Here is a 56,401-nt window from a genome sequence, read left to right on the forward strand (position 1 = left end):
TCATGTGGTGAAATCGACTGAAGGGCATCCTTGCATCGCGGGCCGTTCCACATATGACCAGAGGTGGAATATACCGCAGCCCAATGGAAACTCCGGCGAAGGAGATACCCGCTTGAGGATCCCGACCGCCCGTACGAGCTGACCGGCGAGGGCCGGCAGAAGCGAGGTGCATAAGCAGACGATGAATCCACGGGACGAAATCCCGAAACAGGACAGGCCGAAACCCGTGACGCGCACAAAGCGCGCCCCCTTGATCCAGCCACCTGCTTCGCGAATTTCATCGAGGCCAGCGGTCATGTGCCGCGCAGAAAGGCCGGACATATGACCGCACCGTCCTCATGTGGTGAAATCGACTGAAGGGCATCCTTGCATCGCGGGCCGTTCCACATATCATGGGTTGATGGCGTCAGGCCATCGGCTGGACCCAAGGATCAGCGTCGTGAAACGGGGATGGTCGTCCGGTCAGGAGACCGTGATGGCGGGTTACTGCGCAGGTTGCTTCCGCCGGGCTGCGAGGTGCAACACGTGCTGCCTGTGGGAAGCCGTCAGCGTGGCATGCTCCAGGGATTGATGACCGCCACACCGGCGGCATGGAAGGCGCTGGTATCGCGGGTGGCCACAGTGAAGCCCCGGGCGGCTGCGATTGCGGCGATATAGCCGTCGGGCGTCGGAAAGCCCTTCCCAGCCCCGCGCGCCTTCACGGCGAGGTCGGCATAGCGTTGTGCGGCAGCGACATCGAAAGGCAAGACGCGGTCGGCGAACAGCTCCATCACCCCGTCCATGGCATCCGTGAGCCGGTCCTTCCGCTTGCCCGCGGGCAGCGCACCGATGCCGTACAACAGTTCGGCGATGGTGACGCTGGAGAGATAGAGCGTCTCGGCCGCCTGCTCGTCGAGCCACGCCCGCACGGTGTCGTCGGGCGTGGGCTTCATCGCCTCCGAGATGACATTGGTGTCGAGAAGGATCATTCGAAACTCATCGGCTCGGCAGGCATCCTGTCGCGCGCCGGGCTGAGGGCGTCGATGTCCTCATTGGTCAGCCCCAGTCGGCGGCTGCGTTCCGCGAGCGCCGTTCCGAGCCGGAGGCGCGTGTCAGGGCGAACGGCGGTCTCCAGGATGTCGCGCATCTCGGCTTCGGTGCTGCGGCCGTGCTGTGCCGCGCGCACCTTGAGGGCACGGTGCGTCGCCTCGGAGAGGTTGCGGATCGTCACTGCGGGCATGATGGCGCCTCCAGTAAGGCCGATAGCGTTGATAGCAAAATAGAGGAAACGCCATCACATTCAAGATGGCGGGCTTGGCGGCGCTTATGCGCCGCCGGAGCCGAACCGATAGACCGGGATGCCCATCTTACGGGCCTTGTCGGCCAGATTGTCCTGAATGCCGGTGCCGGGGAAGATCACGACCCCGATCGGCACCACGTTCAGCATCTGGTCGTTGCGCTTGAAGGGCGCAGCCTTGGCGTGCTTCGTCCAGTCGGGCTTGAAGGCCACCTGCGGCACCTTGCGGCTATCGGCCCAGAGAGACGCGATCTTCTCGGCGCCCTTTGGGGAGCCGCCATGCAGGAGCACCATGTCCGGGTGCTTGGCGTGGATCTGATCGAGCTTGGCCCAGATCTGCCTATGATCGGCGGTGTCGCCACCCGAGAAGGCGATCTTCGGCCCGGCGGGCACGAGCACCTCGCTATCCGCGCGCCTCCTGGCGGCGAGGAAATCCCGGCTGTCGATCAGCGATGCGGTGAGGTGGCGATGGTTAACCCGTGATCCGGCCCGTGGCGTCCAGGGAGAGCCGGTGGCGATACGGTAGCGGTCGGCGGCGGCATCGCGGAAGGTTTCCATGCCGTCGCGGCGGCCGATCAGGTTCATGCCGATGTCGATCAGACGCTCGAGCTCCAGGGACTTCACCTCGGAGCCGTCCTGTTCATGCTGAAGCTGCTTCTGGGCCTGCTCGTTGACGTCAAGCTTCTGCTCGATCCGGTCCACGGCGCGGTGGAACATGTTGACGGTCGACCAGAGGAGATCGGGAAGCTCGGCATCGAGGCTGGTGTCGGTGATCGTGGCGACCAGGGCATCGAAGATATCGGCGATGGCGCCTTCGATGAGGCGGTCCTCCGGTGGCAGGCGCTGGTCGCGCTCGTCCTCGGAAGGACGGTAACCGTGGAGCTGCAATTCCTGGATCAGGTGGTCGGTCGGGGATGAGACGTGGTGCGGCTCGTGGTCGTCATGCGCGCTCATGGGATGCTCCATCGGTTTGGACCGCTTGCCGTGGCGGCCTTCATGGCGACGAAGCCGTCGGGCGGGACGGACCTGCACCCGGAGCGAAGCGAGAGGGCCGCAGCGCCAGCGGAGGATGGCGAGAAGCCGGCGATTTTGCTTCGCGATGGAAAGCGGCCCGAAGGCCGCGCCGGAAAATCGTCGGCGGCAGCCATTGCCGATCCGGCCCGGCTGATGGCCGATCGCCCTCTCGAAGGCCCAAGGCGCGGTCCTCTTGCCGTGACTGACGCATCCTTGCGTGTATGGCGGACACGTCTCGCGGTTCATCTGGTTTCGGCTATGGGGCCAGGCTCATGAAGCGCACGACATCTTCCGGTGCGAGTTGCACCCGAACGCCCGTCCGCAGGGTATCGATACCGAGCTGCTGGAGATCCTCGTTGAAGTCCCCAAGTGCTGGCGACAATGGAATGGCCTCGATGCCCTCGGCGTTCGCCCGCTCGAGCAGCGTGTCCCGCGCGGAGTCGCCTGCCGGATCCTTGTCGTGGACGATATAGAGCCGCCTCAAGGCAGGCGGGAACAGGACGGCGGCCAAATGCGATGCCGAGAGCGCCGGTGCCATCGCCATGTTGGGCAGGACCTGCCGGAGCGACAGCATGGTCTCGATGCCTTCGCCCGCTGCGATCACGCTGTTGGGCACACCGATGCGAACGGTAGACCCAAGCAGATCGCCCATCGCCTTGCGCGGCGTGTCGACCGGAGCCTTGTCCGAACCGTCGGGTGCGAGCCAGGTGCGGTGCACGCCGGTGATCCTGCCGGAGAGATCGGTGACGGCGGCGATCATCGCGGGCCAGGTCTCTGTCGGGCCGTTGTCAGGCTTGTAGTAGCAGCGCGGATGGAAGCGCAGGTTTCCGGCTCCGTGCAGAAGCGTAATGCCGCGTCGGCGCAAATACGTCTCTGCGAGGGTCCCGGCGATTGGCTGCGACATGGCGAACAGACGCCTTGCCGCTTCGGTCGATCCTGACGGGGCCGGCGCGATACCGCGTTGTGCTACGGGCTCCGGTTCGGGATGCGGCAGGTTGAGAAAGGCGGACGCTTCCTTAGCAACGTCAGCGAAGTCGGGGAGACCGTGCGATCCGCGGATGACGTCGAGAAGATCGCCATGCTCGCCGGTGGCGGCATCGGTCCATTTGCCCGCCGGCCCCTTCGCAGATGCCTGGAGCCGGACAAAGAGCGAGCGGCCGGGCGTGTTTCTGATATCGCCGACAAGCCAGTAGCGGCCCTCCCGGCGTCCATTGGAGAGATAGTGGCGGCAGACCGCCTCGGCTCGATCGGCGAGCCGGCGCGACAGATGTTGAGCAATCCCGGACATGGCGAGCTTTTCAAAAACAAAGGCCCGCCGACAGAGCCGGCGGGCCGAGGTTCAGGATCGTGTTGAGGGTTACTCCGCCGCCACGGCAGGGGGGATGTCCGTGGCGTCCTCAGTATCCTCATGGCTCCCGTCTTCGCCCATGGCCGTTGTGCCGTCCTGCGCCGCCGTTCCTTCGCCGGCCTCCGGTTCGGCTCCGCGCAGCGGTTCCGGCAGCCAGCCGGTGCCGGCCAGCAGCGCTTCGGCCTCGCGGGCCATGTCGCCCTTCTTCAGGTGCGCGATACGCTCCGCAGCACGCGGCCCCTTTGCCTCGCCCACCGCCTGCAGAATGCGGGCCTTGGTCACGCGCCCGAGGAAATTGTCCACGGTCGGCTTCCACCCGGCAGCCGCCATGTCGAGGTCGACGGCGCGGGCGACCTGATCGGCATGGTTGAGCGCGCGCGGCCGCCGGTTCCAGGCCTCATGGACGGCGTTCACCGAGAGGCTCACGACATGGGCGAACAGGCCGGAGCGGCTGTCGCTGTCCCAATCCCGCAGCGCCTCCCAGAGATCGGCCGAGTCCTTCGGCAGGACCTTGGCCCAGCCCTCATGCCGGGCGTGGATCGCCGCGGCCGAGGCACTGTCATTCAGCCCCGGCGCCTGCGCGCTGAAAGCCACGCTCTTCAGGTCGAGTTCGAGGCAGCTATCCGAGCCGTAGCGGTAGAAGCTCTTCAGCGTCAGGGCATGCAGGGCGGCGAGGAAGGCGACGTCCAGCCGTTCGCCCAGCGCCTGGCGCAGGCCGAGCGTGCGATGCGAGGTCAGCTCGGTCATCAGCCGGTCCGAGAGCGCAGACAGCCCTTCGTCCTCCTCGGGCTCAGGCGCGTCTGCCATGACGGCCTCGCCGGTACGCATGGCCGCAACCGCGCCAACGTGCGGTACGGCGTCTTCCGCGGCGACTTCGGGCTCCACCGGCAGTTCGTCCTCCGGCCGCACATAACCGCGCTCAATGCGGACCGTGCCGTCATGGGCGATGCTGACGAAGGCACCAGCGCGCGCCACCTCCAGCAGATCGAAGGTGATCGGACGCGCGTCGAAGGCTTCGATCGCCGTCTCGATCTCGCCGAGCCGCGCATCGACATCGTCGGGCAGTTCATCCGCCTCGGCGTATTCCGCGGACAGGCGATCATATTCCGCCTGGAGGGCATCGCGGCCGGCTTCCTCTTCGGCGCTGAGCGGGATGGTCTCACCGCGCAGCTGCCGCAAGCCGTAGGTGTGGCCATAGGCGAAGTCGGGGGCCATCTCGACCCACTTCCACCCCTCGATAGCGACAGCGTTGGCCTCAGCCTTCAGCTTCTCGGCCACCAGCCGGTCGACAAGCGCGACATCCTGCAGCCAGCCGCCGTCGTCGCCCTGAAACAGGTCGCGCAGGATAGTGCCGCCGGCCTCGACATAGGCCTCAAGACCGATGAACTGGGCGCGCTTGTCACAGGCGCGGACAGCACCCTCGGTCAGCATGCGGCGGATGGCATAGGGCTGCTTGTCATAGGAGGTCTTCAGCCGCTCGAAGACCTGTTCCTGGCGCGAATGGTCGCCGGACACGGTGAAGGCCATGAGTTGGTCGAGCGTCATGTCGTCCTCGGCATAGACCTCCAACAGCACCGGCGAGACCGAGGCGAGCCTGAGACGCTGCTTCACCACGCCGACGGAGACGAAGAAGGCGGCAGCGATCTCCTCCTCGGACTGACCCTTCTCCCGCAGGGCGAGGAAGGCGCGGAACTGGTCGAGCGGATGCAGCGGCGCGCGCTGGACATTCTCGGCGAGCGAATCCTCCTCGGCGATGCCGCCTTCCCGGATCACGCAGGGCACAAGCGCAGTCCTGGCGAGGCGCTTCTGCTTCACCAGCAATTCCAGCGCCCGATAGCGCCGTCCGCCGGCCGGGATCTCGAACATGCCGGTCTCGACGCCGGCGTCGTCAACCACAGGCCGGACGCTCAGGCCCTGCAGCAGGCCACGGCGGGCGATGTCCTCAGCCAGTTCCTCGATCGAGACCCCGGCCTTGATGCGCCGGACGTTCGATTGGCTGAGCAGGAGCTTGTTGAAGGGTATGTCACGCGAGGGCGAGAGCGTGATCTTCTGAACATTGGTCGCCATGGAAGGCACCTCCGCGACGGGCGGCCAAGAGCCTCTCTCTCGACCTCCAACCCGTCACGAAGCGCAGCGCCGCCCTCTCACTCTGGAGGGCGACGCCGCAGAACCGCAGATCCGCACAAGCGCAAAGCCGGAAAGCCGGAGACACGGGTGTCCGCATCTCCGGCTTTCCGGAAATCAGGCGGCCCGATCGAGCAGCTTCTTGGCCCGGCCCTCCAGGTCGAGCCGCGCATCCTGGTGCGGCTTGTCGCGTGCGAGCGCGGTGATGCCCTGCACGAAGTCGAAGATGCTCTCGGGCTTGCGCCCTTCCTCGGCCAGAACCGTATCGATGATTTTGGCGGTCTCGGCCCTGGAGAAGCCCCGGTTGCGCAGGAAGTCGCTGCGGTCCTCGTCGGTGCGCGCGACGATCTTCTCGCGTGCGGCCTTGATGCCGTTGACGAAGGTCATGGGCGAGGAATTGGCGAAGCGGGTCAGGGCTGGGGCCGCCTCGTGCGCGAAGCGCGAGGCGGCGTATTTTGAGTGGCGGATGGTGATCTCCTGGAAATCCTCGACACCCCAGAGATTGCGGTTCTGGCAGACGGCACGCAGATAGAAACTCGCGATGCCGAGCGTCTTGGCGCCCACCTCCGAGTTCCAGCAATAGAAGCCCCGGAAATAAAGGTCCGGCGCGCCGTCGGGCAAACGCCCGGCTTCGATGGGGTTGAGATCGTCGACCAGGAACAGGAATACGTCGCGGTCGGACGCATAAAGCGTTGTCGTGTCCTTGGTGATGTCGACACGCGGATTATAGACGCCCGTCGACCAGTCGAGCACGCCCGGCACCTTCCAGCGCGTGTCGCCGGTGCCGTTGCCGGCGATGCGCTGCACTGCCTCGACCAGCTCATGATCATAGATGCGGCCATAGTCCGGGCCGGTGACCGCGCGCAACTCGACGCGGCCATTGGCGGTTTCGAACGTCTTGATCTGCTCGGCGCGGTGCGAGGTCAGGCCATATTGCAGATTAATGCCGGCCAGCGCGGCTGGAAGCTGGCGCAGATAGGCGGCCGGGGCCCCGATCTGGGCCGCGAGCTGGCCGAAGGACCAATGGTTCGGCTCGACGGGGGCATCCGCCCCGGGAATGACCAGCGCCAACCGCTCGGCATTGGAGCGGCTCGCCTCCACATGGATGCGCGACGTCTCCACCAGGCGCGACCGACTGTGATCGGCACGCCCCCGCACCATCGCGGCCAGTTCGCCGAGCGACAGGAACCGCTCATCATCCGGCCGGGAGAACCATTCCGACGACACGCGGCCGACCCGTTCGCCGCGCGTGACATCCACCTTGTGGCCGCCACTGGCGTCGCGACCGGCATCCAGAACCTGCATGTTCATGGGGAACACCTCCATGACGGGCGCCGGAAGCCTCTCTCCCGACCCTCAACCCGTCACGGAAATCCAGACCTGCCTCTCACACTTTTGCGCCCTGAGGGCTTTGGGGTGGCTCTGCCCGACAGCCTGGGAGGTGTGATCTGAAATGAACCGCCCCGGCTTCACCGGAGGCGATTTGGCTTAAGTCATGCCGCCATTGCTGTCTCATCGAGCATGACGCTGTAGCGTGCCTCGGCTTCGGCTGGCGGGATGTTACCGATAGGCTCCAGCAGCCAGAGATGGTTGAACCAGTCGACCCAGGTCAGCGTGGCAACCTCGACGGCCTCGAAGGATCGCCAAGGACCTCGGCGATGCATGACCTCAGCCTTGACAGGGCGGTCGCCTCCGCTGGAGCGCGCCACGGCTTTCCCTGCCGCGCTTACCGCCTGCTTACCGAAATGGCAGAGGTGTTGCCGGTAAGCAGAAAACGCCCCGAAGGGCGTTTGCTAACTATCAGATTTTATTGGGAAAATTTGGAGCGGGCGATGGGATTCGAACCCACGACCCCAACCTTGGCAAGGTTGTGCTCTACCCCTGAGCTACACCCGCACCGCTCCTCGGCCCGGCGGCTGAGTGGCCGCCCCCGAACGCGGCGTTCTATGCCCCATGCCGCGGGCGATTGCAACGGGGTGGTGACGTTTCTTTCCACAGGCCTGTGGACACCTGCCCCTTCCGCGGGCCCGCATCCCCTCCCACGCGGTGTCTTGTGCCGGACATCGGAATATGGGAGGCGGAGGCGCGGGCCGCGCAGGGTCCGTGAAGGAGTCTCCCATGCGCCACCTCACCGTCGCCGCCACCCAGATGGCCTGTTCCTGGGACATTCCCGGCAACATCGCACGGGCCGAGGCGCTGGTGCGCGCCGCGGCTGCGCGCGGCGCCCGGCTCATCCTGATTCAGGAGCTGTTCGAGACCCCCTATTTCTGCCAGGACCAGCTCCACGAATATCTCGCGCTGGCAAAGCCGCTGGAAGGCAACCCGCTGATCGCGCATTTCGCCGCGCTGGCCCGTGAGCTCGGGGTGGTGCTGCCGCTGAGCTTTTTCGAGCGGGCGGGACAGGCCGCTTTCAACAGCCTCGCGGTCATCGACGCCGACGGCAGCATTGCCGGCGTCTACCGCAAGAGCCACATTCCCGACGGCCCCGGCTATACGGAGAAGTTCTATTTCTCGCCCGGCGACACCGGCTTCCGCGTCTGGAACACCAAGGTCGGCCGCATCGGCGTCGGCATCTGCTGGGACCAGTGGTTTCCCGAATGCGCGCGCGCCATGGCGCTGATGGGGGCGGAGATTCTGCTGTATCCCACCGCCATCGGTTCCGAGCCGCACGATCCCACGCTTGAATCGGCCGCGCACTGGCAGCGGGTGATGCAGGGCCATGCCGGGGCCAATCTTATGCCGCTGGTCGCCTCGAACCGGATCGGCACCGAGGCCGGGCGCAACGGCACCTCCATCACCTTCTACGGCTCCTCCTTCATCGCCGATCCCACCGGCGCCAAGGTCGCGGAGGCGGGGCGGGACGAGGAGACGGTGCTCACGGCCACGTTCGATCTCGACGCCATCGCGCAGCAGCGCCATTCCTGAGGAGTTTTCCGCGACCGGCGGCCGGAGCTCTACGGCGCGCTGCTGAGCCTCGACGGCCGCAAGCCCCACGCCGCCGCACGCTGAAGGAGCCGCCATGACCGCCGACGCCCCCGCGACGCTGCCCGGCCCACCCACCGCCGACGGCTTCCGCATGCCGGCGGAATGGGAGCCGCATGCCGGCACGCTGATGATCTGGCCGGTGCGCCCCGACAACTGGCGGGAGGGCGCGCGGCCGGCACAGGCGGCCTTCGCCGCCGTTGCCGGCGCGATCGCCCGCTTCGAGCCGGTGACCATGCTGGTGCCGCCGGAGGCGCTCGCTTCCGCCCGGGAAACCCTGCCGCCGGGCGTGCAGGTCCTTGAAATTCCGAGCAATGACTCCTGGTGCCGCGACAGCGGGCCGACCTTCGTGACCGATGCCGGTGGGCGTCTGCGCGGGGTGCACTGGGACTTCAACGCCTGGGGCGGGCTCTACACCGATTTCGAGCAGGACCGCGCCCTTGCCGCCGCCGTGCTGAGGCAGGCCGGCGTTCCGCGCTACCGCGCGCCCTTCGTGCTGGAGGGCGGCTCGATCCATGTCGATGGCGAGGGCACGCTGCTCACCACCGAGGAGTGCCTGCTCAACCCGAACCGCAACCCGCAGCTCTCCCGCGCGGAGATCGAGCGCAACATGCGGGACTATCTCGGGGTCGAGACGATCCTCTGGCTCGAGTACGGTCTGGTGGATGATGAGACCGATGGACACATCGACAACATCGCCTGCTTCGTCCGCCCCGGGGTGGTGGCGCTGACCTGGTGCGACGACCCCGCCGACCCCCAGCACGCCATCTCCAGGGCCGCGCTCGAGCGGCTCAGCCGCGCCCGCGACGCCCGTGGCCGTCCGATCGAGGTGGTGAAGCTGCCGCTGCCGGGCCCGCTGTTCCGCACCGCGGCCGAGGCGGTGGAGGAGCCGCTGGCCGGGGGCGGCACGATGAGCCGCGGCGTCGGCGAGCGGCTCGGCGGATCGTATGTGAACTTCTATGTCGGCAACGGCTTCGTGCTGATGCCGCTGCTCGACCCGCGCCACGACGAGGAGGCCCGGGCCATTCTCGCCGGCCTGTTCCCCGGCCGCGAGGTCATCGGGCTGCCGACGCGGGAAATCCTGCTGGGCGGCGGCAACATCCACTGCATCACCCAGCAGATTCCGGTCGGCACGCCCGGCTGAGGCGCGACCGGCCGAGGCCGGCGCCTGGCCTTCAGGCCGAGAGCCGGCGGATCAGCGCCTCCACCGCCACGGCGTAGCCCGCCGGGCCGAGCCCGATGATGCAGCCGGTCGCCACCGCCGAGATCGGCGAATGGTGGCGGAAGGTCTCGCGCTGGAACACGTTGCTGACATGGACCTGCAGCACCGGGCCGCCGAAGGCGACCAGCGCGTCGGGAAGCGCGATCGAGGTGTAGGAGAGGCTGCCGGCATTGATGACGATGCCGTCGGCGGTGCCGCGCGCCTGCTGGATCCAGTCCACCAGCTCGCCCTCATGGTTGGACTGGCGAAAGCCGAGCTCGGCGCCCATCGCCGCGGCGCGGGCGCGGCAGGCCGCCTCGATGTCGGCAAGGGTCAGCCGGCCATAGGGGCCGGTGGGGTCGAGGCCGTAGAGATTGGTGTTGGGGCCGCTGACGACCTCGATCCGCACGGTTTTCTCTCCCTTCACGGAATCTGGTCGTCGGCGCCGATGGCGGCGAGGCCGGCGCGGGCCACGGCGACATCCTGCTCCCCGGTGCCCGATCCCACGCCGATGCCGCCGAGGCAGACCCCGTCGACGATGATGGGCAGCCCGCCCTCGAGATTGGTGAGGCGCTGGCCGCCGGCGAGCGACAGCTTGATCTCGTCGGCGGGCTTCAGCCGCGAGGTCGGCTGGCGGTGCGAGGCGGCGGTGATCGCCTTGGACAGCGAGGTCTCGCGCGACAGCAGCTTGGCGCCGTCCATGCGCACGAAGGCGAGAAGATTGCCGCCCTCGTCGACGATGTTGATGTTCTGCGGCACCCCCATCTCGCTCGCCTTGGCGACGGCGGCGGCGAGCATCTTCAGCGCGCCGGCATGGGTGAGCTTCAGGGTGGGGAGGAGGATCGACATGGGCAGGCCTCGCGGCTCGGAACGGACTACTGGTCGCCGGGGACACCGTAGGACGGCGCGGTGGAAGGGTCGAGCGCGCGGGTGACGTAGGCGTCCATCTGCGGCTGCCACAGCGCCCACAGCGCCGCCAGCTCGGCGATGGGGTCGCCCTCGGTCCAGTCGACCCTGAGGTCCGCCACCGGCCAGCCCACCGTGTCGACCAGCAGCATGCCGGCGGAATGCACCGGCCCCTCCTCGCCACCGGCGGCCACCGCGGCCTGCATGGCGGCGAGGATGCGCGCGCCGAGATGCGCCTCGGGCTCAGCCTCGAACGCCGCGACCATGGCCGCGGGCACCTCGAGCGAGGCGAGCAGGTTGCCCGCCGCCGCCACATCTGTGCCGGTGGCGATGGCGTGGGTGCCCAGCGTGCGGGTGCCGGAATGGCCGGCGACGCGCCCTTCCCGGTCCAGCAGCACCACCTGGCGGAACTCGAAATGCGGCGCCTCGGCCTTGAACCGGGCCAGCGCCTCGGCGGCGGAAAGGCCCTGCGCCATGAGGTCGAGCCCCTTCGGCCCCAGCGTCGGGTCGGTGATGTTCTGGGTCGCCACCACCCCGACCCCGGCCCGGGCGTGGGCGCAGCGCGCCGCGACGCAGGGGCTGGAGGAGGAGACGGCGATGCCGAACATGCCGGTGCGCGCGCAGCGCGCGGAAACGGAGAAGGTCACGCCGCCCTCCCGATCAGGCGGCGTCGGGGATGACGGCCGTCACCTCGATCTCGACCAGCCATTCCGGCCGGGCGAGCGCGGGCACCACGAGGCCGGTGGAGCACGGGAACACGCCCTTCAGCCACTTGCCCATCTCCTGATAGACCGCCTCGCGGTAGCGGATGTCGGTGAGATAGACCACGACGCGGCAGATGTGGCTGAGGTCGCTGCCGGCTTCCTCCAGCAGCAGCTTGATGTTGGCCATGGCCTTCTCGGCCTGCTTGCCGGCATCGCCGACATGGACGCTCTCGCGGGTGTCGAGGTCCTGCGCGACCTGCCCGCGCAGGAACACCATGGTGCCGCGCGCCACGACGCCCTGGGAGAGATCGTTGTCGAGCTTCTGCTCGGGATAGGTCTGCTTGGTGTTGAACGGGCGCAGGCGGGTGTGGACGACCATGGACGGCGTTCTCTCGGTTCGGGATCAGGAGGTCGGGGGGGATGCGGGCGCCCGCAGCGGCCAGGCGTCGAGCGGGGCGTGCAGCAGGCTGGCGAGGCGCGACATCATGGCACCGGCGGCCGCCAGCTCGTCGAACCCGATCCATTCGTCGGCCTTGTGGGCGCGGGCGATGTCGCCGGGGCCGCAGACGATGGTGGGGATGCCGGCGCGGGCATAGAGCCCGGCCTCGGTGCCGAAGGCGAGGGTTGTCGGCTCGCCCGCGCCCGCCGCCGCGGCACCGGACAGCGCGGCGCCGAGCGTCACGGGCCAGCTCTGCGCCGGCGTGTCGAGCCCGGGATAGGCGCTGATCGGCTCCATCGCCACCCCGGCCTCTGGGGCCTGCGCCGCCAGCGCGGCGTGCGCCTCGCGCTGCAGCGCGTCCAGCCGGGCGATCAGCGCCGCCTCGTCCTCGCCGGGCAGGGTGCGCACCTCGAATTCCAGCACGGCGCGGTCCGGCACCAGGTTCAGCGCGCCGCCGCCATGGAGCGAGCCGACATGGACGCTGGACCAGGGTGGATCGAAGGCCGGGTCATGGCGCACGCGCAGCTCGGCGCCGAGCGCCGACAGCGCCACCGCCATCCGCGCCGCGGCCTCCACCGCATTGGCCGCGCGGTGCGGCAGGGCGGAATGCCCGCCCCGCCCGGTGAAGACCAGCCGGCGGGCGAGCTTGCCCTTGTGGGCGCGCGCCACCCGGAGGCCGGTGGGCTCGCCGACGATGCACAGCGCGGGCGGCGCGGGCAGCCCGGCCACCGCCGCCACCAGATCGTCGGCCCCGGCGCAGCCGACCTCCTCGTCATAGGACAGCGCGATATGGACCGGGGTCCGGCCCGCCGTGCCGAGGAACTTCGGCACCGCTGCCAGCACGGTGGCGATGAAGCCCTTCATGTCGGTGCTGCCGCGGCCATAGACCCGCTGGTCGCGCAGCGTGGCGGCGAAGGGCGGGCTCGACCAGCGCTGCCCCTCCACCGGCACCACGTCGGTGTGGGCGGAGAGCACGACGCCCGGCTGGTCGGCCGGGCCGAGGGTGGCGAGCAGCGCGACCTTGTCGCCCGCCGCATTGGGCAGCCGCCGCGCCTCGACGCCGAAGCGGGCGAGGTAATCGGCGATATAGTCGGCAATGTCGCGGTTGGAGCGATGGCTCACGCTCTCGAAACCGATGAGATCGCGCAGCAGCGCGACGGCGGCCGGGACTGCCCGCTCCGCCGCTCCAGCTTCGGCCGAACCCCCTGACAAACGCATGAAGCCCCTATGCGCTCGCCAGCCGGCGATAGCCCCGGCGGGTATAGACCAGCGGCTCCTCGGCATGGGTTTCCACCGCCACCACCTCGCCGGCGACGATGTGGTGGGTACCGAACGCGAAGACGCCCGCCACCCGGCAGTCGAACCGGCACAGCGCCCCGTGCAGCAGAGGCGCGCCGGTGACGCGGGTGTCCCAGGTGCCGGCGGCGAAACGGTCGTCGCGCCATTCGGGGATCAGCCCGGCGAAGCTGTCGGCCACGCGGTGCTGGTCGTGGCCGAGAATGTTCGCCGCGAACACGCCATTGGCGAGGATCGCCGGCAGCGACCGGCTGTCCCGGTGCACGCAGAACAGCACCGAGGGCGGCTCCATCGACAGCGAGCACAGCGAGGAGACGGTGAGCCCGGCGCGGCCCGCCTCGCCCGCCGTCGTCACCACGGTGACGCCGGAGGCGGTGCGTCCCATGGCGTCGCGGAACAGGGCGGGATCGATGCTCATGACAGCCGCCCCGGCCGGGCGCCCCACACCGCGTCGGACAGGCCGGCGGCCTTGCGGACGAATTCCAGCGGACCCTCGAAATCGAAGGAATTATACACCGCCGCGAGGTGGTTGAAGTGCGGGGCCTGGGCGAACTGCACGAAGGTGAGCCGGTGGCCGGCATAGTCCGAGTTCAGCAGGTCGCGGGCGAAGGCAAGCAGCTTGCGGCGGTCGTCCGCACCCCACTCCTCGTTCAGCGTGTAGAACTTCTTCAGCCACTCGCCCGAGCCCGGTGCGGCGAAGGCGGCGGCGTTCGGCGTGACGCAGATCTGGCCGCCGCACAGCTCGCGGGCGATGTGCATCATCGCGGGAAGCTGCGAGCAGGCATGGACCCGGCCGGCATAGAGCAGCGACTGGTTCGGCATCAGCAGCCCGCCGGGGCTCTTTTCCGCTAGGGTGATCGAGGCGGTGAGATGGGCGTTGATGCCCTCGCGGTAGCAGACGAGGTCGGCGAGCTTCTCGCGGACCGACTGCAGCTTGTCCAGCCCGGTCTGCTTGGCGTTCCACATCGCCGCGCCGATCATCATGTCGGCGACGTAGAGCAGGCGCTGCACATAGGGGAAGGCGGAGTAGCGGTGCAGGGTGGAACGGATGTACTGCGCCGCCTTGGTGTGGCGGTAGAAGAACACGTCCTCCCAGGGGATCAGCACGTTGTCGAAGATCACCAGCGCCTCGACCTCGTCGAACCGGTTGGCGAGGGGGTAGTCGGCGGGATCGGAGCGGCCGGCGAAGCCGGAGCGGCAGATGTGCTTCACGCCCGGCGCGCCCATCTTCACGACGCAGCCCACGGCGTAGTCCGAGAGCTTCTCGTTGCTCCAGGCACCGACGGTCGGCTTCAGGAAGGCCTGGTCGGCATAGGCGGCGGCGGTCTCGTATTTGGCGCCGCGGATGATGATGCCGGCGTCGGTCTCCTTCACGACATGCACCATCATGTCGGGGTCCTGGTCCTGCGGGGCGCGGGAGCGGTCGCCCTTGGGATCGGTGTTGGCCGAGACGTGGAAGATGTCGTTGTCGAAGATGGTCTGGACGTGGCGGTCGACATTGTCGGCGAAGCGGGGGTCGAACTCGGCCAGCACGTCGCGGCCGTCGATCAGCGACCACACCTCGCCGATGGTCTCGTCGCCGACCCGGGTGACGACGCCGCCAATGTCCTTCATCACCGCGTCGACCGCGCCGATCTTGTCGGTCCAGTCCTTGGTCTCGCGCGGCGGCTTGTAGAAGATGGTGTTGCGCTTGTTGTCCTCGACATAGGTCAGGCGGTCCTGATAGGCCGCCTCATGCGCCATGTCGTACATGCGCGCCTTGACGTCGATGATGGGCTTGAACGCGGCGTGGCCGGTGATGTCCGTCACGCGCTCGCCATCGATCCAGACTTCGCGGCCGTCGCGCAGCCCGTTGCGGTACTCGTCACCTGTGCGGATCATCTGCCCATCCTTTTCTCGTGACGCAATCTTGTGCTGCGTGAATGGATCGGTAAAATATTTTCTATCGTTCCTTGAGATAGAATTTCCCGATGAACATCTCGCTGCGCGCCCTGCGCTACATCGTGGCCACGGCCGAGTGCGGCAATCTCACCGAGGCGGCGCGCCAGCTCAACGTCTCGCAGCCCTCCATCTCCGCGGCGATCGCCCAGTTCGAGGCCGAATGCGGCGCGCAGATCTTCGTGCGCCACCACGCCAAGGGCGTGACGCCCACCATCGCCGGCACCCGCATCATCAACGAGGCCCGGCTGCTGCTGAACCACGCCCGCGACTTCGGCCAGAACGCCCGTGCCATGGCCGACGAGGTGCGCGGCGAGATTTCGGTCGGCTGCTTCTGGACCATCGCCACCCATTTCATGCCGGGCCTGCTCTCCTCCTTCGCCGAAAGCCACCCCGGCATCACGGTGAGCCTCGACGAGGGCGACCAGCAGCTCATCCTCGACGCGCTGGTGGCCGGCCGCACCGAGATCGCGCTGTCCTACGACTTCGCCCGGCCCGAGGAGATCGCCGCCGAGCTGCTGGCCGAGCTGCCGCCCTATGCGGTGCTGCCGGCCGACCATCCCCTGGCCGGACGCGACGGGGTGAGCCTCGCGGAGCTGGCGCGCGAGCCCTTCATCCTGCTCGACCTGCCGCACTCCCGGGACTATTTCCTCAGCCTGTTCCGCTCGGTCGGGGTGGAGCCGCAGATCGCCTTCCGCTCCCGCGCCTACGACCTCACCCGCGGCCTCGTCGGCCATGGCCGCGGCTATTCCATCCAGAACGTGCTGCCGCGCACCCAGATCACCCATGACGGCCGCCGCGTCGCCTCGGTGCCCATCACCGACACGCTGGAGCCGGTGCGGCTGGTCAGCCTGCGGCTGAAGCGGCAGACGCCGCGGCCGGCGGTGGGGGTGTTCGCGCGGCATCTCACCGCGAGCTTCTCGGCCGGCGGCGCCTTCGCGCCGGGCACGCTGTCGCCCAGCCGCACGCTGCGCTGAGAACCGGCCCTCGCGGCCCCGCCCGCCCGCATTGCGCGGCGGACGCCCCATGCACTAGCCTGCCGCCGGCGCGGCGCAGCGGTGGCGCAGGAAACCCCCGGGAGACGAAGCGATGACCGAAACCCGCCCGTTCCGGTGGCGCCACATCCGCCCCGCCGATCACAGCGTCATCCCGTGGAAGAACGGCGGCGGCATCACCCGGGACATCGTGCTGCTGCCGGCCGGCAGCGGGCATGACGATTTCGACATCCGGGTGAGCCTCGCGCCCATCGTCACCGATGGGCCGTTCTCCTCCTTCCCCGGCATCGAGCGCCACATCACCCTGCTGCACGGCGCCGGGCTGGAACTCGTCTTCGACGGCCAGGCGCGGGCGCTGGAGCGGCTGCGACCGCTCACCTTCGACAGCGTTCTCGCGCCCTCCTCCCGGCTCGCGGGCGGAGCGGTGGAGGTGCTGAACGTGATGACCCGGCGCGGGCGCTGGCAGGCGCAGGTGCTGCCGCTCGCCGGCGGCAGCGCGCCCGCGCTCGCGGCCCCGCCCGGCGGGCATGTGGTGCTGCACGCGGTGCGCGGCGTCTGGCGGTTCGACGACGGCTCCGGCGCGCCGCGGCTGGAGGCGGGCGACACGCTGATGGCCGAGGGCCCCGCCACCCTGCACCCCGCCGCCGGGGCGGAAGGGGAAGCCATCGCCGCGCTCCTCTCACCGGTCGGCGGCGCCGCCGCGCTTGGCTGACACCCCAAACGGAGCCGCTGCCCAGCAGATGGGCAGGACACATCCTTGGGCGGACGCTAGAAACGGGGCGAGCGATTCGACGCGCTCGCGCGGGAAAGGCCCGCCGGGGCGTCCGCCACCCCCACACGGAGTGCCCCGGTGAGCCGCGAAGCCCTGGTTTTCTACAGCGCCGTCGACGATCCCGCAGCCTGGCGCGAGGCTCTGGCGGCCGAGCTGCCGGATCTCGATTTCCGCGTCGCGCCCGACGGGGTCGGCGATCCCGCCGAGGTCGGCTACGCCCTGGTCTGGAGCCCGCCGGCCGGCTTCTTCTCCCGCTTCCCGAACCTGCGGCTGGTGACCAATCTCGGCGCCGGCGTCGACGCGCTGGTGCGCCGGGACGACCTAGTGCCGGTGCCGATCTCGCGCCTCAACGACCCCGGCATGGTGCAGATGATGGCGAGCTACATCATCTTCGCCGTCACCCGCTACGCCCGCGACATCGACGTGTTCGAGGCGGCGCAGCGCCGGGGCGAATGGACCTATGTGCATCCGCGCGCCCTGTCCGAGGTCAAGGTCGGGCTGCTGGGGCTGGGCGAGCTCGGCACGCCGGCGGCGCTCGCCCTCGCCGGCATGGGCTACAGCGTGACCGGCTGGTCGCGCAGCGCCAAGACCCTGCCGGGCGTGACCTGCCTCACCGGGCGCGACGGGCTGGAGACGATCCTCGCCGGCTCCGACATCGTGGTGGTGCTGGTGCCGCTGACCCGCGAGTCCGAAGGGCTGATCGGGGCCGCCGAGCTGGCGATGATGCGCAAGGGCGCCAAGCTGGTGAACGCCTCGCGCGGCAAGCTGGTCGACGAGGCGGCGCTGATCGCCGCTCTGGAGAGCGGCCATCTCGGCGGCGCCACGCTCGATGTCTTCGTCAACGAGCCGCTGCCGGCGGGACACCCGCTGTGGACCACGCCCAACGTGCTGATCACCCCGCATATCGCCAGCATCACCGTGCCGGCGCTGGCCGCGCGCGACGTGGCGGAGAGCATCCGCCGGGTCCGCCGCGGCGAGGCGCCGCTGCACGAGGTGCACGCCGCGCGCGGCTACTGACCCCCTCGCCCGGCCGCTCCGGGCTTCCCCTGTGGAAGCCCGAGCGGAACCGCGCCCGGACGGGCTACGGCGGCAGGTCATTCGGTGTGCCGCATGACCATCTCATTTGGCACCCGCCGGTATCGGGGCAGTGGAAGCCGGGACGCCGCAAGGCGGCGCCACCGGCTCCACCCCCCGCGCCCCGCACCGGCGAGGACGTCGCCGCGTACAGCCGGCACTTGTGCTTCGGCCCCGCCGGCACCGCGCCGGCTATACGAAGGTTCTGCCGCCAAAGCGCGAAAGAAGGGCACACGAATACATTAAGTGCCCAGCGAAGTGGCCAGTTCTTCCTCAATCTATCATGCCGGACATGCAGGTCTCGAACGCATCCGGCCGGCAATTGCGCTGTCAGGCGGCAATAAAAACCAAGCTCTCGCCGACCCGCGCCGCGGCGGTCACGCCGGCAACTGGCATAGCAATTGCTTTTTATGTCGCCGGACGGGATGCACCGGCGGCGCTCCCGGCCGGATGCTTTCCCGAACGGGACGCCCCGGCACGGCGGCGCGGTTCGCGAAGGGCATGGGACGCTTCGCTGCATGACTGGCACGACTGAGGATTAGGACCAATGCTGAACAAGTTTTTCCGCCGGCAGATCGCCGGCGTTCTCTGCGGAACCGTGCTCGCGGCGGTCGCCTCGCAGGCCGCCTTCGCCGGCAAGCTCTCCCTCGGCCACACCATCTGGGTCGGCTACGGGCCGCTCTACCTCGCCAAGGAACTCGGCTACTTCAAGGAGAACGGCGTCGACGTCGATTTCCAGGTGGTCGATGATTCCGCGCTGGCCATGGCCGCCCAGGCCGCCGGCAAGCTCTCCGGCACCGCCACCACGCTGGACGAGATCCTGAAGTACCGCTCCGATTCCTTCTGCTTCAAGGCGGTGGCGCTGTTCGACGAAAGCCATGGCGGCGACGGCATGGTCTCGGTGAAGGAGATCAACAGCCTCGAGGACCTCAAGGGCAAGACGGTCGCCATGAACGAGGGCTCGACCTCTCAGTTCTGGTTCTCCTACCTGCTGAAGAAGAAGGGCATCCCGCTGAAGGAGGTCGAGGTGCTGAACATGAGCGCCGACGCCGCCGCCGCCGCCTTCATCGCCGGCCAGGTGCCCGCCGCCGTGACCTGGGAGCCGAACCTCACCCTCGTGAAGACCAAGAATGTCGGCAAGGTGCTGACCAGCAGCGCCGACACCCCCGGCGTCATCGTCGACGTGCTCGAATTCTCCTGCAGCGTCCTCGAGAAGCAGCCCAAGGACGTGAAGGGCTTCGTCGCCGCGCTGCAGAAGGCGGTCGACTACACCAAGGCCAACCCGGAGAAGGCCTACGCCATCATGGCGAAGGGCGTCGGCGGCTATCTCAAGGAGCCGAAGGACTTCGCCGACGCCGCCTCGGGCGTGAAGTTCTACGACAAGGCAATGACGATCGACTATCTCGGCACCCCGGACAAGCCCGGCAAGGTCACCGAGGTGCTTCAGCTCGGCAACGAGATCTGGGCCGATCTCGGCAAGGTGAAGAAGCCGATCACCTACAAGGAAGTCATCGACCCCAGCTTCACCCAGTGAGCTGACGGGCGGGGCACGCCCCGCCGCCTTCCACGCTCCCGGCGCGCACCGCGCGCGCCGGGGCCCCCCGGCATGACACACGAAGACGTTCAATGGCGCGCAAACAATCCCTGCTCGACCAGTGCCTGACGCCGAAGTCGGAGATTCCCGGCTCGCTGGCCTTCGCGATCTCCGCCCTGACCTGGGTGGCCGTGATCGCGGTGTGGTCGATCCTCACCTATGGCGGCTACATGCAGGACATCTTCCTGCCCTCGCCGAGCGCGGTGACCGCGGCCTTCTTCCGCCTGCTCGAAGACGGCACGCTCTCCCAGCACATCTGGGCCAGCCTGCAGGTGGTTGTGATCGGCTTCGTCATCTCCTCCATCATCGCCGTGCCGCTCGGCCTGCTCATGGGCACCTTCCGGGTGGTCCAGGCCGGCCTCGAGCCGCTGGTGAACTTCATCCGCTATCTCCCGGTGACCTCCTTCGTGCCGCTGTTCATCCTGTGGATCGGCATCGGCATCGAACAGCGCATCATGGTCATCTTCTTCGGCACCTTCTTCCAGCAGCTGGTGATGATCGCCGACGTGTCGCGCGGGGTGCACAAGGACCTGCTCAACGCCTCCTACACGCTGGGCGCCTCGCGGCGCGACGCGCTGCTGCACGTGCTGACCCCGGCGGCGCTGCCGGGCATCATCGACACGCTGCGCATCACCATGGGCTGGGCGTGGACCTATCTCGTCGTCGCCGAGCTGGTCGCCGCCTCTTCGGGGCTCGGCTACATCAGCATGAAGGCGATGCGCGGCTTCCAGGTGGACGTGATCTTCCTCGCCATCGCCATCATCGGCCTGCTTGGCCTCTTCACCGACCTCATCTTCCGCGTGATCCGGCTCCGGCTGGTCGCCTGGGCGAACTGATCCACCGAACGACGAAGGCACCCCGATGAGCGTTGTGAACGCCGCCGCCACCGATGCCGGCACCCGCTCCCGCCTGCGCATCAAGGATGTGCGGCTGGAGTACCAGACCCGCACCGGCAAGAATGTGGTGGCCATCGACCGCATCTCGATCGACGTACCCGACAACGAGTTCGCGGTCATCGTCGGCCCGTCCGGCTGCGGCAAGTCGAGCCTGCTCTACCTCGTCGCCGGGCTCGCCGACCCGACGGAGGGCGACATCCTGCTCGGCAACACCGTGGTGCAGGGCCCCGGCGCCGACCGCGGCATGGTGTTCCAGTCCTACACCCTGTTCCCCTGGCTCACCGTGCGGGAGAATGTCGAGTTCGGCCTGAAGCGCCGCAACGTGCCGGCGAAGGAGCGCGAGGACATCGTCAACCGCTACCTCAACGAAACCGGCCTCGCCGCCTTCCACGACGCCTACCCCAAGCAGCTCTCCGGCGGCATGATGCAGCGCGTGGCGATCGCGCGGGCGCTCGCCAACGACCCCAAGATCCTGCTGATGGACGAGCCCTTCGGCGCGCTCGACAGCCAGACCCGCAACACCATGCAGAAGCTGCTGCTGCGGGTGTGGGAGCAGCACCAGAAGACCGTGCTCTTCGTCACCCACGACATCGACGAGGCGATCCTGCTGGGCGACCGCATCTATGTCATGACCGCGCGCCCCGGCCGGCTGAAGGAGGAGATCGTGGTCCCCATCCCGCGGCCGCGCTCCATGGACATGGTCATGGACCCCGAGTTCATCGCGGTGAAGCGGCGGATCCTCGAACTGCTCAAGAACGAGATCAAGGACGACGAGCACTGAGGCCCGGGCCGCGTCCCGCCGGCCTCTCCGCCCGAGAGCGGCGCACCCTATCGGAGGGGGTCTCCCGACCCCGCAACTCGCCCGCCGCGCCACGCGCGGCGGGTTTTTCTTGGCGGCGCCGGGAAGGGCGACCGCAGCGCGCCACCCCGCGACGGGTTCTTCTCGGCGGCGCCGGGAACGGCAACCGCAGCGCGCCACCGCGCGGCGGGTTCTTCTCGGCGGCGCCGGGAACGGCAACCGCAGCGCGCTACACCGCGGCGCGCTTCTCTTGCGCGGCGGCGGCTCAGCCCAGCAGGCGGGCCACCGCGCGGCGGGCCATGACGCCGGCGAGGTGGGCGCGGTAGGCGCCGCTGCCGTGAATGTCGGCGATCATGTCCTCGGCCGGCAAGGCGAGGCCCACCAGCGCCTCCGGCGCGAAGGCGGCGTCCAGCGCCGCCTCGGCCTCTGTCCAGCGGAACACCCCGGCCTGGCTCGCCCCGGTCACCGCGACCCGCACCCCGGCCGGCGTCACCGCCACCAGCACCCCGGCCATGGCGTAGCGCGAGGCGGGGTTGGGAAACTTCTCATAAGCCGCGCGCAGCGGAACGGGGAAGGACACCGCGGTGATCATCTCGGCCGGCGCCAGCGCCGTCTCGAACAGGCCCTGGAAGAAGGCTTCCGCCGGAATCTCCCGCACCGTGGTGAGGATGGTGGCGCCAAGGCCGAGGCAGGCGGCGGGATAATCCGCCGAAGGGTCGTTATTGGCGACCGACCCGCCGATCGTGCCACGGTTGCGCACGGCGGGATCGCCGATCCGCCCGGCGAGATCGGCCAGCGCCGGGATCGCCGCGCGCACCGCCGCCGACGCGGCGACATCGGCATGGGGCGTCATCGCCCCCACCACCACACGATCCTCCTCGACCCGGATGCCGGACATCTCGGCGATGTCGCCGAGATCGACCAGATCGGAGGGGGAGGCGAGGCGCTGCTTCAGTGTCGGCAGCAGGGTCTGGCCCCCGGCGAGGTATTTCGCCTCGTCCTCGGCGGCGGCGAGGGCGAGCGCGTCGTCGACGCTGGCGGGACGGTGATAGCTGAACGTGAACATGGCGCTTTCCCTCAGCCGGCGGCGGGCGCGAAAGCGGCGGAACCCATGGCCGCCGCGCCGTCGATCACCGCCGCGACGATGTTGTGATAGCCGGTGCAGCGGCACAGATTGCCTTCGAGCTCGGCCCGCACCGTCTCGGCGTCGAGCTCGGTGCCGTGGCGCCGCACCGTGTCGAGCCCGGCCATGATCATGCCGGGCGTGCAGAAGCCGCATTGCAGGCCATGATGCTCGCGAAAGGCGGCCTGCATGGGATGCAGCGCCTCGGCGCTGCCGATGCCCTCGATGGTGAGCACCTCCCGCCCCGCCGCCTGGACCGCCAGCACCGCGCAGGCCTTCACCGCCCGGCCGTCGAGATGCACGGTGCAGGCACCGCACTGGCTGGTGTCGCAGCCGACATGGGTGCCGGTGAGGCCAAGCCGCTCGCGCAGGAAATCGACCAGAAGCAGGCGCGGGTCGACTTCCGCCGTGACGGCGATTCCATTGACGGTCGTGGCGAAGGTCGGCATCGGCCGTGGCTCCTGTGGCTGGACGTCCCGGCGCGGGGCTCGCAACCCCCGTGCCATTCCGGCGCGGCAGCGAGACGGCGGCCAGGCACGGTATTTCCGCGCCGCCGCGCGGAGGTCACCGGCCGCTGCCGCTTTCGGCGCCTTCCGCTGCCTAATGATTGGACAACGTAAGCCACCACTGGGGAAGCATTTTCTTTCTCTTTGTTCCTGTCACCTAGCACATAGGATCAAAGCATTGACCTGCGCAGCCCGCGGCGCGGCAGCCGCGCCGGACGGCCATCCCCTCCCAAGGTGTGCCCCCAACCGGCACCGCCCGGCCTGTTTCCTGCAGGTCCCCCATGAGCGGACGGGATCGCGCACCCTGGACGCCCGCAGCACCCGAGGGAATGGAAAGGACACCCACGGAAGACGCATATTTAGCCATTTGACATCGCTGCAAAAGCTAGTGATTTTGTCCAAATGGTACTAACAATAGTACGATAGGAACCAGGCTCTCGCAGAGGCGCCGGCGGCACCGCCGGACGATCAGCACAGGACCCGCATGAACCCGTTCGACCTCCATGCCGATGTCTGCGACCCCGGCATCTATCGCGCGGCCGTCGCGCATCTGCGCGCCCGCGGCATCGCCCTGCCCCGCTTCAGCGAACTGGCCGATCCGGGCTCGATGCCGGACGCGTGGCGGCGTGCCGCCGGCGCGGCGGACCGCAACGCGCCGGACGCCCGCAACCTGTTCGGCGTGCACTGGTACAACGCCCCGATGCAGGTGGGCGGCCACGAGGTGGCGGCCCATGTCGAGCTGCCCCCGGCGCTGACCGGGGTGCCCGCGCGCATCTTCGTCATGCTCGGCCGGCATTTCCCGATGATCCGGGCGCACAAGGTGCTCGCGGCCTATGCCTGCCTCGTGCCCCGCCTCGTCACCGGGAGCTTCGACCCCGTCGCCCACCGCGCGGTGTGGCCGTCCACCGGGAACTACTGCCGCGGCGGCATCGCCATTTCCCGCATCCTCGGCTGCCGCGGCGTCGCGGTGCTGCCCGGCGGCATGAGCGCCGAGCGCTTCAACTGGCTGGAGAAGTGGGTCACCGACCCCGCCGACATCGTCCGCACACCCGGCACCGAGTCGAACGTCAAGGAAATCTACGACGCCTGCGCCGAGATCGCCCGCGACCCCGGCAACGTCATCCTCAACCAGTTCGCCGAATTCCCGAACTACCTCGCGCATTACGCCATGACCGGCAGCGCCGCCGCGCGGCTGTTCGAGGCCCATGCCGGGCTGACGCCCGGGCTGCGCCTCGCTGCCTTCGTCGCCGGCACCGGCTCGGCCGGGACGCTCGGCGCCGGCGACCGGCTGAAGGAAGAGCACGGCGCCCGCATCGTCGCGATGGAGCCGGTGGAATGCCCGACCCTGCTCTATAACGGCTTCGGCGAGCACAACATCCAGGGCATCGGCGACAAGCACGTGCCCCTCATCCACAACGTCACCAACACCGACGTGATCGCCGGCGTCTCCGACACGGCGTCGGACGATCTCGCCCTGCTGTTCGGCAGCGAGGCCGGCCGGGCCTATCTCGCCGAGCGCCGCGGGCTCGACGGGGCGCTGATCGAGGCGCTGGGCGCCTTCGGCCTCTCCGGCATCGGCAACGTGCTGGCCGCGATCAAGGTCGCCCGCCGGCTCGACCTCGGGCCGGACGACGCCATCATCACCGTCGCGACCGACGGCGCCGAGCTCTACCCCAGCGAGCTTGCCGCCCATCTCGCCCGCAAGGGCGGGCGCTACGACCAGATCGACGCCGCCGAGGCCTTCGGCCGCCACCTGCTCGGCGGCGATGCCGACCATGTGCTGGAGCTGGACCACCGCGACCGGCAGCGCGTGTTCAACCTCGGCTACTACACCTGGGTGGAACAGCAGGGCATCCCGGTCGAGGATTTCGACCGGCGCCGGCACCAGTCCTTCTGGAAGGGCCTGCATGGCCAGCTCGCCGTGTTCGACGAGCTCATCACCCGCATGAACCGCGACGTCGGCGTCGCGGCGGCGGCCTGAGGGGGTGGTCGTGGGCGTTTCCTCCTATCTCGACCTGCGCGCCGCCACCCGCGCGCGCGACCGCAGCCTGCGCGACAAGGTGATGTCGCTGGAAGAGGCGGCGAAGCTGGTGACGTCGGGCGAGCACGTCGCGCTGGGCGGCTGCACCGCCTCGCGCACGCCGTTCGCCATGATCTGGGCGCTGATCCGCGCCGGGGTGACGGATCTCACCGTCTCCCGCTCCATCATCTCGACCGAGGGCGACCTGCTCTACGCCTCCGGCGCCTCCCGCCACATCATGACGAGCTGGTTCAGCCAGGGCATCGTCTGGGGCGTCTCCAAGGTGATGCGGGCCTACACCGAGAGCGGGCGCGCCCGCTTCGAGGAGTGGAGCCACATGGCGATGGGCCTGCGCTACCGCGCCGGCGCCATGGGCGTGCCCTTCATGCCGATGCGCTCCATGCTCGGTTCCGGCGTGCTCGACCGCGCCGAAGGGGCGAAGACGCTGGAATGCCCCTTCACCGGCGAGACCCTGCTGCTGGTGCCGGCGCTGAACCCGGACGTCGCGCTGATCCACGTCCAGCGCTGCGACGCCTATGGCAACGCCCAGCTCGACGGGCTGACCTTCATGGACATCGACATGGCCATGGCGGCGAAGCGCGTGATCCTCACCACCGAGCGGATCGTCTCCAACGAGCAGATCCGCCGGGCCCCGGACCAGACCAAGATCGGCTTCTTCACCGTCGATGCCGTGGTGGAAGTGCCGTTCGGCAGCGCGCCGCACGAGTGCTACGGGCTCTACGAGCCGTTCTACAGCCATATGGACCTCTATGCCGAGATGACGGCAAAGGACCCGGAGGCGGGGGCGCAGGCCTATCTCGAGCGCTTCTATCACGAGCCCACCAACTGGGCCGGCTATCTCGAGCGTATCGGCATGGCCGAGCTGCTCGACGCCCGGCGCCGCGGGAGCAGCATCTATGACGACTGACCTCGCTCACGCCGGCCTCGCCCGCGCCGATCTCGGCGTGGCTCCCGCCGCCCCGGCCCACACCGCGTCCGAGCTGCTGGCGGTGATGAGCGCGCGGCTGCTGCGCGAGGGCCAGACCGTGTTCGCCGGCGTCGGCATTCCGCTTCTGGCCGCCATCCTCGCCCAGCGCACCCACGCCCCGGGCCTCACCATCCTGTTCGAGGGCGGGGTGATCGGCCCCTTCGTCGAGCCGGGCAAGCTGCCGCCCTCCACCAATGAACAGCGCTGCACCCGCCGCGCCAACATGCTGGTGTCGATCACCGACGTGCTGCTGATGCTCCAGCGGGGCTATGTCGATGTCGGCTTCATGGGCGGCGCGCAGATCGACCGCTACGGCAATCTGAACTCCTCCTTCATCGGCGATGCCGACGCCCCGAAGATCCGGCTTCCCGGCACCGGCGGCGGCAACGACATCGCCAGCCTCGCCGACATGATCGTGGCGATGAAGCACGAGAAGCGGCGCTTCGTGGAGAAGGTCGACTTCGTCACCAGCCCGGGCTTCCTGCGCGGCGGCAGCAGCCGCGCCGATGCCGGCCTGCCGGCCGGCGGCATGTTCCGGGTGGTGACCGATCTCGGCATTCTCGGCTTCGACCCCGAAAGCCGCGCCATGATGGTGCTCGCTTTGCACCCGGGCGTCAGCGCCGAGACGATCCGCGCCCATACCGGCTTTCCCCTGCCGGTCCCGGACGACGTTGCCGTCACCGAGCCGCCGACGGCGGGCGAACTCGCCATCCTGCGCGAGCTGGACCCTGCGCGGCTCTACACCGCCTAGGGCGCGATCGCGCCCCCTGCCGAGCCACAGCATCCCCGCCGGCGGACGCCGCCATGTGGCGAGGACGCCGGAAGAAACCGAAGCGAAAGGAACGCCATGCCCGCCCCCGTGTCCTACGGCATCGCGATGCGCAACTTCACCCGCTTTCCCGAGCTGCCGGATGCGCGGGCGCTGGTGGATTACGGCGTGCGGATGGAAGCGCTCGGCTTCGAATCGCTGTGGGTGTGGGACCACATCCTGCTCGGCACCGATCCGCACTTCCCCATCATCGACTCGCTCGCGCTGCTGACGGCGGTGGCGGCACGCACCTCCACCATCCGCATCGGCACCGGCGTGCTGGTGCTGCCGCTGCGCAACCCGGTGATCCTCGCCAAGCAGCTCGCCTCGCTCGACCTCCTCAGCAATGGCCGGCTCACGCTCGGCGCGGCGGTGGGCTGGTACAAGCGCGAGTTCGATGCGGTCGGCATCCCCTATGAGCGGCGCGGCAAGATCATGGACCGCAACCTCGAGATCCTGCGCCGGCTGTGGACCGAGGACAGCGTCACCGGCCAGTGGGACGAGCTGAACCTGCGCAACGCGGTGATGTTCCCCAAGCCGGTGCAGAAGCCGCACCCGCCGATCCTGGTCGGCGGCTATGTCGACGTCGTGCTGAAGCGCGCCGCCACCCGCGGCGACGGCTGGCTGACCTATTTCTACACCCCCGAGGGCTACCGCGAGGCCTGGGCCAAGATTTGCGCCTATGCCGAGGAGGCCGGCCGCGACCCCGCGCAGCTCGACAGCCTGAACCAGCTGCCGATCTATGTCGGCCCGCGCGAGGAGGGCCTGCCGAAGATGACGGAATGGCTCCACGCCGAGTGGGACCTCTCCAAGGGCAGCCTCTCCACCTTCGACAGCGCCATCGTCGGCACCCCGGCCGAATGCGCCGAGCAGATCGCCGCCCATATCGCGACCGGGGTGAAGAACATCGTCTTCGTGCCGTGGCGCTACGATAACGAACAGATCGACCGGCTCGCCCACGAGGTGCTGCCGCTGCTGCGGACATAGGCGCGGGCAGCCCGTGCGGTGCCGCGCACGCCGCGGCCCGCCTCCGGCCGGCGCACACCCCGTCAAGCCGGCCACGCCGACAGCCGCGCACGCCGACAGTCGCGGGCGTCCTGGCGGCGCAGCCCGGTAACCAAGTCAGCCCCGCAGCGCCTTCAGGCTGCCGATGCTCGCCAGCTTGCCCGCCGGCCGCTCCACCCGGGGCGCCAGCGCGGCGGCGGCGAAGGAGGCCCGCACCTGGCGCTCCGGCGCGTCGGCATAGAGCGTGGTGCGCGGGCGGGGAATGCGCCCGGCGGCGCGGATCACCGCTTCCATGCGGGCCGGCGGAAACTCCTGGCCGTGCACGCCGCCCGCGGCCCGGCTGATCGATTCGTCCATCAGCGTGCCGCCGGCATCGTTCGCCCCCGCCTCCAGCGCGGCGGCAAGGCCGCCCTCGCCCAGCTTCACCCACGAGGCCTGGATGTTGATGATGAAGGGGTCCAGCGCCAGCCGGCCGACCGCGTGCATCAGCATGGCCTCGCGCCGGCTGGGTCCGGCCCGGCTGCCGCCCTTCAGGAACAGCGGCGCTTCCATGTGGAGGAAGGGCAGGGGCACGAATTCGGTGATGCCGCCGGCTTCCGCCTGCAGCCGCCGCAGCCGGAGCAGATGCCGCGCCCAGTGGCGATAGGCATCCACATGGCCGAACATGATGGTCGAGGTGCTGCGCAGCCCGACCCGGTGCGCGGCGGCGATGGTGTCCAGCCATTGCTGGGTGGTGAGCTTGTCGGTGCACAGCACCGCGCGCACCTCGTCGTCCAGCACCTCCGCCGCGGTGCCGGGCAGGGTGCCGAGCCCGGCCTCCTTCAGCCGCGCGAGGAAGTCGGCCACCGGCAGGCCAAGGGTCGAGGCGCCGTGCCGCACCTCCAGCGCCGAGAAGGCGTGGACATGCATCTCCGGCACCGCCGCCTTCACCGCGCGGACGATGGAAAGGTAGGTTTCGCCGGAATAGTCCGGGTGGATGCCGCCCTGCAGGCACACCTCGGTCGCGCCGCGGGCCCAGGCCTCGCGGGCGCGGCGCTGGATTTCGCCGAGATCGAGCTCATAGGGCCGGCCGCGCAGATGCTCGGCCCCGCGCCCCTTGGAGAAGGCGCAGAAGCCGCAGCGATAGGAACAGACATTGGTGTAGTTGATGTTGCGGGTGACGACATAGGAGACCGCCTCCCCCACCCGCTCCCGCCGCAGCGCATCCGCCGCCGCGCAGACCCGGCGGGCTTCGTCGCCGCGCGCCTCGAACAGCGCGACGATGTCGCCCTCATCGAGGCCGCGGCCGGCGAAGGGGCGCTCCAGCAGCCGATCCAGCGCACGGGCGGGGCTGGCAACAGCGGGAGCGGCAATCGCCGGAGCGGCGAGGGCGGGCGCCGCCGGCCATTCCACCACTGTGCCGCCGCTCTCCCCGACCCGCCAGCCGCTCTCATGAGCGAGTCCGCCGGCATCGGCACGGCTCAGCACCCGGGACCGCACCGCGGGGGCCAGCCAGCCCGCCGCCGCGTCGAGATGCGAGGGATAGACCGCGAGGCGCGGCGCCAGCACCTTGCCGGCGCGCGCGCTCGCCTGCGCCAGCGCGGCCAGTGCCGGCCACGGCGCCTCCGGGTTCACGTGGTCCGGCGTCACCGGGGAGACACCGCCCCAGTCGTTGATGCCGGCACCGATCAGCGCCGCCAGCCCCTCGGGCTGGAGATTGGGCGGCGCCTGTATCGACATTGCCGGCCCGAGCACCAGCCGGGCCACCGCCACGGTCCAGAGGTGGTCCTCAAGGCTTGGTTCGGCAGCGGAGGCCATCCGCGTGCCGGGCTTGGCCCGGAAATTCTGGATGATGACTTCCTGCACATGGCCGTGCCGCTCATGGGCGGCGCGGATCGCGAGCAGCGCCCCGATCCGCTCGGCACGGGTCTCGCCGATGCCGATCAGCAGCCCGGTGGTGAACGGCACCCGGGCCCGGCCCGCCGCCTCCAGCGTCGCCAGCCGGACCTCGGGAAGCTTGTCGGGCGAACCGAAATGGGGGCCGCCCCGCGCCGAAAGCCGGGCGGCGGTGGTCTCGATCATCAGGCCCTGCGAGGCGGAAACCTCGCGCAGCGCGGCGAGCTCGGCCTCGTCCATCACCCCGGCATTGAGGTGGGGCAGCAGGCCGGTTTCCTCCATCACCCGCTTCGCCATGGCGGCGAGATAGCCGAGCGTGGAGCCATGGCCGAGGGCGGCCAGTTCCTCCCGCACCACGGCGTAGCGCCGTTCCGGCTTGTCGCCGAGGGTGAACAGCGCCTCGTCGCAGCCCATGCGGGCGCCGGCGCGGGCGATCTCCAGCACCTCGTCCGGCGTCAGGAAAGCGCGCGCGCCACGCCGGGGCGGGTGGGCGAAGGTGCAGTAGTGGCAGACGTCGCGGCAGAGCTGGGTGAGCGGAATGAACACCTTGCGGGAGACGGTGACGACCCGGCCGAAGCCGGCGTCGCGCACCCTCGCCGCGGCGGCGGCCAGCGCCGGCAGGTCACCCGCGCCGGCAAGGGCCAGCGCCTCGGCCTCGTCCAGCCGGCCGCCCCCGACCAGCCGGGCGGCGAGGCGCTCGAACGTGCCGACACCGCCCTGCGCCATCGCTCAGCCCGCCATCATCTCGGGAAGGGTGACGACCTTGATGCCGGCCGCCTCCACCCCCTGCCGCACCGCCGCCGCGACGGCGATGGCGGTGGGCTCGTCGCCATGGATGCAGAGCGAATCGAACCGGGTCGGCATGCGCTTGCCGTTCACCGAGATGATCTCCCCATCCTCGATCATGCGGATGGTGCGAGCGATGGCGAGCTGCGGGTCCTTGATCACCGAGCCGGCGATGGTGCGCGACTGCAGGTTGCCGTCGTCGTCATAATGCCGGTCGATGAAGGCTTCGCGGGCGAGCGGCAGGTCCAGCTTCAGCGCCGCCTTCTCCATCTCGGAATGGGAGAGGGCGAGATAATAGAGCGAGGGGTCAACGGTGCGGATCGCGCGGCCGATGGCGAGGGCATAATCGGCATCGACCGCCGCCATGTTGTTGAGCGCGCCATGCGGCTTCACATGGGTGACCTTGGCCCCGGCATAGGCCGCCATCGCGGCGAGGGCGCCGAGCTGATAGGCCACGAGATATTCGAGGTCACTCGCGCTCATGCGGATCTGCCGGCGGCCGAAGCCCCAGACGTCGTTGAAGCCGGGATGGGCGCCGATGGAAACGCCGTTCGCCTGCGCGGCGAGGCAGACCCGCCGCATCACCGTGGGGTCGCCGGCATGCTGGCCGCAGGCGACATTGACGCTCTTCACGATCTTCAGGATGGCATCGTCGTCGCCGATGTCATAATGGCCGTAGCCCTCGCCCATGTCGGCGTTGATGTTGATGCGCAAGGTCACGGCGCTCTCCGCTGCTTCATTCCTGATGATATTAACACATTAAACTTGCATGGCTTTCAAGCACAAAGATACTATCCATAGCATCACTTCCCCAAGGGCCATCGCGCCCGCTCCCGCCGGATGGAGGTTCCGCTGACGGCCCGTCTCGCCGACCTCGCGCGCTTCCTCCCCGTGGGCGACACCGCCTTCGCCATCGAATTCGGCGCGCGGATCGACCCTGAGCTCAATGCGCGGGTGCACCGCGTCGCCGCGCTCATCGCCGCCGCCCCGCCGGCGGGGGTGACGGAGACGGTGCCGACCTTCCGCTCGCTGCTGGTGCATTACGATCCCCGGCGCGGCAGCGCGGCGGCGATCCAGCAGGCGCTGGCGACGCTGGACCTCGGCGAGGAGACCGCGGCCGGGCCGGCTCGGGTCTGGGTGCTGCCGACGCTGTATGGCGGCTCGGCCGGGCCGGACCTCGCCGACACCGCCGCCGCGCTCGGCCTGCCGCCCGAGGAGGTGGTGGCGCGCCACGCCGCCGGCACCTACCGGGTCTACATGCAGGGCTTCCTGCCCGGCTTCGCCTATCTCGGCGACCTCGACCCCCGGCTCGACCTGCCGCGCCTCGCCACGCCGCGGGTGCGGGTGCCGCCGGGCTCGGTCGCCATCGCCCAGCGCATGACCGGGGTCTATCCCCTCGAATCGCCCGGCGGCTGGCGGCTGATCGGCAACACCCCGGTGCGCTTCTTCGACGCCGCCCGCACGCCCCCCACCCTGTTCAGCCCCGGCGACGGCGTGCGCTTCGCACCCGTCGGGCCGGAAGAGCACGCCGCCATCCGCGCCGCCGTGGCCGCCGGCGCCTTTGAGCCCCCGCGCGAGAAGGCGACGGCCCCATGAGCCCGACCCCTGCCGGAGACACGAGCCCGATCCCTGCCGGAGGCACGCTCCGCATTCTGCAGCCCGGGCCGCAGACCACGGTTCAGGACCTCGGCCGGTTCGGCTGGCAGGCCCTCGGCGTGTCGAGCTGCGGCGCGCTCGACCCGGTGGCGCTGCGCCTCGCCAACGCGCTAGTCGGCAACGATGAATCCGCCGCGGCGCTGGAATGCCGCCTCGCCGGCCCGGCCTTCGAGGTGACCGGCGGCACGGCGCGGCTCGCCCTCGGCGGGGCCGAGGTCACCATCGTGGTCGAGGCGGACGGCGCCAGCACAACTTATCCGGCGTGGCGGGCCTTCGACGCGCCGGCCGGGGCGGTGGTGCGGGTTGGCGCGCTGCGCGGCAGCGGCTGCGCGGTGCTTGCGGTGGCCGGCGGCCTGCCGGTGGCGCCGGTGCTGGGCTCGCGCGCCACCGACCTCAAGGGCGGCTTTGGTGGGCATGAGGGTCGGGCGCTGCGGGCCGGCGACACCCTTCCCTTTTCGCCGGCGTCGCTGCCCGGACCGTGCCTCGAACTGCCGGAGCCGCCCTCCCTCGCCTTCGCCGGCACGCTGCGGGTGGTGCCGGGGCCGCAGGCCGAAGCGTTCACGGCGGAGGCGATGGCGACCTTCCTGTCGGCCCCCTACGCGGTGACGCGCGAGGCCGACCGCATGGGCATGCGGCTTGCGGGGCCTGCGCTCGGCTTCGTCGCCGGGGCCGACATCGTGTCGGACGGCATCGCCACCGGCTCGATTCAGGTGCCGGGTTCGGGCCAGCCGATCGTGCTGCTGGTCGACCACCAGACCATCGGCGGCTACGCCAAGATCGCGACGGTGATCTCCGCGGACCTGCCCGCGGCAGGACGACTGCTGCCGGGCGCGACCGTCCGCTTCGAGGCCGTGAGCGTGGAGGCGGCGGAGGAGGCGCGGCGAGCGCAGGAGCGCGAGATCACCCGGCAGATCGGCACGCTGGCGCCGGTGCGGGCGGCGGCCGCCATCGACCTCGCCGCGCTGCTGGAACGCAACCTCGTCTCCGGCGTGGTCAGCGCCTTCGACGATTAACCCCGCAAAACCGGGCCTCGATCCGCACGGGACGGTCGAATCATAGGATAACGTGATACAGAAGATAGACCTTCTCGTTGATTCCGCCCCTCCCGCCGCGGCCCCGATTGCCGGCCGACCGGGACAGGCCCTCGCCGGACACGACGCCCGCCATGCCCAAGGACGCCTCGGCCCTCGCCAGCCCGGACTATCGCCGCAGCCCGGTGCCGCGCTACCTGCAGATCGCCGGGGTGATCCGCCGCCGGATCGAGGACGGGGTCTGGCGGCCGAACGAGAAGATATCGACCCTCCAGGAGCTTGAGGCGGAGTTCAAGGTGGCGCGCGTCACCGTCCGCCAGGCTGTCGAGGTGCTGCAGGACGAGGGGCTGGTTCGCCGCATCCAGGGCAAGGGCACCTTTGTCTCGGCGCAGGTGGAGGAAAAGCGCTGGCTGAAGCTGGACCTCAAATGGCGCTCTCTGGCCGGCACCATCGGCATGAACGTGCCGCGCTTCCTCCCCGTCACCACCCCGCCGCCGGCACCGCCGCTGCGGGCGGAAGATGGCGTGCCGGCGCAGGACTACCGCTATTTCGAGAGCGTTCAGTCCCGCCGTGGCCAGCCCTATTCCTTCGCCCGGGTGCATCTGGCAGAAGAGATCTACCAGCGCGCCATCGACCGCTTCGGCCGCGAGCCCACCATCGCGGTGGTCGCCAGCCTTGAGGGCCTCGCGGTGAAGCGGGCGCGGCAGTCCTTCATCGTCGGCACGGTGGAGCCGCGCATCGCCAATCTTCTCGCCATTGGCATCGGCTTTCCCACGGTCGAGGCCCATCTGGTCGTGGTCGACGAGAACGACGTGGTGATCTATGTCGCCGACATCATCTACCGCGGCGACTGCGTGCAGCTCGACGTCGACCTGCTCAGGGGCGACTAGCCAAATCCTTGATTTCGCTTGATTTTTCGCCTATCCGCGGCGGCGGAACAGGCGCCCCAGCCAGTCCTTCACCATGGCGAGGAGGAGCCCGCCGCCGTCCAGCGGGGCGGGGGCGGCCGGCGCCCCGGCACCGGCCAGCGCTGCCGCGAGGTTCTGCGCAAAGGCCACGGTGAGCCGGCCGGCGAGGTCGCGGGCGATGGCGCCACGGCTCATCTGCGCCAGCGGGCCCTGCAGCGCATAGGCGATGTCGACATGGACGGCGGTCGCGACGCCGGCGGGCTCCAGCCGGTAGACCAGCTCGGCCTGCACCCGGCTGGCGCTGCGGGAATCCACCCCCTGCCCGCGCAACGTGCCGGTATAACTGGCGGCGTCGGCGGCAATGGTGCCCGCGCCGCGGAAGGCGGCCTGCATCGGCCCCAGCTTCACCGTCATCTCCGCCTCGAAGCGGGTGCCGTCGCTGGGGGCGACCAGCCGCGCGCCGGGCAGGCAGGCCACCACCGCCTCCGGGCGCTGGAAGAAGTCCCACACCGCGCCAACCCCCGCCGGCACGGTGAAGCGCTGCTCCAGCCGGACGGGATTCTTCAACGTCTCCAACGACTTTTCGTCAACGGACGGGGGCGGCGCGGACGGGGGCGCGGCAGCCGGCGCCGCCCGCCCGGCGGGGGCGAGCGCACCGGCCTCCGGCAGCGCCAGCGGCGAGACATAGGCCGGGGCGGGCACCGGCAGGCCCCGCGTCACCTCCGCCGGAAGCCCGGCGCGGGCGGCGGCGACGGCGCGCACCGCCCGCACGATGCCGACATAGCCGGTGCAGCGGCACAGATTGCCCGCCAGCTCGTGGCGGATGGCCTCCTCGTCGGCGCCGGGCCGGCGCAGCACGATGTCCCGCGCCATGATGAGCATGCCCGGCGTGCAGAAGCCGCATTGCAGGCCGTGCTCCGCGGTGAAGGCGGCACGCAGTTCCGCCGTCACCGGGTCATCGCTAAGTCCTTCCAGCGTCGTGATTTTCGCGCCGTCCAGCATGGCCGGGAAGGCGATGCAGGACCGCGCCGGGGCACCGTCGATCAGCACGGTGCAGGCGCCGCAGACGCCGTGCTCGCAGCCCAGATGCGTCGCGGTGAGCAGCAGCTCCTCGCGCAGGAAATCGCCGAGATGCTGGCGCGGGGCGACCTCCGCCGCGAGGACGCGGCCATTGACCTCGATGGTGACGCGGTTCATGCGTGGGCGCCTTCCCCTGTGGCGGCCGCCAGCGCCTCGCGCACCACGGTGCGGAACAGCCGGGCCCTTGCCGGGTCCTCGGTGAGGCCGGCGCCGGCAAGCGCGGCCTCGACGGAATCCAGCGTTTGCAAGCCTTCCAGCACGATGTGCCGGGCCTCGGTGGCGCCGATGACGAGGCGCGCCACCCCGCGCGGCGGGTCCAGCAATACCGCCGCCATGGCCTCGGCGAACTCGCCGACCTTGCGGCAGGACTTGCGATAGCCCCAGCGGGCCTGCGGCGAGAGGCGCGGCACGAACACCCCGGCGAGGATTTCGCCCTCTCCCAGCGCCGTGTCGAAGGCGCCGCGCAGGAAGTCGCGCAGCGGCATCTCGCGGTGGCGGGTCGGTGCGGTGAGGTGGACGATGGCGCCGAGCGCGGTGAGTGTGACCGGCCAGTCCGCCGCCGGGTCGGCATGGGCGAGGCTGCCGCCGAGCGTACCCCGGTTGCGCACCGCGCGGTAGGCGATGCCGTGGGCGATGGCGGGCAGGATTCCCCCGGTGGGGTCGGGCACCGCGCGGTCCTCGAACTCGGCATGGGTGATGCCGGCGCCGTAGAGCACGCCCTCCGGCCGCTCCTCGACGCGGCGCAGCTCGGGCAGGCGGCCGACCTCCACCAGCGCGGCGGGGCGGGCGAGCCGCAGGTTCAGCATCGGGCCGAGGCTCTGGGCGCCGGAGACCGGCCGCGCCCCCCCGGCGAGCAGCGGCAGCGCCGCCGCCAGCGTTGCCGGGCGGTGATAGTCGAACGCCGCCGCCTTCATCGGGCCGCCTCCGCCGCCGCGCCGGCCCGCACCAGCGCCTCGCGCACCCGGCGCGGGGTCATGGGGCAGGTGGTGAGCTCGGCGCCCAGGCCGGCGAGGGCGTCGTTGATGGCGTTGCCGATGGCCGCGGGCGGGGCGATGGCGCCGCCCTCGCCGATGCCCTTCTGCCCGAAGCGGGTATTGGGCGAGGGCGTCTCCATGTGGGCGATCCGCACCGGGGGCATCTCGCCGGCGCCGGGCAGCAGGTAGTCGGCGAGGGTGGAGGCCAGCGGCTGGCCGTTGGCGTCGTACACCATCTCCTCATACAGCGCGGTGCCGATGCCCTGGGCGGTGCCGCCATAGATCTGGCCGTCCACCACCATCGGGTTCAGCAGCACGCCGCCATCCTCGACGATGACGTAGTCGAGGATCTCGACCTCGCCGGTGCCGGGCGCCACCGCGACCACGGCGGCGTGGCTGGCATAGGAGAAGGTGCCGGTGTCGACCGCCGGGCGATAGCCGGCGACGAGGTCGAGCCCGTCGGGATTGGCGTCGGCCGGCAGGTTCTGCGGCGCGCGGTAGAAGGTGTGGGCGATCTCGCGCAGGCTCACCGAGCCCTGCGGCCCCACCACCCGCGCCGCCTCCAGCCGCACCGCCTCGCGGGGCGCCTGCAGCAGATGCGCGCCGATCGCCTTGACCCGCTCGGCCATCTGCTCGCAGGCGCTGGCCACCGCGCCGCCCGCCATCACCGCCGAGCGCGAGCCCCAGGTGCCGGTGGAATAGGGCGTCAGCGCGGTGTCGCCATGCACCACATTCACCTTCGCCGGGTCGATGCCGAGGATTTCGCAGGCGATCTGCGCCAGCGTGGTCTCCATGGACTGGCCGTGGCTCTGGTTGCCGACACGGATTTCCAGCGTGCCGTCCGGCGTCAGCCGGGCGCCGCACTGCTCGAAGCCGGGCACCATGGGAATGCCCCAGCCGTGATAGACCGAGGTGCCGTGGGCGCCCTGCTCGCAATAGACGGCGTAGCCGATGCCGATGCGGCGGCCATCGGCCTCGCCGCCGGCCTGCCGGGCCCGCACCGCGGCGTCCCCGATCATCTCCCGCGCCCGCCGCAGGCTCTCGGGATAGTCGCCCATGTCGAAATCCTTGCCGGTGATGGAGCGGAACGGCATCCGCTCCGGGCCGACGAGGTTGCGCAGCCGCACCTCCACAGGGTCGAGCCCGGCCTCCCGCGCCACCGCCTCCACCATGAACTCGATGGCGGTGCACACGCCGGTGCGGGCGACACCGCGATAGGGCACGATGGGCGGCTTGTTGGAGCACACCGACAGCGCCCGGCAGCGATAGGCCGGAATGTCGTAGGGACCCGGCAGGTTGGAGACCACCTGCGCGCCTTCGAGGCAGGCGGAGAAGGGGTAGACCGAATAGGCGCCGGCATCGACATGGGCCAGCGCGTCGAGGCCGAGGATGCGGCCTTCCGCATCGGCCCAGGCGGTCATCTCGTAATGGTGCTCGCGGCAGTTGGCGGCGGCGATGAGGTGCTCGCGCCGGTCCTCCAGCCACTTGATCGGGCGGTCGAGCCTCAAGGCCGCCCAGGCGCAGCACACCTCCTCCGGCTGCAGCAGGCCCTTCCAGCCGAAGCCGCCGCCGACATCGGGCGCCACCACCCGCACCTGCCGCTCCTCCAGCCCCAGGCACTCGGCGAGGCCGGAGCGCACGATGTGCGGCATCTGGGTGGAGGTCCACAGGGTGAGCTGCTCGACATGGCGCTCGTGCAGGGCAATGCAGCCCTTGCCCTCCAGCGGGGCCATGCACTGGCGCGAGGTGCGCACCGTGCGCGTCACCTTCACCGGGGCGGCGTCGAGGACGGCGCGGCTGGCCTCGAAGTTCTTCTCCGCCTGCGAGACGAGGAACACGTTCTCCGGCCAGTCCTCATGGATCAGCGCCGCGCCGGGGGCGACCGCGCCGAGCATGTCGTGATTGGCCGGCAGCTCCTCGAACTCGACGGTGATGGCCTCCACCAGATCTTCCGCCTCGGCCCGGGTGGCCGCCAGCACCATGACGATGGGCTCGCCGGCGAAGCGCACCTTGTCGGCGGCGAGCGAGGGCTGGGCGGAAACCCGGAAGCCGGGCAGCCCCGTCTTCGCCAGAATGTCCTTCACCCCCACCATGTCGGCATGGGTGAAGGCCCGCCCCGCCAGATGCGGGGGAATGTGGATGGCGCGGATGCGGCCATGGGCGATGGGCGCGCGGTAGAAGGCGGCTTCGAGCTGGCCTGGAAATCGCATGTCGCCGATGAAGCGGCCACGGCCTTCCAGCAGCCGGGCATCCTCCTTGCGCGGCACCGAGGCACCGACGCCGCGGGAGACGGCTTCACCCTTCAACCTGCTGTCTGCGGCAGCCATGGACGCCTCGAACAACCCCTTGTGCGACGCACTATCTTATTAGACTATCATCGATATCAAGCCCTGCGTGCTGATCTTCTCACAAATAGTACCAAGTGCAACCGGCCGGCCGCTTCAGCCGGCGAGAGTGGAGAAAGCCTGATGAAGTTCGGTGTCGGCCAGCCCTTCCGTCGCGTCGAGGACCTGCGCTTCATCACCGGAAGCGGGCGCTTCACCGACGACCACCATTTCGACGGCGAGGCCCATGGCGTGGTGGTGCGCGCGCCGGTGGCCCATGGCGTGATCCGCCGGCTGGACCTCGGCACCGCGCGGGAAATGCCCGGCGTGCTCGGCGCCTGGGGGCCGGCCGATCTCGACGCCGACGGCATCGGCCCGCTTCCGGTGGTGGTGGTGCTGGACCATGCCGGCGGCGGGCGCATGCCCACCCCGCCGCGCCCGCTGCTGGCCAAGGACAAGGTGCGCCATCTCGGCGAGCCCCTCGCCTTCATCGTCGCCGGGACGCTGGCGCAGGCGATCGACGCCGCCGAGGCGGTGGAGCTGGAGATCGAGGAGCTGCCGGTGGCGGTGGACGCCGCCGCCGCCCTCGCCGAGGGGGCACCGCAGCTCTTCGAGGAGGCGCCGGGAAATCTCGCGCTGCATTTCACCCTCGGCGACCTCGACGCGGCGGAGGCCGCGCTCGCCGCCTCCCACCGCGTGGTCGAACTGGAGCTGGTCAACAACCGCATCGTGGTCTCCTCGATGGAGCCGCGCAACGCCATCGGCCTGTATGACGGGGAGGCCGACCGCTTCACCCTCGTCACCGGCTCGCAGGGCAGCCACATGATCCGGGGCTGGCTGTTCCAGCCGCTGTTCGGCCTGCCGGAGGAGAAGCTGCGGGTCATCACGCCGGATGTCGGCGGCGGCTTCGGCATGAAGGCGGTGCCCTATCCCGAGCAGGGGCTGGTGCTCTACGCCGCCCGCAAGCTCGGCCGGCCGGTGCGCTGGCAGTCCTCCCGCTCCGAGGCGTTCCTCTCCGACACGCAGGGCCGCGACAACCTCTCCAGGGCCCGGCTGGGGCTCGACGCCGAGGGCCGCTTCACCGCGCTGAAGGTGGAGACGCTGGCCAGTGCCGGCGGCGCGCTCTCGGCCTTCGGCGTCTACTGCCCCACCCTCTCCGGCCCGCCCATGGCGCCGGGCGTCTACCGCATCCCGAAGGTCGCCACCGACGTGCGGGTGGCCTACACCAACAACGCCCCGATCGACGCCTATCGCGGCGCCGGCCGGCCGGAGGCGGCCTATCTGATCGAGCGGCTGGTGGACAAGGCGGCGCGCGAGGCCGGCCTCGCGCCGGACGCGCTGCGCGCCCTCAACATGATCGCCCCGGAGGACATGCCCCACACCACCGACACCGGCGTCACCTACGATTCCGGCGACTTCGCCGCGGTGATGCGGGCCGGGCTCGACGCCGCCGACTGGGCCGGCTTCCCCGCCCGGCGGGAGCGCGGCGACGGCAAGCTGCGCGGCATCGGCCTCGCCTACTACATCGAGCGCACCGGCGTGCCGGGCAAGGAGGGCGCGGTGGTGGAGATCGGCGCGGACGGGCGCATCCTGCTGCACATCGGCACCCAGTCCACCGGGCAGGGCCATGAGACCACCTATGTGCAGATGCTGGCCGAGCAGCTCGGCGTCGAGCCCGAGCTGATCACCGTCAAGAGCGGCGACACCGACCAGCCGCTGCCCTCCGCCGGCGGCACGGTGGCCTCGCGCACCATGGTGCATGGCGGCGGGGCGCTGAAGCTCGCCGGCGAGGCGGTGATCGGCAAGGGCCGGGCGGCGGCCGCCGAGGCGCTCGAGGCGCCGGAGGACGCCATCCGCTTCGACGACGGCGCCTTCCGCGCCGAAGGCACCAACCGCGCGATCGGCCTGCTGGAACTGGCGGCGAAGACCGGGGGCCTCACCGGGGTCGGCGATTTCGAGCAGATGATCGGCACCTTCCCCAATGGCGCGCATGTCTGCGAGGTCGCGGTGGACCCGGAGACCGGGCGCATCGCGGTGGAGCGCTACACCGTGGTCGACGATTTCGGCCGGGTGCTGAACCCGCTGGTGCTGGCCGGGCAGATTCATGGCGGCATCGCCCAGGGGATCGGCCAGGCCATGACCGAGAACACCGTCTACGACGCCGACACCGGGCAGATGCTCTCCGGCTCGTTCATGGATTATGGCCTGCCCCGCGCCGACGACCTGCCCTTCTTCAGCGTCGGCACCCGGAACGTGCCCTGCACCACCAACCCGCTCGGCATCAAGGGCGCGGGCGAGGCCGGCGCCATCGGCGCGCCGCCCGCCTTCGTCAACGCGGTGGTGGACGCGCTGGCGCCGCTGGGCATCGCCCATCTCGACATGCCGCTGACCCCGGCCCGGGTGTGGGAGGCGATGGAGGCCGCGCGGGGCGCCGCCTGACGAACGCCCGCGCGGCTTTGAGGCTTCCGCGCCGGTCATGCCGGCCGGCGCGGCGGAAGCGGGTGGCGGATATGGCGCGGGCCGCGCCGCCGCTCAGGGCAGCGGCGCCAGCGTGCCCTCCACCGGCCACCAGCCCTCGGCCCGGCGCTCGAACTGCGGGCCGGCGAAGACGGCGCGCACCGGCGGCACCACGCGTCCTTCCGCGGCGAGGGCGGCGAGGGCCGCCTCCCAGCGGCGGGTCTGCTTCATCGCCACCACCACCCCGGCCAGCTCGATGCCGAGCCGGCCCAGCAGCCGGATCGCGGCCAGCGCGGTCGCGCCGGTGGAGATGGCGTCGTCCACCACCACCACCCGCCGCCCCTGCAGCAGCGGCAGCAGGTTGGGGTCGATCCGCAGCCGCTTGCCGGGCTCGGGCGAGGTGAGCGAGACCACCGGCTCGGAAAGGTCGTCGCGGTACCAGAACTTGCGGGAATAGCCGAGCGGGACATAGCGCGGCTGGCCGAGCCGCTCCGCCACCCCGGCGGCGAAGGCGAGGCCCAGCGTCGGCAGCCCCACCACCAGCCCGGCGCCGAGGCCGCGGGCGAGATCGGCCATGTGCCCCGCCAGCGCCGAGACCACCGCGTACGAGGCCTGGTTGGCGATGAGCGAGGCCACCGCCCGCTCGCCCGGGGGCACCGCGCGCAGCGGCAGCACCAGCACCCGCCCGTCCGGCAGCCGCACGGGGTAGCCGAAGCGGTGCGGCGGCGCGGGGGAAAACCGCGCCGGCACCTCCCTGTGCAGCTCCTGCCAGTAGTCCAGCGTCGGCTCGGTGAAATCCCCGCCCGCCGAGGCAGCCGGCACGGCGTCCGGCGTCATCGGAGGCGGCCCGCCGGAGGCGCGGCTTTCCGATCCGGCGTCATCGGCCATACAGCACGACCCCGATGAGGAAGGGAAGGAAGTGGGTGTGATCCACGCCCGCGCCGATCTGGTGGAGGATGGAATGGGACAGCAGCAGCCAGAGCAGCAGGCCGCCGATACCGACCACGGAGGTCAACGCCACGCTGCCCCGCACGAGGACTCCAGCCTGAACCAGCCGCAGGGCCGGGTTCAGCTCGCCGTGGAAACGGCGCCGGATGAAGAACGTCTTCTCCACCAGCAGCAGAATGCCCAGCCCGATCGCCGTCCAGTAGACCCCATCGAGCGTGTAGAAGGGCGAGAGCAGGAAACCGTAGATGAAGACGAAGACCAGGGGATAACAGGCGCTCATCAACGTATCGAGCTTCCGCGACGCGAACCGGGAAAGACGCCCGCGCCCCCGACCATGGGGGAACGGTCCGATCGCGTTCATGACGTAAGCGGACGACAGCGCCGCGCCCAGCGCGATATAGGCCGCGACATGGGCGGCTTCGACGAAGCCCCACCCATGCAGCAGAAGCGCGAGCAGCAGCAGCGCGTTGCAGGAGAGCGAATCGGTCGCCGCCTCGATCCAGTCGGGGCCCCGTTCCATCTGGTACGGATCGATCAATGTCCATTTCGAGGCGGCGGCCTTGCACATGACCAGCGGAACCAGCGTCAGGTAGGCGTGCAGGGCGGACACGGATCGTCACCTTGGAGGAAGGACCCGCACACCTTATACCCGCTCACCCGCGACGGGATACCCTTACCGGCGAGCGGGCAGCCTCCCCGCTCACAGCGCCCCGGCCGCCATCTGCTCGGCCATGAACTCGGCCTGCCGCATGGCGAGGGCGACGATGGTGAGGGTCGGGTTGGCGGCGCCGCCGGAGGCGAAGTTGGAGCCATCGGCGATGAACAGGTTCGGCACCTCGAAGGCGCGGCCATAGCCGTCGACCACGCCGTCCTCCGCCCGCTGCGCCATGCGGCAGGAGCCGAGATTGTGGCTGGCGGGGTAGGACGGCGCCTCGATGGACCGCTTCGCCCCCGCCGCCTTGTGGATGGCGGTCAGGCTCTTGTAGCCGTGGCTGCGCATCTTCAGGTCGTTGGGGTGGTCGTCATAGTGGATGTTGGCGACCGGCACGCCATAGGCGTCCAGCTCGTCGGTCAGCGTCACCCGGTTGTCGGCCTGGGGCATGTCCTCGCCGGTCATGAAGATGCCGGCCATGTTGCGGTACTGCTCGATGACCGAGACGAAGTCGCGGCCCCACCAGCCGGGATCGAGGAAGGCCGCGGTGGTGGGCAGGCCCATCGAGTTCAGCTCGATGAGATAGCCGCCGGCGAAGCCGCGGGAGGGGTCGTGGCGGACATAGTCGGTCACCAGCCCGGCCATCAGCTCGCCGCGGTGCATGTTCACCGGCTTGTCGAAGAGCGACCACACGGTCTGCACGATGTGGCGGAGATAGTGCCGCCCGACATGGCCCCAGCCATTGGCGAGACCGTTCGGGAAACGGGCGCTGGCGGAGTGCAGCAGCAGGCGCGGCGTCTCCACGCAGTTGCCGGCCAGCACCACGGCGCGGGCCTTCTGCCGGTGGGTGACGCCGGCGGCGTCGACATAGACCACCGCGCTCGCCTTGCCCGCCGCGTCGTGCTCGATCCGCACCGCCCGGCTTTCCGGGCGCAGCTCCAGCTTGCCGGTGGCGAGGCCGCGCGGGATCTCGACGTTCAGCGTCGACCAGCGCGAGCCCACCTTGTCGCCGGTGATGGTGAAGCCGTCCTGGATGGTGGCGGGGCGGCCGTCATAGGGAATCGAGTTGATGGCGTGGCGGCCGGTGGAGACGGTGAGCCCCAGCGCCGCCGCGCCGGCCCGCATCACCTTGTAATTGTTGTTCGGCGGCAGCGGCGGCAGGCCGTTGGTGCCGGTGACGCCCATCTTGGCCTCGGCGCGGTCGTACCACGGCTCGATCTCGGCCAGCGTCAGCGGCCAGTCGATCAGGGTGGTGCCGGGGATGTCGCCATAGACGGTGCGGGCGCGGAAATCGTCCTCGATGAAGCGGTAGCAGCAGGCCGACCAGTGGACCGAGGTGCCGCCCACCACCTTGCAGTGCCAGCTCGGCGCGGTGGGGTGGTCCTTCGCCACCCGCCAGCTTCCCGAGGCGGTGCGCTTGTCCAGCCAGGACAGCATCTCGTAGCCGCCCCACTCGTCATTGACGAAATCCTCGGCGGTGAGGTGCTTGCCGGCTTCGAGCAGCACCACCTCCACGCCGCGCTGGGCGAGTTCGTTGGCGAGCGTCCCGCCGCCCGCGCCGGAGCCGATGATGACGACGACGCCGTCGTCGTCGAGTTCGTAGCGTGCCATGTCGGTCGTCCTGAAGGGGCCGGGGGCCCGAAGTGTCGCGGGAAGGGAGAGGGGTCAGACGGCCGGCGCCGGTGGCTCGGGCAGCCAGTCCAGATCGTCGAAGCCGCGGTTCACATAGCCGCCGAGATGCACCGCGGCGCCCTCATAGCCGAACGCCTCCCACACCTCGATGTCGTCATAGAGGAAGCGGACGGTGGAGCGCTGCACCAGCCGGAACGGCGCGCTGGCCTCCACCCGCTTCAGCACCTGCACCCGGAAGCCTTCCGACAGCTCGATGAAGGGCAGCGGAAAGGCGCCGTCGAGCAGATCGACGAATTCGGCGAAGCCCTGCGCCGCCAGCGGCGAGGCCGCTGCCATCCGGTCGAGATGGGCCACCACGCGGCGATAGACCCGCTCGGGCAGCCCGTCATGGGGATAGAGCGTGCGCGCCGCCACCAGCAGGGTTTCGGCGACGCCGGGCGAGAACACCCCGAGCGCGCCCGCCCAGTCCGCCCCCTCCGGCAGGGCGATCGGCGGCGGCATCTTGGGGTCCTTGTGGGCGATGGGGGGTGCGGACATGGGGGTCTCCTCAGGCACCGGCAGGCAGTTGCTCGCTCGGCGGCAGCCAGGCGTTGATGGCGGCGGAATTCGTCACGAGGTCGGCGGAGTGGCTCGCCTGCGCCCGCGCTTCGGCCATCATGAGACGCCGGTAGCTCGGCTGGAAGCGCGGGATGACGTGGCGGGCGAAGAGTTCGTAGTGGCGCAGCGTCGCCTCGCGGTTCGCCCAGTCATGGGCGAGCATGAGGATGCAGCCGAAATCGCCCGCCCGCGCCGCGAGGCGGGTGAGGAAGGCGATGGCGTCGTCGGGCGTGCCGATCACGCCGATGCCGCCCTCGTTCATCCAGGCGATCCGCTCCTCGAAGCTGTCGCCCTGCGCGGTGATGGCCGGCATGGCGATGGTCTTCTGGGTGTAGTCGCAGAAATGATCGAAGCCGTGGCGCAGATCGGCGACGGCCTGTTCGCGGGTCTCCGCCACATGCACGTTCACCACCAGCCGCCAGCGCGCGGGGTCGGGCACATGGCCATGGGCGCGGGCCTCCTGCGCATAGACGTCCCAGTGCAGCGGCGGGGCCGGCATGCCTTCCCTGGGCGAGATGACGCCGGTGGAGAGCAGGCCGAGCCCATGGCGCCCGGCGATGCGCGGCCCGGCCTCCGAGCGGGTGGCGGCGACGCAGACATCGAACAGCGGGTCGCTGTGCGGGGCGAGCTGGCAGAACGCCTCGTGCAGCGTGTAGCGCGCGGTCTTCACGCTCACCGGATCGGTGCTGGTGAGCAGCTTCATCAGCACGCCGAGATCATGGTCGAGCGCCGGGCGCAGCTCGCGCGGGTCGAGCCCGAACATGGTGGCGTCGCTCGGCAGCCCGCCGGGACCGAAGCCGGCCATGAAGCGCCCGCGCAGCAGATGGTCCATCAGGATCATCCGCTCGGCGACATGGTAGGGGTTGTGGTAGGGCAGCGGCACGATGCCGGTGCCGAGCCGGATGCTGCGGGTGAGCGCCGCCGCATGGGCGAGGAAGATCATCGGATCGGCGATGATCTCGCTGCCGGCCGAGTGGTGCTCGCCGACCCAGGCCTCGTCATAGCCCAGCGCGTCGATCCACTGGATGGTCTCCAGATTGCGCTGGAGCGAGGTGGTGATGTTCTGGGTGGGCGGCGAATTCCACGGCGGCATGAAGATGCCGAAGCGCGTCTTGCGCATCATTTCGACCTCAGCGGGCGGGAAGGAAGCGGCGCGGCAGCACGCAGTGGATACCCTTGTTGAGGTCCACCGTCTGGGTCACCCGCAGGTCGGCGGCGAGCGAGCACAGCGTGTAGGCGTCCTGCGGCGACAGGCCGGACCGCTCGACGATCAGCGCGATCATGTCGCGCAGCGCGATGCGGGCGGCATCGTCGAGATCCTCGTCGAAGCCCATGGTGATGAGGCTGTCGGCGCGCTCCGCCCGCGGCGTGGTCAGCCGCATGTCCTTGCGCAGGTGGAACTCGAAGGTGCCGGTGAGCGCGGTCTCCAGCGCGGTGAGGCACACCTCGCCGTCGCCCTGCACGCCGTGGCCGTCGCCGACCGAGAAGTTCGCCCCCGGCACGAAGACCGGGAAGAACATCGTGGCGCCGACGCCGAGTTCCTTGTTGTCCATGTTGCCGCCATGCACCCGCGGCTGGGTGGAGGAGAGCCGGCCCCATTGCGGCGCCGGGGCGACGCCGAGATTGCCGAAGAAGGGGTTCAGCGGCAGCTCCTGCCCCCACGGCAGAAGCGCGACCTTGCGGGTGAGGTCGAGCGGGATGTGGAGCCGGCGCAGCTCCGGGAAATCGTCCGGCAGGGTGCCCCAGAACGGCATCTGGATGTTCCAGCCCCAGTCGGAGCGGAAGGCGATGTCGAGCAGGCGCACCTCCAGCACGTCGCCGGGCTCGGCGCCCTCGACCGCGATCGGCCCGGTGAGGAGGTGCGGGCCGGGGCCGCGGAAGGCGTGGGCGAAGACGGCGGGCTGCTCGGGCAGGATGGCGAGGCCGCTGGCGGGATCGGGCATGTCCTCCGGCTCGCCGGAAAGGGTGTCGATCACGACCCGGTCGCCGGAGCGGATGGTGAGCACCGGCGGGACGGCGGCGTCCCACAGGCCCCACTGCACGTTGCCGGGGGTGGAGGGCAGGTAATGCTCGGCCATGGCGATTGTCCCTTTCCGCTCAGCCCTTCACCGCACCGAGGGTGAGGCCGCGCACGATGTGCCGCTGCAGCACGAACACCACCGCCAGCACCGGCAGCAGCGCGGTCATGCCGACCACCGCCATCTCGCCCCAGCGCACCCCCTGCGAGGTGATGAGCTTGGGGATGGAGACCGGCAGGGTCTGCACCGCCTTGCCGCCGAGCATGAAGGCGAAGAGGAACTCGTTCCACGCGAAGATGAAACACAGCACGGCGGTGGCGACGATGCCGTTGCGCAGCAGCGGGAACACCACCCGGCGGAACACCTGCGCCCGCGACCAGCCCTCCAGCGCCGCCGCCTCCTCCAGCTCCACCGGCAGGTCGCGGCAGAAGGAGCGCAGCACCCAGATGTAGAAGGAAAGGTTGAAGGTCATGTAGGCGAGCGTCAGGCCGAGGAAGGTGTCGAGCAGGTTCAGCCGGGCGAAGATGAAGTAGAACGGGATGACGAGGCACACCGGCGGCGCCATCCGGGTGCCGAGGATGAAGAGGAACATGTCGTCCTTCAGCTTCATCTCGAACCGGGCGAAGGCATAGGCCGCGGGCGTGCCGATCACCACCACCAGCGCGGTGGACAGGGTGCAGAGCACGAAGGAGGTCAGCAGGCTCCAGTGGAAGCCCTGCGCCAGCACATAGTCGAAATGCTCCAGCGTCGGGGTGAAGAACCACGCGGTGGGCCGGGCGAACATCGCCTCGTTCGGCTTCACCATCATGCTCGCCATCCAGAAGATGGGGAACAGCACGACGGCGGCATAGACCACGGTGACGCTGGTCCAGAGCAGGCCGCGCGAGCCCTGCGGGCGGGCGGATTCCTCGGCCATGGGGATTCTCCCTTTCCTCGGCGGGGCTCAGAAGGCGTTCAGGCGCTTCTTGGCGATCTGGTAGAACACGTTGCAGAAGGCGAAGAAGGCGAGCCACACCAGCACCGCCAGCGCCGAGGCCTCGCCGATGTTCCAGAACTCGAAGGTCATCTTGTTGGCGAGGATGGAGGGCGTCTCGGTCGAGGTGCCCGGCCCGCCGCCGGTGAGGATGTAGACGGTGTCGAACACCTTGAAGGCGTCGATGAAGCGCAGCAGCCCGATCACCACCAGCAGCGGCGTCAGCATCGGCAGGGTGATGTGGAAGAACATCTGCAGCGGGTTGGCCCCGTCCACCGCCGCCGCGCGGTAGGGCCCCAGCGGCAGCGCCTGCAGCCCGGCGAAGAAGGCCAGCATCATGAAGGGCGTCCACTGCCAGATGTCGACGAAGATCAGCGCGTAGAGCGCCAGATCCGGCGAGGCGAAGACCGAGGTGCCCTCGATGAGGTTGAAGCGCTCCAGCACGTTGTAGGACAGGAAGCCCCACGAGCCCGCCAGCATGATCTTCCACAGGAGGCCGACCACGATCGGCGCCATCATGGTGGGCATGAACAGCAGCGGGATCAGCACCGCGCGGCCGCGCACGTTCTGGTTCAGCACCAGCGCCCCGGCCAGCCCGAGCATGAACTCGATCGGCACCGCGATGAACACGAAGGTCGCCGCCACCCCGATCGAGTTCCAGAACCGGGTATCGGTGAGGAGCTGGGCGTAGTTGTCGAAGCCGATGAAGTCGGTCACCCGGCCGAACTTGGCGGCGTGGAACGACAGGTACACCGTGTAGATGAACGGGATCAGCGAGACCACGGTGAGGGTGATCATCGAGGGCGCGATCAGCAGGTAGGGGTACCAGAACCGTTCGCGCGGCAAAGCGCGGGCCGGCCCGCCCGGTGCCATCGTCTCGCCAGCGCTCGCCATGGTCGGCTCCTTCGGTGGAAACGGGAAAGGAAACGGAGGACCCCCACAGAGGGGGGCTGGGCGAGGGCCCTCCGTCCAGAGCACGCGCCGGTCGGTGGCGACGCCATCGGACCGCGGGACGCGTTCTCCATTTCGGCTGCGGGGAGGCGGAACGGGTTGCGCCCGATCCCTCGCCCCGGGCGGGGGTTGCGGACCCCGGCGCGGCTCAGGGGAGGGCCGCGCCGGGGCCCGGCACGGTCAGGACCGCGGAACGGCCCCGACCGACACGATCAGAACCCTCGTCCTCACAGCAGGCACTTGGTGCAGAGCTTCAGCATCTCGGCCTGGCCCATCTTGGCGCCCTGCTCCGGCGTGATCTTGCCGAGGCCGACTTCCTGGGCGATGCCGCTCATCACGTCGTAGATCTCGTAGAACTTCGGCATCTTGGGCTTGGCCACCGCGACGTCGAGGGTCGACTGCATGGCGGCGTAGAGGCTCTGGTTGGCCGCGCCCGCGATCGCCGGCAGCGCCCAGGAGGAGGAGCGGATCGGCACGCCGCCCTCGCCCATGGTGATGAGCTTGTCCTGCTGCTTCTTGTCGGCCAGCCACTCCAGGAAGATGAAGGTGGCTTCGGGATTCTTGCTGGCGGCGTTGATCACGGTCACCGAGGGCTCGGCGCCGGCATAGCGCTTGGTGGTGCCGGCCTTCACCGGGATCGGGCCATAGACGAACTTGCCGGCGTAGGGCGACACGCCCTTCTTGTCGATGCCGAGCACGAAGTCCGACCAGGCGATGGACTGCGCGGCGATGCCGTTGCCCATCACGGTGGGCACGTCGACCAGCGAGTATTCGGCGATGCCGGGCGGGGCGAAGGTCCACAGCTCGTGCCACATCTTCAGCGCGGCGACGGTCTGCGGGGTGTCGAAGTTCGGCTTGCCCTCGGCGTCGATCAGGTCGCCGCCATAGTTCTTGATGAAGTTCTCCCACAGGGTGGGGAAGGTCGAGCCGCCCTTGATGCCTTCGAGCACGATTCCGTAGAAATCGCTTTCCAGCGGCTTGCCGGCCAGCATCGCGCCCTTCTTGCGGGTGAAGAACTCGGCGATGTCGCGCATCTGCTCGATGGTGGCCGCCGGGGCGAGGTCATAGCCGTACTTCGCCTTGAAGGCGGCCTTCTCGCCGGGGTCGCCCAGAAGGTCGGCGCGGGCCCAGTAGACCTGGTTGTAGTTCCAGTTGATGAAGGAATACTGCTTGCCGCCGGTGAAGGCGGCGGTCTTGAACGGCTGCTGGATGAAATCCGAGGTGTTGAGGTTCGGGTTGGCCAGCTTCGGGTTGGCGACGAGGTCGTCGAGCGGGCGGATGACGCCGGCCGAGATCATCGGGCCGAGCTGGAAGCCGTGCAGCATCACCGCGTCGTAGTAGCCGCGGCCCGACAGCATGTCGGCCTGACCCTTGTTGATGACCTCGAAGTGGTTCAGCAGCTCCCACTCCACCTTGATCCCGGTCTCCTTCTCGAAGTCCGGCACGATCTTGGAGAGCGTCTCCTGCAGCGGCGTGATCTCGTCGAGCACGCGGATCGTCACGCCCTTGTAGGGCTTGGCCGCCTCCGCGTAGAAGCTCGTGTCGTCGGCGCGCACGCTGGCCGCGCCCCACACGGTGGAAGCCGCCATGGCGGCGGCAAGGCACCATCTCATCGTCATTCGAGTTCCCCTTCGTTCTTTTTTCAGCCGCGGCACGCCAAAGGCACGTCTCGATCCCCTCAGGCGGCGGGCAGCGCCCGCCCGGTGGGACCGTCGAACAGGACCAGCCCCTCGGCCGGCAGCTCCAGCCCGACCGGAGCGCCGATGCCCTCGCCCGTTCCCGCCCCGGCGAGGTCGCCGAGGCCGGAGGCGAGGCTCATGGTGGTCTTGGCCTTCACCAGCAGCGCGCCGAGGTCGAGCGTGACGATGGCGTGCTTGCCGAAGGGCTCGTTGGAATAGATTTCCGCCCGGGCGGCGCCCGCCGCGTCCGGCGGCACCAGGGTGAGCGCGTCCGGCCGCACCCCCAGCACCACCTCGGCGCTTTTCGCCCGGCGGGCGGCGGCGGCGAGCGCGGGCGGCAGCGCCAGCCGCAGCTCACGGCGGGTGAAGGAGAGCCCGCCGCCCTCCTGCGCCAGCGTGCCCGGCACCAGGTTCATCGGCGGGTCGCCGAGCAGCTTCGCCACCCGGGTCGAGACCGGGCTGAGCCAGATCTGCTCGGGCGTGCCGACCTGCTCGATGCGGCCGTCGGCGATGACCGCCACCCGGTCGCCGACCGAGAGCGCCTCCATGCCGTCCGGCGTCGACCAGATCGCCGGGGCGGGCTGCGCCGAGAGCCGGCGGCGGATTTCGCCGCGCAGCTTGTGGCGCAGCTTGGCGTCGAGATGGGAGATGGGCTCGTCGAGCAGAAACAGCGCGGGGTCCTGCACCAGCGTGCGGGCGAGCGCGACGCGCTGCTTCTGCCCGCCGGACAGCGCGCCCGGCAGGCGGGCGTCGAGATGGCGGATTTCCAGCAGCTCCAGCACCTCGTCGACCCGCCGCTCGGCGGCGGCGGGGTCGAGCCGGCCGGCGCCGGCCCCCACGGCATTCGGCGCCTGCAGCGGGGAGAGCGCGTTCTGGCGCACCGTGAGGTGGGGATAGAGCGCATAGGATTCGAACAGGAAGGCGACCGCCCGCCGCCCCGCCGGCACCCCGGCGAGATCGCGCCCGCCGAGCCGCACCGCGCCCTCGTCCGGCCGCTCCAGCCCGGCGAGGATCCGGCACAGCGTGGTCTTGCCGGCGCCGGAGGGCCCGGTGAGGGCGAGAATCTCGCCCGGCGCCACCTCGAGGCCGATCTCCTCCAGCACCCGGCGCAGGGCACCCTTCGCCCCGCCCTTGCCGGCGGGAAAGCTCTTGCCGATCCCTTCCACCACCAGCGCAGCGGCGCGGGTGGCGGACTGTGCGAGCGCCGCGTTCATGCCGCCACCTCCAGATTGCGCCCGGATTGCGCGTCGAACACGAGGAGCCGCTCGACCTGGAGATCGAGCGCCACCGGATCGCCCGCCCGCCACCGCGAGGGGCCGGCAATCTCGGTGATGAAGACATCGCCCGCGCCGGCATCGGCGGCGAGCTGCACGGTCAGCACGTCGGCGTCGCCGCGCGGCTCGCGATAGGTCACGGTGCCGCGCACCGCCTCGCCCGGGCCGGGGGCGCGCAGGCCGATATGCTCCGGCCGCAGGCCCACCACCGCCGCCGCGCCGGGGCGCGACTCCAGCAAGGCCGCCCGGCGGGCGTCGAGCGTCACGCGCCAGCCGCGCCCGGCGAGCACGCCCCCGGCGCCGGCCTGCGCCGGCATCAGGTTCATCGGCGGCTCGCCGATGAAATTGGCGACGAACAGGTTCGCCGGCCGCTCATACAGCTCCTGCGGCGCGGCGACCTGCTGCAGCACGCCGTGATTCATCACCGCCACCCGGTCGGCCATGGCGATGGCCTCGGTCTGGTCGTGGGTGACGAGGATGGAGGTGACCTGCCGCAGCTTCTGCAGCCGCTTGATCTCGGCGCGGAGCTGCACCTTCTGGTCGGCGTCGAGATGGGAAAGCGGCTCGTCGAACAGGATGACCTCGGGGTCGCGCACCAGCGCCCGGCCGATCGCCACCCGCTGCTGCGCCCCGCCGGAGAGGCCCTTGACGTGGCTGTCGGCCATGGCGCGCAGGCCAAGCAGGGTCAGCACCTCGCCCACCCGCTCCGCCGCCGGCTGGCCGGTGACGCCGCGCACCTTCAGCGGGAAGGCGACGTTCTCCCACACCGTCATCTGGGGGTAGAGGGCATAGTCCTCGAACACCATGGCGATGTTGCGCTCGCCCGGGGCGAGGCGGGAGACCGGGCGCTGGCCGAACCAGATCTCGCCCGAGGAAACGCTCTCGATCCCCGCCGCCATCTTCAGCGTCGTGCTCTTGCCGCAGCCGGACGGCCCCAGCAGCGCCAGCATCTCGCCGGCGGCGCAGGCGAGGTCGAGATGCTTGACTGCATCCACCTCGCCGTAGCGCTTGGATACCGAGGCAAAGGCGATTGACGACATACGGCCCTCCGAAGGCTATGTCGATGAATGATCCAAGTTCTGTGCCAAAGTGTGCTGGTGTTTAGACACACAGGAAACGCGGCGCGTGCCGGCGGGCCGATCGCCACCGGATGCTCAAGAATTCAGCCGCCCGGGCGGGGTTGGCGCGTTAATGAGCGGCACCCCGCTTCCCCAGCGGTCATGCGGCTCGGCGGGCGATGTCGTCGAGCCGCGCCGCCAGCGCGTCCGGGGCGGACAGGAAGGGTGAATGGTCGCCCTCCAGCGTGAACACCGCCTCGCAGGGGGTGCGCGCGGTCATGGCGCGCTGATAGGCGAGGGAAACGGCGTTGTCGCGCGTGCCCTCGATGTAGAAGCGCCGCACCGTGCCGAACCGCGCCGCGGTGAGGTTCAGCGGGTCGCGGTAGACCTTCATGCGCTGCGGGGTCAGGCGGGCGGCGGCGAAGGCGGCATCGGCGGGGCTGCAGGTGTTGTAGAACACCGCGCCCGCCGCGGCGGCGGGAAAGGTCGCGGTCTCGCCGTCCGGGGCGACCTGCATGTTCGCCAGCACGAGGTCCTCGACCCCGAGATGGGCGTGGGCGTCGAGAAAGCCGACCAGCGTCTCCCCGGCGCGGAACAGCAGCCCGTTGAGATAGACCGTGGCGGCGAGGCGGTGCGGCAGGTTCTCGCTCACCTGCGCGCTGACGATGCCGCCCATGCTGTGGCCGACCAGGATGACCTTGCCGGGCCGCGCCTCGATCGCCTCGCCCACCCGCGCGGCATAGCCGGCGAGATCGGCGGAGGCGAGCGGGGCGGGGTCGCCGCCGCTCGCCGGGAGGTTGGGCGCCATCACCCGATGGCCCAGCGCCTCCAGCCGGGGCACCAGCTTCTGCCAGCACCAGTTGCCGTGAAACGAACCATGCACGAGGACGAAATCGGCCATGGGGGCTCTCCTGGTGGCTCAATGAGGCAGGGTCGGCGACGGGTCGGTCGCACGGCGGTGGGTGGCGCCGGCCTGGGCAGGCCGCGTCCGGCGGGGCGCGCTCAGCCCGGCCGCGGCAGCAGCGCGGCCTCCGCCGCCAGCAGCCGCCGGGTGCCGCGTGTGGCGGGAAGGCCGGCGAGCCGGGCGAGATCGGCGGGAAGGTCGACGTCGAAGGCGATGCCCGGCAGCTCCGCCGCGCCATGGAGGCGGGGCGTGATCCCGGCCCGCGCGGCGGCGGCGCAATGGCGCGCGAAGCTCGCCGGCCCGAAGGCGAAGCGCAGCAGGCTCGGCGGCGAGACCAGCAGCGCGCAGGTGCCCTCCCCGTCATGGGCGGGAACGAGGCTCACCGCCGGGGTGCCGTCATGGCCGGCGAGCAGGCGGGCGATGTCCTCCGAGGCCACCGCGGGAATGTCGCCGGGCACCACCAGCACGCCGGCCGCGCCCCGCCCGGCGAGGTCGGCGGCGGCCCGCCGCAGCGCCGCGTTCAGCCCGCGCGCCTGCGGCTCGGCGATGACGCAGGCACCCAGCGCCTCGGCCATCGCCGCCGCCTCGGCATCGGCGGTCACCACCGCGACGCCGGCCAGCTCGCGCACCTCGACCAGCGCGGCGAGCACGTCGTCGAGCATCGCCCGGGCGAGGCGGGCGCGCTGTGCCGGGGCCAGCGCCGGGGCCAGCCGCCGCTTGGCCGCGGCGAAGGGCTTCACCGGCACCACGGCCCAGACGCCGGAGGCGCCGGGCGCCGCCCCGCCACGGCCAGCCCCGCCGCAGCCCGCCCCGCCGCGGCCCTGCCCGCTCATGCCGGCCGGCCCGCCAGCGCGAGCACGACGCGGGCCAGCGCGGTCCTGTCGTCGAGGCTGCGCATCAGGGTCGGCGCGGCGTGCACCGCCATGCCCTCGGGAACCGCGACGCCGGCATCAGCCTCGTCCACCACGAGGATGTCGACCAGCCCGGCATAATGGGCGGCGACGGTCGCCGCGCCCGGCTCCAGCCCCAGCTCGCGCATCATCTTTGCGGTCGGCCCCTTCACCGCCTGCCCGGCGATGATCGGCGAGACCGCCACCACCGGCACCCGGCGCCGCGCCAGCGCGGCGCGGATGCCCGGCACGGCGAGGATGGGGTCGATCGACAGATAGGGATTGGACGGGCACAGCACGATCGCCGCCAGCGCGGGATCGGCGAGGGCGGCGGCGACGGCGGGCGCCATGCGCGCCTCGGCCGCCCCGGCGAAGTCGAGCGCCTCCACCGCCGGCTCGCAGCGCCGGCCGACGAAATAGGGCTGGAAGTCCAGCCAGCCCTCCTCCCGCGTCTTCACCCGGGTGCGCACCGGGTCGTCGCTCATCGGCAGGATGGCGGAGGCGATGCCGAGCCGGGCGCGGAACCGCTCGGTGATCTCGGACAGCGTCAGCCCCTGCGCCAGCAGCCGGGAGCGCTCGACATGGGTGGCGAGGTCGCCGTCGCCGAGCAGGAACCAGTCCTCCCCGCCCAGCGCCTTCAGCGCCGCCATGAAGGTCCAGGTTTCCTCGCGGCGGCCCCAGCCCTTCACCGGGTCGTCGAGCCCGGCAAGGGTGTAGAGCAGGGTGTCGACATCGGGCGAGACGTGCAGGCCGAGATGGACGAAATCGTCGCCCGTATTGGCGAGGACGGAAAGCGCGCCGGGCGGCAGCACCCGGTCCAGCCCCAGCGCCAGCTTGGCGCCGCCGATGCCGCCCGAGAGGGCGAGGATGCGGAAGGGTGGGCTCATCGGAACAGGTCCTCATGCTCGGGCCGCACCAGATCGCGCGCGGCGCCGTGCGGGGCGGTGGGGGCGAGGCCGCGCAGCACGGCGGCGGGGCGGCCCTCGTCGCCCTGCCCCATCACCAGCGAGGCGGCGGCGGCGATCTCGTCGGCATGGCCGATCATCGTGACCTGAAGCGGGCGGCCGAACAGGTCGGGCTCGCCGCGGCGGTCGACCAGCGCGGCGAGGCCGGCGGCCCCCACGGCGATGCCCATGGTGCCGCGCCGCCAGGCCCGGCCGAAGCTGTCATTGATGACCACGGCCAGCTCGACCCCGGCCCGCGCGGCCAGCGTGGCCCGCAGCGCGGCGGCGCTGGCGTCGGGATCGGCCGGCAGGAGGAGCGCCAGCTCCCGCCCGTCGGCCTCGACATTGGAACGGTCGATGCCGGCATTGGCCATGACGAAGCCCAGCCGGTGCTCGACGATGAGCACGCCCGGCCGCGCCCGCACCACGCGGCGGCTCTCGCCCAGCACCAGCTCGACGAAGCGCGGGTCCTTCTCCACCACGGCGGCAAGCTCGCGCGCGGCGGGCGAGGGTGAGACGTCGGCGAGATCCACCAGCCGGCCCTCGGCCTTGGAGACGATCTTCTGCGCCAGCACCACCACGTCGCCGGCGGCCGGCACCCGCGCGGCGCGGCCATAGCCCTCCAGCACCAGCGCGGCGAGATCGTCGCCCGGCCGCACCAGCGGCAGGCCGGGAAGGGCGAAGAGATCGAGTGCCTGCGGGCCGAACGTCACGCCACCGCTCCTGAAAACCCCGGGGGAACCGCCGCGCCCGCCGGCTCAGCCATAGGCGGCGCGCAGCCGCGGAAGCACCTCGGCGGAATAGAGCCGCAGGAACCGCTCCTGGTCGGCCCCCGGAGCATGGAACACCAGATGGCGGAAGCCCAGCGCGATGTAGGCGCCGATCTTCTCGACATGCTCGTCGGGATCGGTGGAGACGATCCAGCGCTTCGCGGTGCGCTCGGCCGGCAGCGCGTCGGCGAGGCGCTCCATCTCCAGCGGGT

52 protein-coding genes, 1 tRNA gene and 1 pseudogene (1 of these 54 cut by a window edge) are annotated in these 56,401 nt (G+C 70.4%); 16 read left to right on the forward strand and 38 right to left on the reverse strand.

The genetic code is table 11. The features are described from left to right. Window positions 1–545: 545 nt before the first annotated feature. The 8 genes and pseudogenes from KHC27_RS08165 to KHC27_RS08200 form a co-directional block, all read right to left on the reverse strand. A complete protein-coding gene (locus KHC27_RS08165) occupies window positions 546–968 on the reverse strand; it encodes a type II toxin-antitoxin system VapC family toxin (RefSeq protein WP_213337507.1) in 423 nt (140 codons plus the stop codon). Then, on the reverse strand, window positions 965–1,219 hold the full coding sequence (locus KHC27_RS08170) for a FitA-like ribbon-helix-helix domain-containing protein (RefSeq protein ID WP_149574227.1): 255 nt from the start codon (window positions 1,217–1,219) through the stop codon (window positions 965–967). Before KHC27_RS08170 ends, KHC27_RS08165 begins: the two co-directional genes overlap by 4 nt. Window positions 1,220–1,303: 84 nt before the next feature. Next, on the reverse strand, window positions 1,304–2,230 hold the full coding sequence (locus tag KHC27_RS08175; RefSeq protein WP_213337708.1) for a DUF2493 domain-containing protein: 927 nt from the start codon (window positions 2,228–2,230) through the stop codon (window positions 1,304–1,306). 316 nt (window positions 2,231–2,546) lie between these two features. Further along, the gene (locus tag KHC27_RS08180; RefSeq protein WP_213337509.1) at window positions 2,547–3,578 is read right to left on the reverse strand and encodes a DUF7146 domain-containing protein; all 1,032 of its coding nucleotides are present in this window, start codon (window positions 3,576–3,578) and stop codon (window positions 2,547–2,549) included. Between the two features lie 69 nt (window positions 3,579–3,647). Continuing rightward, window positions 3,648–5,705: a ParB/RepB/Spo0J family partition protein gene (locus KHC27_RS08185; RefSeq protein WP_213337511.1), complete on the reverse strand. Its 2,058-nt coding sequence runs from the start codon at window positions 5,703–5,705 to the stop codon at window positions 3,648–3,650. A 174-nt stretch (window positions 5,706–5,879) separates the two neighbouring features. Then, window positions 5,880–7,073, reverse strand: a complete 1,194-nt coding sequence (locus KHC27_RS08190) for a DUF932 domain-containing protein (RefSeq protein WP_213337513.1) — start codon at window positions 7,071–7,073, stop codon at window positions 5,880–5,882. Window positions 7,074–7,255: 182 nt separating this feature from the next. After that, window positions 7,256–7,438: pseudogene (locus KHC27_RS08195) on the reverse strand (IS3 family transposase); the annotation flags it as partial. 145 nt (window positions 7,439–7,583) lie between these two features. Next, window positions 7,584–7,658, reverse strand: a tRNA-Gly gene (locus KHC27_RS08200). A gap of 222 nt (window positions 7,659–7,880) precedes the next feature. Between KHC27_RS08200 and aguB the strand changes: the two genes are divergently transcribed. Together aguB and aguA are read left to right on the forward strand one after the other, a co-directional pair. After that, window positions 7,881–8,687, forward strand: a complete 807-nt coding sequence (gene aguB, locus KHC27_RS08205) for an N-carbamoylputrescine amidase (RefSeq protein ID WP_213337515.1) — start codon at window positions 7,881–7,883, stop codon at window positions 8,685–8,687. Between the two features lie 94 nt (window positions 8,688–8,781). Then, window positions 8,782–9,888, forward strand: coding sequence for an agmatine deiminase (aguA, locus tag KHC27_RS08210; RefSeq protein WP_213337523.1), 1,107 nt, complete (start codon window positions 8,782–8,784; stop codon window positions 9,886–9,888). Between the two features lie 31 nt (window positions 9,889–9,919). On the opposite strand, the gene KHC27_RS08215 is transcribed toward aguA, so the two are convergent. Genes KHC27_RS08215 through KHC27_RS08245 form a run of 7 tightly spaced genes read right to left on the reverse strand, consistent with a single transcriptional unit; the run spans window position 9,920 to window position 15,171 of the window. Continuing rightward, window positions 9,920–10,354, reverse strand: a complete 435-nt coding sequence (locus KHC27_RS08215) for a type II 3-dehydroquinate dehydratase (RefSeq protein ID WP_343210865.1) — start codon at window positions 10,352–10,354, stop codon at window positions 9,920–9,922. Window positions 10,355–10,368: 14 nt separating this feature from the next. Further along, window positions 10,369–10,794 carry a GlcG/HbpS family heme-binding protein gene (locus tag KHC27_RS08220; protein WP_213337527.1) on the reverse strand — a complete coding sequence of 142 codons (426 nt, stop codon included), beginning with the start codon at window positions 10,792–10,794 and terminating at the stop codon, window positions 10,369–10,371. Between the two features lie 26 nt (window positions 10,795–10,820). Continuing rightward, window positions 10,821–11,498 (reverse strand): DUF1028 domain-containing protein, encoded by a 678-nt coding sequence (locus tag KHC27_RS08225; RefSeq protein WP_213337529.1) that lies wholly within the window; start codon window positions 11,496–11,498, stop codon window positions 10,821–10,823. A gap of 13 nt (window positions 11,499–11,511) precedes the next feature. Beyond that, complete coding sequence (locus tag KHC27_RS08230; protein WP_213337531.1) at window positions 11,512–11,934, reverse strand: RidA family protein; 423 nt, start codon at window positions 11,932–11,934, stop codon at window positions 11,512–11,514. Window positions 11,935–11,958: 24 nt separating this feature from the next. After that, the gene (gene argE, locus KHC27_RS08235) at window positions 11,959–13,212 is read right to left on the reverse strand and encodes an acetylornithine deacetylase (protein ID WP_213337533.1); all 1,254 of its coding nucleotides are present in this window, start codon (window positions 13,210–13,212) and stop codon (window positions 11,959–11,961) included. A gap of 7 nt (window positions 13,213–13,219) precedes the next feature. Next, the gene (locus tag KHC27_RS08240; protein ID WP_213337535.1) at window positions 13,220–13,708 is read right to left on the reverse strand and encodes a flavin reductase family protein; all 489 of its coding nucleotides are present in this window, start codon (window positions 13,706–13,708) and stop codon (window positions 13,220–13,222) included. Then, a complete protein-coding gene (locus tag KHC27_RS08245; protein ID WP_213337543.1) occupies window positions 13,705–15,171 on the reverse strand; it encodes a 4-hydroxyphenylacetate 3-hydroxylase family protein in 1,467 nt (488 codons plus the stop codon). The genes KHC27_RS08240 and KHC27_RS08245 overlap by 4 nt, the downstream gene beginning before the upstream one ends. A gap of 89 nt (window positions 15,172–15,260) precedes the next feature. On the opposite strand from KHC27_RS08245, the gene KHC27_RS08250 reads away from it, so the two are divergent. From KHC27_RS08250 to KHC27_RS08275, 6 genes are all read left to right on the forward strand, one after another. After that, the gene (locus KHC27_RS08250; protein ID WP_213337545.1) at window positions 15,261–16,205 is read left to right on the forward strand and encodes a LysR family transcriptional regulator; all 945 of its coding nucleotides are present in this window, start codon (window positions 15,261–15,263) and stop codon (window positions 16,203–16,205) included. Between the two features lie 112 nt (window positions 16,206–16,317). After that, window positions 16,318–16,935 (forward strand): HutD/Ves family protein, encoded by a 618-nt coding sequence (locus KHC27_RS08255; RefSeq protein WP_213337547.1) that lies wholly within the window; start codon window positions 16,318–16,320, stop codon window positions 16,933–16,935. A 138-nt stretch (window positions 16,936–17,073) separates the two neighbouring features. Continuing rightward, entirely contained in the window at window positions 17,074–18,012 is a 939-nt protein-coding gene (locus KHC27_RS08260) for a 2-hydroxyacid dehydrogenase (protein ID WP_213337549.1), read from the forward strand. 604 nt (window positions 18,013–18,616) lie between these two features. Beyond that, a complete protein-coding gene (locus KHC27_RS08265; protein ID WP_213337557.1) occupies window positions 18,617–19,603 on the forward strand; it encodes an ABC transporter substrate-binding protein in 987 nt (328 codons plus the stop codon). A gap of 92 nt (window positions 19,604–19,695) precedes the next feature. After that, entirely contained in the window at window positions 19,696–20,499 is an 804-nt protein-coding gene (locus tag KHC27_RS08270; protein ID WP_213337559.1) for an ABC transporter permease, read from the forward strand. Window positions 20,500–20,524: 25 nt separating this feature from the next. After that, window positions 20,525–21,340 carry an ABC transporter ATP-binding protein gene (locus KHC27_RS08275; protein WP_213337561.1) on the forward strand — a complete coding sequence of 272 codons (816 nt, stop codon included), beginning with the start codon at window positions 20,525–20,527 and terminating at the stop codon, window positions 21,338–21,340. A 283-nt stretch (window positions 21,341–21,623) separates the two neighbouring features. Here KHC27_RS08275 and KHC27_RS08280 read toward each other — a convergent pair whose 3' ends face one another. Together KHC27_RS08280 and KHC27_RS08285 are read right to left on the reverse strand one after the other, a co-directional pair. Beyond that, entirely contained in the window at window positions 21,624–22,424 is an 801-nt protein-coding gene (locus KHC27_RS08280) for an FAD binding domain-containing protein (RefSeq protein ID WP_213337569.1), read from the reverse strand. 11 nt (window positions 22,425–22,435) lie between these two features. Then, on the reverse strand, window positions 22,436–22,930 hold the full coding sequence (locus tag KHC27_RS08285; RefSeq protein ID WP_213337571.1) for a (2Fe-2S)-binding protein: 495 nt from the start codon (window positions 22,928–22,930) through the stop codon (window positions 22,436–22,438). A gap of 541 nt (window positions 22,931–23,471) precedes the next feature. Between KHC27_RS08285 and KHC27_RS08290 the strand changes: the two genes are divergently transcribed. The 4 genes from KHC27_RS08290 (at window position 23,472) to KHC27_RS08305 (ending at window position 27,790) form a co-directional block, all read left to right on the forward strand. Next, window positions 23,472–24,968, forward strand: a complete 1,497-nt coding sequence (locus tag KHC27_RS08290) for a pyridoxal-phosphate dependent enzyme (RefSeq protein ID WP_213337573.1) — start codon at window positions 23,472–23,474, stop codon at window positions 24,966–24,968. A gap of 10 nt (window positions 24,969–24,978) precedes the next feature. Then, window positions 24,979–25,935: a CoA transferase subunit A gene (locus KHC27_RS08295; RefSeq protein ID WP_213337575.1), complete on the forward strand. Its 957-nt coding sequence runs from the start codon at window positions 24,979–24,981 to the stop codon at window positions 25,933–25,935. Window positions 25,936–26,020: 85 nt separating this feature from the next. Beyond that, window positions 26,021–26,746, forward strand: a complete 726-nt coding sequence (locus KHC27_RS08300; RefSeq protein WP_246519764.1) for a CoA-transferase subunit beta — start codon at window positions 26,021–26,023, stop codon at window positions 26,744–26,746. Between the two features lie 96 nt (window positions 26,747–26,842). Then, a complete protein-coding gene (locus KHC27_RS08305) occupies window positions 26,843–27,790 on the forward strand; it encodes an LLM class flavin-dependent oxidoreductase (protein ID WP_213337579.1) in 948 nt (315 codons plus the stop codon). 135 nt (window positions 27,791–27,925) lie between these two features. Here the strand turns inward: KHC27_RS08305 and cofH are convergent, their stop codons facing one another. Continuing rightward, window positions 27,926–30,409: a 5-amino-6-(D-ribitylamino)uracil--L-tyrosine 4-hydroxyphenyl transferase CofH gene (gene cofH, locus KHC27_RS08310; protein WP_213337586.1), complete on the reverse strand. Its 2,484-nt coding sequence runs from the start codon at window positions 30,407–30,409 to the stop codon at window positions 27,926–27,928. Between the two features lie 3 nt (window positions 30,410–30,412). Further along, on the reverse strand, window positions 30,413–31,183 hold the full coding sequence (locus tag KHC27_RS08315) for a LamB/YcsF family protein (RefSeq protein ID WP_213337710.1): 771 nt from the start codon (window positions 31,181–31,183) through the stop codon (window positions 30,413–30,415). Between the two features lie 126 nt (window positions 31,184–31,309). Here KHC27_RS08315 and pxpB point away from each other — a divergent pair, with 126 nt between their 5' ends. The 3 genes from pxpB to KHC27_RS08330 all read left to right on the forward strand — a co-directional run bounded on the left by pxpB (window position 31,310) and on the right by KHC27_RS08330 (window position 34,046). Next, complete coding sequence (gene pxpB / locus KHC27_RS08320; RefSeq protein ID WP_213337601.1) at window positions 31,310–32,065, forward strand: 5-oxoprolinase subunit PxpB; 756 nt, start codon at window positions 31,310–31,312, stop codon at window positions 32,063–32,065. Next, a complete protein-coding gene (locus KHC27_RS08325; protein ID WP_213337603.1) occupies window positions 32,062–33,138 on the forward strand; it encodes a 5-oxoprolinase subunit C family protein in 1,077 nt (358 codons plus the stop codon). Before pxpB ends, KHC27_RS08325 begins: the two co-directional genes overlap by 4 nt. 152 nt (window positions 33,139–33,290) lie before the next feature. Beyond that, the gene (locus KHC27_RS08330) at window positions 33,291–34,046 is read left to right on the forward strand and encodes a GntR family transcriptional regulator (protein WP_213337605.1); all 756 of its coding nucleotides are present in this window, start codon (window positions 33,291–33,293) and stop codon (window positions 34,044–34,046) included. A 30-nt stretch (window positions 34,047–34,076) separates the two neighbouring features. Here the strand turns inward: KHC27_RS08330 and KHC27_RS08335 are convergent, their stop codons facing one another. From KHC27_RS08335 to KHC27_RS08345, 3 genes are read right to left on the reverse strand one after another with little or no spacing between them, the layout of a single operon-like run. Continuing rightward, on the reverse strand, window positions 34,077–35,261 hold the full coding sequence (locus KHC27_RS08335) for a xanthine dehydrogenase family Fe-S subunit (protein ID WP_213337607.1): 1,185 nt from the start codon (window positions 35,259–35,261) through the stop codon (window positions 34,077–34,079). After that, a complete protein-coding gene (locus KHC27_RS08340; protein ID WP_213337609.1) occupies window positions 35,258–36,058 on the reverse strand; it encodes an FAD binding domain-containing protein in 801 nt (266 codons plus the stop codon). Before KHC27_RS08340 ends, KHC27_RS08335 begins: the two co-directional genes overlap by 4 nt. Further along, on the reverse strand, window positions 36,055–38,445 hold the full coding sequence (locus KHC27_RS08345) for a xanthine dehydrogenase family protein molybdopterin-binding subunit (protein ID WP_213337612.1): 2,391 nt from the start codon (window positions 38,443–38,445) through the stop codon (window positions 36,055–36,057). The genes KHC27_RS08340 and KHC27_RS08345 overlap by 4 nt, the downstream gene beginning before the upstream one ends. Before the next feature lie 141 nt (window positions 38,446–38,586). Between KHC27_RS08345 and KHC27_RS08350 the strand changes: the two genes are divergently transcribed. Continuing rightward, window positions 38,587–40,881 carry a xanthine dehydrogenase family protein molybdopterin-binding subunit gene (locus KHC27_RS08350; protein WP_213337619.1) on the forward strand — a complete coding sequence of 765 codons (2,295 nt, stop codon included), beginning with the start codon at window positions 38,587–38,589 and terminating at the stop codon, window positions 40,879–40,881. A 93-nt stretch (window positions 40,882–40,974) separates the two neighbouring features. Here KHC27_RS08350 and KHC27_RS08355 read toward each other — a convergent pair whose 3' ends face one another. The 16 genes from KHC27_RS08355 to fgd form a co-directional block, all read right to left on the reverse strand. Next, on the reverse strand, window positions 40,975–41,736 hold the full coding sequence (locus KHC27_RS08355) for a phosphoribosyltransferase (protein WP_213337626.1): 762 nt from the start codon (window positions 41,734–41,736) through the stop codon (window positions 40,975–40,977). 40 nt (window positions 41,737–41,776) lie between these two features. Further along, entirely contained in the window at window positions 41,777–42,457 is a 681-nt protein-coding gene (locus KHC27_RS08360; protein WP_213337628.1) for a hypothetical protein, read from the reverse strand. A 90-nt stretch (window positions 42,458–42,547) separates the two neighbouring features. Beyond that, window positions 42,548–44,110, reverse strand: coding sequence for a GMC family oxidoreductase (locus KHC27_RS08365; RefSeq protein ID WP_213337636.1), 1,563 nt, complete (start codon window positions 44,108–44,110; stop codon window positions 42,548–42,550). Between the two features lie 54 nt (window positions 44,111–44,164). Beyond that, the gene (locus KHC27_RS08370) at window positions 44,165–44,668 is read right to left on the reverse strand and encodes a hypothetical protein (protein ID WP_213337638.1); all 504 of its coding nucleotides are present in this window, start codon (window positions 44,666–44,668) and stop codon (window positions 44,165–44,167) included. Between the two features lie 10 nt (window positions 44,669–44,678). Then, window positions 44,679–45,851, reverse strand: coding sequence for an LLM class flavin-dependent oxidoreductase (locus KHC27_RS08375; RefSeq protein WP_213337646.1), 1,173 nt, complete (start codon window positions 45,849–45,851; stop codon window positions 44,679–44,681). Between the two features lie 7 nt (window positions 45,852–45,858). After that, a complete protein-coding gene (locus KHC27_RS08380; RefSeq protein ID WP_213337648.1) occupies window positions 45,859–46,806 on the reverse strand; it encodes an acetamidase/formamidase family protein in 948 nt (315 codons plus the stop codon). A gap of 19 nt (window positions 46,807–46,825) precedes the next feature. Next, on the reverse strand, window positions 46,826–47,662 hold the full coding sequence (locus KHC27_RS08385) for a carbohydrate ABC transporter permease (protein WP_213337650.1): 837 nt from the start codon (window positions 47,660–47,662) through the stop codon (window positions 46,826–46,828). Between the two features lie 27 nt (window positions 47,663–47,689). Continuing rightward, complete coding sequence (locus tag KHC27_RS08390) at window positions 47,690–48,613, reverse strand: carbohydrate ABC transporter permease (RefSeq protein WP_246519760.1); 924 nt, start codon at window positions 48,611–48,613, stop codon at window positions 47,690–47,692. 284 nt (window positions 48,614–48,897) lie between these two features. Continuing rightward, on the reverse strand, window positions 48,898–50,289 hold the full coding sequence (locus KHC27_RS08395) for an extracellular solute-binding protein (RefSeq protein ID WP_213337652.1): 1,392 nt from the start codon (window positions 50,287–50,289) through the stop codon (window positions 48,898–48,900). 59 nt (window positions 50,290–50,348) lie between these two features. Beyond that, window positions 50,349–51,563, reverse strand: coding sequence for an ABC transporter ATP-binding protein (locus KHC27_RS08400; protein WP_213337666.1), 1,215 nt, complete (start codon window positions 51,561–51,563; stop codon window positions 50,349–50,351). Continuing rightward, entirely contained in the window at window positions 51,560–52,663 is a 1,104-nt protein-coding gene (locus KHC27_RS08405) for an ABC transporter ATP-binding protein (RefSeq protein WP_213337668.1), read from the reverse strand. Before KHC27_RS08405 ends, KHC27_RS08400 begins: the two co-directional genes overlap by 4 nt. Window positions 52,664–52,841: 178 nt before the next feature. Further along, window positions 52,842–53,582, reverse strand: coding sequence for an alpha/beta fold hydrolase (locus tag KHC27_RS08410; RefSeq protein ID WP_213337670.1), 741 nt, complete (start codon window positions 53,580–53,582; stop codon window positions 52,842–52,844). 101 nt (window positions 53,583–53,683) lie between these two features. Continuing rightward, entirely contained in the window at window positions 53,684–54,418 is a 735-nt protein-coding gene (cofC, locus tag KHC27_RS08415; RefSeq protein WP_213337679.1) for a 2-phospho-L-lactate guanylyltransferase, read from the reverse strand. Continuing rightward, a complete protein-coding gene (cofD, locus tag KHC27_RS08420; protein WP_213337681.1) occupies window positions 54,415–55,362 on the reverse strand; it encodes a 2-phospho-L-lactate transferase in 948 nt (315 codons plus the stop codon). Before cofD ends, cofC begins: the two co-directional genes overlap by 4 nt. Then, window positions 55,359–56,132: a coenzyme F420-0:L-glutamate ligase gene (gene cofE / locus KHC27_RS08425; RefSeq protein WP_213337684.1), complete on the reverse strand. Its 774-nt coding sequence runs from the start codon at window positions 56,130–56,132 to the stop codon at window positions 55,359–55,361. Before cofE ends, cofD begins: the two co-directional genes overlap by 4 nt. Window positions 56,133–56,177: 45 nt before the next feature. Continuing rightward, window positions 56,178–56,401 carry the 3' end of a glucose-6-phosphate dehydrogenase (coenzyme-F420) gene (gene fgd / locus KHC27_RS08430; RefSeq protein WP_213337686.1) on the reverse strand. The gene runs 781 nt beyond the window's last position, so 224 of the gene's 1,005 nt are visible here — the last part of the coding sequence; its start codon lies beyond the right edge, outside the window; it ends in the stop codon at window positions 56,178–56,180.

Source organism: Ancylobacter lacus (genome assembly GCF_018390635.1).
Classification (GTDB): Bacteria; Pseudomonadota; Alphaproteobacteria; order Rhizobiales; family Xanthobacteraceae; genus Ancylobacter; species Ancylobacter lacus.

Bases quoted from the DNA above. Each gene is read 5' to 3' on its own strand.
- KHC27_RS08165 (WP_213337507.1), bottom strand. From the start codon at position 968: ATGATCCTTCTCGACACCAATGTCATCTCGGAGGCGATGAAGCCCACG.
- KHC27_RS08170 (WP_149574227.1), bottom strand. From the start codon at position 1,219: ATGCCCGCAGTGACGATCCGCAACCTCTCCGAGGCGACGCACCGTGCC.
- KHC27_RS08175 (WP_213337708.1), bottom strand. From the start codon at position 2,230: ATGAGCGCGCATGACGACCACGAGCCGCACCACGTCTCATCCCCGACC.
- KHC27_RS08180 (WP_213337509.1), bottom strand. From the start codon at position 3,578: ATGTCCGGGATTGCTCAACATCTGTCGCGCCGGCTCGCCGATCGAGCC.
- KHC27_RS08185 (WP_213337511.1), bottom strand. From the start codon at position 5,705: ATGGCGACCAATGTTCAGAAGATCACGCTCTCGCCCTCGCGTGACATA.
- KHC27_RS08190 (WP_213337513.1), bottom strand. From the start codon at position 7,073: ATGAACATGCAGGTTCTGGATGCCGGTCGCGACGCCAGTGGCGGCCAC.
- aguB (WP_213337515.1), top strand. From the start codon at position 7,881: ATGCGCCACCTCACCGTCGCCGCCACCCAGATGGCCTGTTCCTGGGAC.
- aguA (WP_213337523.1), top strand. From the start codon at position 8,782: ATGACCGCCGACGCCCCCGCGACGCTGCCCGGCCCACCCACCGCCGAC.
- KHC27_RS08220 (WP_213337527.1), bottom strand. From the start codon at position 10,794: ATGTCGATCCTCCTCCCCACCCTGAAGCTCACCCATGCCGGCGCGCTG.
- KHC27_RS08230 (WP_213337531.1), bottom strand. From the start codon at position 11,934: ATGGTCGTCCACACCCGCCTGCGCCCGTTCAACACCAAGCAGACCTAT.
- argE (WP_213337533.1), bottom strand. From the start codon at position 13,212: ATGCGTTTGTCAGGGGGTTCGGCCGAAGCTGGAGCGGCGGAGCGGGCA.
- KHC27_RS08240 (WP_213337535.1), bottom strand. From the start codon at position 13,708: ATGAGCATCGATCCCGCCCTGTTCCGCGACGCCATGGGACGCACCGCC.
- KHC27_RS08245 (WP_213337543.1), bottom strand. From the start codon at position 15,171: ATGATCCGCACAGGTGACGAGTACCGCAACGGGCTGCGCGACGGCCGC.
- KHC27_RS08250 (WP_213337545.1), top strand. From the start codon at position 15,261: ATGAACATCTCGCTGCGCGCCCTGCGCTACATCGTGGCCACGGCCGAG.
- KHC27_RS08255 (WP_213337547.1), top strand. From the start codon at position 16,318: ATGACCGAAACCCGCCCGTTCCGGTGGCGCCACATCCGCCCCGCCGAT.
- KHC27_RS08265 (WP_213337557.1), top strand. From the start codon at position 18,617: ATGCTGAACAAGTTTTTCCGCCGGCAGATCGCCGGCGTTCTCTGCGGA.
- KHC27_RS08270 (WP_213337559.1), top strand. From the start codon at position 19,696: ATGGCGCGCAAACAATCCCTGCTCGACCAGTGCCTGACGCCGAAGTCG.
- KHC27_RS08275 (WP_213337561.1), top strand. From the start codon at position 20,525: ATGAGCGTTGTGAACGCCGCCGCCACCGATGCCGGCACCCGCTCCCGC.
- KHC27_RS08280 (WP_213337569.1), bottom strand. From the start codon at position 22,424: ATGTTCACGTTCAGCTATCACCGTCCCGCCAGCGTCGACGACGCGCTC.
- KHC27_RS08285 (WP_213337571.1), bottom strand. From the start codon at position 22,930: ATGCCGACCTTCGCCACGACCGTCAATGGAATCGCCGTCACGGCGGAA.
- KHC27_RS08290 (WP_213337573.1), top strand. From the start codon at position 23,472: ATGAACCCGTTCGACCTCCATGCCGATGTCTGCGACCCCGGCATCTAT.
- KHC27_RS08300 (WP_246519764.1), top strand. From the start codon at position 26,021: ATGAGCGCGCGGCTGCTGCGCGAGGGCCAGACCGTGTTCGCCGGCGTC.
- KHC27_RS08305 (WP_213337579.1), top strand. From the start codon at position 26,843: ATGCCCGCCCCCGTGTCCTACGGCATCGCGATGCGCAACTTCACCCGC.
- cofH (WP_213337586.1), bottom strand. From the start codon at position 30,409: ATGGCGCAGGGCGGTGTCGGCACGTTCGAGCGCCTCGCCGCCCGGCTG.
- pxpB (WP_213337601.1), top strand. From the start codon at position 31,310: ATGGAGGTTCCGCTGACGGCCCGTCTCGCCGACCTCGCGCGCTTCCTC.
- KHC27_RS08325 (WP_213337603.1), top strand. From the start codon at position 32,062: ATGAGCCCGACCCCTGCCGGAGACACGAGCCCGATCCCTGCCGGAGGC.
- KHC27_RS08330 (WP_213337605.1), top strand. From the start codon at position 33,291: ATGCCCAAGGACGCCTCGGCCCTCGCCAGCCCGGACTATCGCCGCAGC.
- KHC27_RS08335 (WP_213337607.1), bottom strand. From the start codon at position 35,261: ATGAACCGCGTCACCATCGAGGTCAATGGCCGCGTCCTCGCGGCGGAG.
- KHC27_RS08340 (WP_213337609.1), bottom strand. From the start codon at position 36,058: ATGAAGGCGGCGGCGTTCGACTATCACCGCCCGGCAACGCTGGCGGCG.
- KHC27_RS08345 (WP_213337612.1), bottom strand. From the start codon at position 38,445: ATGGCTGCCGCAGACAGCAGGTTGAAGGGTGAAGCCGTCTCCCGCGGC.
- KHC27_RS08350 (WP_213337619.1), top strand. From the start codon at position 38,587: ATGAAGTTCGGTGTCGGCCAGCCCTTCCGTCGCGTCGAGGACCTGCGC.
- KHC27_RS08355 (WP_213337626.1), bottom strand. From the start codon at position 41,736: ATGACGCCGGACGCCGTGCCGGCTGCCTCGGCGGGCGGGGATTTCACC.
- KHC27_RS08365 (WP_213337636.1), bottom strand. From the start codon at position 44,110: ATGGCACGCTACGAACTCGACGACGACGGCGTCGTCGTCATCATCGGC.
- KHC27_RS08370 (WP_213337638.1), bottom strand. From the start codon at position 44,668: ATGTCCGCACCCCCCATCGCCCACAAGGACCCCAAGATGCCGCCGCCG.
- KHC27_RS08375 (WP_213337646.1), bottom strand. From the start codon at position 45,851: ATGATGCGCAAGACGCGCTTCGGCATCTTCATGCCGCCGTGGAATTCG.
- KHC27_RS08380 (WP_213337648.1), bottom strand. From the start codon at position 46,806: ATGGCCGAGCATTACCTGCCCTCCACCCCCGGCAACGTGCAGTGGGGC.
- KHC27_RS08385 (WP_213337650.1), bottom strand. From the start codon at position 47,662: ATGGCCGAGGAATCCGCCCGCCCGCAGGGCTCGCGCGGCCTGCTCTGG.
- KHC27_RS08390 (WP_246519760.1), bottom strand. From the start codon at position 48,613: ATGGCGAGCGCTGGCGAGACGATGGCACCGGGCGGGCCGGCCCGCGCT.
- KHC27_RS08395 (WP_213337652.1), bottom strand. From the start codon at position 50,289: ATGACGATGAGATGGTGCCTTGCCGCCGCCATGGCGGCTTCCACCGTG.
- KHC27_RS08400 (WP_213337666.1), bottom strand. From the start codon at position 51,563: ATGAACGCGGCGCTCGCACAGTCCGCCACCCGCGCCGCTGCGCTGGTG.
- KHC27_RS08405 (WP_213337668.1), bottom strand. From the start codon at position 52,663: ATGTCGTCAATCGCCTTTGCCTCGGTATCCAAGCGCTACGGCGAGGTG.
- KHC27_RS08410 (WP_213337670.1), bottom strand. From the start codon at position 53,582: ATGGCCGATTTCGTCCTCGTGCATGGTTCGTTTCACGGCAACTGGTGC.
- cofC (WP_213337679.1), bottom strand. From the start codon at position 54,418: ATGAGCGGGCAGGGCCGCGGCGGGGCGGGCTGCGGCGGGGCTGGCCGT.
- cofD (WP_213337681.1), bottom strand. From the start codon at position 55,362: ATGAGCCCACCCTTCCGCATCCTCGCCCTCTCGGGCGGCATCGGCGGC.